The 57,671-nt window shown below is 73.8% G+C and carries 16 protein-coding genes (2 of these 16 running past the window's edge); 8 read left to right on the top strand and 8 right to left on the bottom strand.

What is annotated here, in order from left to right; genetic code table 11:
- The 8 genes from ACZ63I_RS31850 to ACZ63I_RS31815 all read left to right on the top strand — a co-directional run.
- A protein-coding gene (locus tag ACZ63I_RS31850; protein ID WP_469342766.1) for a hypothetical protein crosses the window boundary here: on the top strand, positions 1–1,055 show its 3' portion. Its footprint begins 910 nt before the window's first position; 1,055 of the gene's 1,965 nt are visible here — the last part of the coding sequence; its start codon lies off the left edge, out of view; its stop codon occupies positions 1,053–1,055.
- Complete coding sequence (gene coaA / locus ACZ63I_RS31845; protein WP_469342774.1) at positions 1,055–2,047, top strand: type I pantothenate kinase; 993 nt, start codon at positions 1,055–1,057, stop codon at positions 2,045–2,047. The genes ACZ63I_RS31850 and coaA overlap by 1 nt, the downstream gene beginning before the upstream one ends.
- Positions 2,048–2,227: 180 nt before the next feature.
- Complete coding sequence (locus tag ACZ63I_RS31840; RefSeq protein WP_469342765.1) at positions 2,228–3,703, top strand: ATP-binding protein; 1,476 nt, start codon at positions 2,228–2,230, stop codon at positions 3,701–3,703.
- The gene (locus ACZ63I_RS31835) at positions 3,700–4,227 is read left to right on the top strand and encodes a roadblock/LC7 domain-containing protein (protein ID WP_469342764.1); all 528 of its coding nucleotides are present in this window, start codon (positions 3,700–3,702) and stop codon (positions 4,225–4,227) included. The genes ACZ63I_RS31840 and ACZ63I_RS31835 overlap by 4 nt, the downstream gene beginning before the upstream one ends.
- Positions 4,224–4,589 carry a DUF742 domain-containing protein gene (locus tag ACZ63I_RS31830; protein ID WP_041985635.1) on the top strand — a complete coding sequence of 122 codons (366 nt, stop codon included), beginning with the start codon at positions 4,224–4,226 and terminating at the stop codon, positions 4,587–4,589. The genes ACZ63I_RS31835 and ACZ63I_RS31830 overlap by 4 nt, the downstream gene beginning before the upstream one ends.
- The gene (locus ACZ63I_RS31825) at positions 4,558–5,196 is read left to right on the top strand and encodes a GTP-binding protein (protein ID WP_469342763.1); all 639 of its coding nucleotides are present in this window, start codon (positions 4,558–4,560) and stop codon (positions 5,194–5,196) included. The genes ACZ63I_RS31830 and ACZ63I_RS31825 overlap by 32 nt, the downstream gene beginning before the upstream one ends.
- Complete coding sequence (locus tag ACZ63I_RS31820; protein ID WP_469342761.1) at positions 5,193–6,464, top strand: cytochrome P450 family protein; 1,272 nt, start codon at positions 5,193–5,195, stop codon at positions 6,462–6,464. The genes ACZ63I_RS31825 and ACZ63I_RS31820 overlap by 4 nt, the downstream gene beginning before the upstream one ends.
- The gene (locus tag ACZ63I_RS31815; RefSeq protein WP_469342759.1) at positions 6,437–7,669 is read left to right on the top strand and encodes a cytochrome P450 family protein; all 1,233 of its coding nucleotides are present in this window, start codon (positions 6,437–6,439) and stop codon (positions 7,667–7,669) included. Before ACZ63I_RS31820 ends, ACZ63I_RS31815 begins: the two co-directional genes overlap by 28 nt.
- 42 nt (positions 7,670–7,711) lie before the next feature.
- Here the strand turns inward: ACZ63I_RS31815 and glmM are convergent, their stop codons facing one another.
- From glmM to ACZ63I_RS31775, 8 genes are all read right to left on the bottom strand, one after another.
- On the bottom strand, positions 7,712–9,094 hold the full coding sequence (glmM, locus tag ACZ63I_RS31810; protein WP_469342758.1) for a phosphoglucosamine mutase: 1,383 nt from the start codon (positions 9,092–9,094) through the stop codon (positions 7,712–7,714).
- Between the two features lie 172 nt (positions 9,095–9,266).
- The gene (gene rpsI / locus ACZ63I_RS31805) at positions 9,267–9,794 is read right to left on the bottom strand and encodes a 30S ribosomal protein S9 (RefSeq protein WP_041985647.1); all 528 of its coding nucleotides are present in this window, start codon (positions 9,792–9,794) and stop codon (positions 9,267–9,269) included.
- Between the two features lie 41 nt (positions 9,795–9,835).
- Positions 9,836–10,279 (bottom strand): 50S ribosomal protein L13, encoded by a 444-nt coding sequence (gene rplM, locus ACZ63I_RS31800; protein ID WP_041985650.1) that lies wholly within the window; start codon positions 10,277–10,279, stop codon positions 9,836–9,838.
- Positions 10,280–10,719: 440 nt separating this feature from the next.
- On the bottom strand, positions 10,720–12,348 hold the full coding sequence (locus ACZ63I_RS31795) for an ABC-F family ATP-binding cassette domain-containing protein (protein ID WP_469342756.1): 1,629 nt from the start codon (positions 12,346–12,348) through the stop codon (positions 10,720–10,722).
- Between the two features lie 158 nt (positions 12,349–12,506).
- The gene (locus ACZ63I_RS31790; RefSeq protein WP_469342755.1) at positions 12,507–13,805 is read right to left on the bottom strand and encodes an RICIN domain-containing protein; all 1,299 of its coding nucleotides are present in this window, start codon (positions 13,803–13,805) and stop codon (positions 12,507–12,509) included.
- 32 nt (positions 13,806–13,837) lie between these two features.
- Complete coding sequence (locus tag ACZ63I_RS31785) at positions 13,838–16,723, bottom strand: DNA polymerase III subunit gamma/tau domain-containing protein (protein ID WP_469342753.1); 2,886 nt, start codon at positions 16,721–16,723, stop codon at positions 13,838–13,840.
- Positions 16,724–16,905: 182 nt separating this feature from the next.
- Complete coding sequence (locus ACZ63I_RS31780; protein ID WP_469342751.1) at positions 16,906–17,742, bottom strand: type VII secretion system-associated protein; 837 nt, start codon at positions 17,740–17,742, stop codon at positions 16,906–16,908.
- A gap of 69 nt (positions 17,743–17,811) precedes the next feature.
- Positions 17,812–57,671, bottom strand: the 3' portion of a protein-coding gene (locus ACZ63I_RS31775) for a lonely Cys domain-containing protein (RefSeq protein ID WP_469342750.1). Its footprint extends 7,234 nt past the window's final position; the window shows 39,860 of its 47,094 coding nt (coding positions 7,235–47,094); the start codon falls outside the window, past its right edge; the stop codon is at positions 17,812–17,814.

Below are 57,671 nucleotides of genomic sequence, written 5' to 3'. Positions count from 1 at the left end.
GGGCGCTCGGCGTGCACGCGACGGAGCTGCCGTGGGCGTACTTCGGCGACGCGCGCAGGGAGTTCCTGGACTTCCGTACGGGCGTACGGATGCACGTGGCGGCGCGGATCCCGTTCTTCTCCGCGCCGAAGCCCGCCCCGCGGACGCGGAGCGCCGACCACACGCCGCGCTCGCTCGCCCTCGTCAAGGCGCCGCCGCACAAGGTCGCCGAGGCCGCGCTGGTCTGCGGCGTACCGCTGCGGATCGCACCGGCGGCCGAGGGGGTGTCGTACGTCGAGGTGGCGGCGGAGGCCACCGGCGCAGCGGTGCCCGGCGGGCGCGCGGCGCTGCTCGGCGAGGAGCGGCTGACCGCGGCGGCCGACAACTTCACCACCGGCGAGCGCTGGCCGGCGCTGGTGCTGCGCAGGACGGCCGACCGGTACGGCGTGACGCTCGTCCAGCGCGGCAAGACGCTCGCCGACCACGAGTGGGACCCGGCGGCGCCGGTCCCGGACCATGCGACGGCCGCCGCCACGGCGCGGGCGCTGGCCGCCGTGTACGGCGTCGACGACATCCGTCCGCTGACGTCCCTGCTGCGCGGCTCGGACGCCCCCGACCGGCGGCAGAGCGCGCTCGTCGCCGCGCTCGGCCTGCCCCTGCCGCCGGCCGCCTTCGGCGAGCGCGACGAGGTGCTGACGGAGCTGCCGGGCGCGCAGGTGCTGGCCAGGCACGGCTTCTTCGCCGGTCTGCGGCGGGTGCTGGCGGCGGGCGGCGCGCACCGGCCGGGCGCCCTGCGGCCACCGCCGGTGCTGCCGCGCCCTGTGCTGCCCCGGCCGCGCGGCTGGTGGACGCTGCGCCTGCTGGGTGTGCTGCTGTTCCTGCCGACCACGGCGTACGCCTGGTGGGCCCCTGACGTGGGCCATCTGCGCGCCGTGCTGGCCTCCGTCGCGACGCTGTATCTCGGCGGCCAGCTCACCAGGGCCTGGCGCCAGCGCACCCGTACCCCGCGCGCCGCCGCGCACGTGACCGAGCCCACCGCACAGGGCGCGCCCGCACCCCCGACAATGGACGCGTGATCAATTCAGCGCCACACACCGCACAGCGCCGGGCCGAGCACGGGCCGACCCCCTATGTCGACCTCACCCGCGCCGAGTGGAGCGCGCTGCGGGACAAGACACCGCTGCCGCTGACGGCCGACGAGGTGGAGCGGCTGCGCGGGCTCGGCGACGTGATCGACCTCGACGAGGTGCGGGACGTCTATCTGCCGCTGTCACGGTTGCTGAATCTGTACGTCCAGGCGACGGCCGGGCTGCGCGGCGCCCTCAACACCTTCCTCGGCGAGGCGGGCGGCGGGCACGGCGCGCAGCGCGGCACGCCGTTCGTCATAGGGGTCGCGGGCAGTGTGGCGGTGGGCAAGTCGACGGTGGCCCGGCTGCTGCAGGCGCTGCTGGCGCGCTGGCCCGAACACCCGCGCGTGCAGCGGATCACCACGGACGGTTTCCTGCTGCCGATGAAGGAGTTGCGGGCGCGCGGGCTGATGGCGCGAAAGGGCTTCCCCGAGTCGTACGACCGGCGGGCGCTGACCCGGTTCGTGGCCGACATCAAGGCCGGCAAGGACGAGGTGACCGCGCCGGTCTACTCGCACCTGATCTACGACATCGTGCCGGGCGAGCTGCTGACCGTACAGCGCCCCGACATCCTGATCGTGGAGGGGCTGAACGTCCTCCAGCCGGCCCTGCCGGGCCAGGACGGCAGGACCAGGGTCGCGCTCGCGGACTACTTCGACTTCAGCGTGTACGTCGACGCCCGCGCGGACGACGTGGAGGCGTGGTACCTCAACCGCTTCCGCAAGCTGCGCGAAACGGCGTTCCAGGACCCTTCTTCGTACTTCCGGAAATACACCCAGGTGTCCGAGGAGGAGTCGCTGGACTACGCGCGCACGATGTGGCGAACCGTCAACCGGCCCAATCTGCTGGAGAATGTCGCGCCGACCCGCGGCCGGGCCACGCTCGTGCTGCGCAAGGGCCCTGACCACAAGGTACAGCGGTTGTCGCTGCGCAAACTCTGAGTGACCGCATCTGCCCCTCCCCGTACGTGAGTTCTTTTTCGCTGACTGAATGTGTTCCTTCCATTACCTTGGTGTGGCCAAGCGAGGTCGTGACAGCGATGTGATGGAGCATTCAACTATGTTCGGTCCGGGGATTGGCCAGAAGTTAGCCGTGCCGCCGACGGCCGGAGGCAGGACCTGATGCCGCGCCTGTCACGGCAGACGATCCGCGAGCAGGAGGAGCTCCAGGACCGGCTGGAGCGCGAGATCGCGGCGCTGAAGGGCGAGTTGGCCCAGCGGGACGACACCCTGCGGGCGATCGTCGGCGAACTGCACCATCTGAGCGCCGTACGGCTGCCGGAGTCGGTGATGTCCACCGCACACCCCCGCGTCCATGTCCCCGGACTGCTCGACAACCGCCTCGCGGGCGGGGATGTCGACCAGCTCCTCACCCAACTGATGCAGCAGGCGGCCCAGTTCGTCGTGGACGAGCGGCGCAGGGGCGACGAGTCGGCCAAGGCCGTGATGCGCGGCGTCATGGGCAAGCTCCAGGCCCAGCACTACCGCCAGCAGACCTTCGTGCAGAGCATGCAGGAGCGCTACGACCATCCCGACGTGGCGCAGGACCTGGTCAGGCTGGACGAGCTGAACGAACGCAACCTGCGTCTTGTGCAGGGCCTCGCCGTGGTGTGCGGCCGGTGGCCGGGTCTCGCGCGGGAGGACTCGCCCGTCCAGGACATCGTCAAGAGCGCCACCGGCCGGGTCGTCGGCTACCAGCGCGTCGCCCGGTCGAGTTACCAGGTCAGGGGCCGGCTCGCGGTGACGGCGCGGGCCGTCGAACCGCTCGCGATGGTCCTCGCCGAGCTGCTCGACAACGCGCTCAGCCACTCCCCCAGCAACGTCGACGTGGAGGTCGCCGTCAAACACGGCGCCAGCGGCTGCACGTTCTTCGTCACCGACTGGGGACTCGGCATGAGCGCCGAGGAGTTGCGGCGCGCCAACGGCCTCGCGTCCGGCGACCTCGGGCAGTTGCTCACCGACCTGGAGGGCGAGCCGCCCGGTATCGGCCTGCCGGTGGTCGGCGCCATCGCCCGGCAGTACGGCTTCCACACCGTGCTCGAACCGTCCCCGTACAGCCATGGGCTGCGCGCCGCCGTGCTCGTACCCGAGCCGCTGCTCGTGACGATCGAGGAGCGCTACGTCGAGGCCCGGTACGAGGAGTCCGCCGGCCTGCCCGCGCGGCACGAGACGTACGAGGCGGGCACCGCCTACCCGCCCCGCGCCGCCTCGGCCGGTCTGGACGGGCTCGGCGGCTTCGGCGTCCTGGAGTCCCCGGCGGCCGACGCGGGCCAGGCCGACGAGCACGCCCGCAGCGCGCTGCCGCAGCGGCGGGCGCTGCGCAGACGGGCGGCCGAGGGGCAGCCGCCGCCGGAACAGGACGGCTGGGCGCAGCCGCGAGGCGGCTGGGAGCGGGAGGATCCGGCGATACATACGCACGCCGGCGACCATCCCCCGCTGCCCCCGCTCCAGTTCACCGGGCAGCCCGGCACCGCCGAGCCTGACGGACCGAGCCCGGCGGAGAGCCGGAACCGGTGGGCGGCGCTCCAACTGGGCACGGCGGCGGGCCGCGCAGCCGACGAAGAACACGCAGTCGAGGAACGGGGAACCCACTCATGACGACCGCAGCGCGCCATCCCAGGCTCCGTACGACCGAGGAGACCATGTCGTGGGTCCTCGATCCGCTGACCGAGATCCCCCATGTGCGGCATGCCGTCGTCCTGACCACCGACGGGCTGATCGAGGGCCGCTCGGCCGATCTGCCGAGGGCGGACGCGGAGGGCGCTTCCGCCATGCTGGCGAGCATCATGTCCGCTTCGCGCGGGCTGCTCGGGGCGTACGAGGGCTCGGCGGGCGCCAGTCCCGTACGGCAGGTGGTCATCGAGGGCCAGGACGGGTACGCCTTCCTCACCAGCGCGGGCGAGAACACCGTCATCTCGGTCTACGCCGACATCGAGGTGGATCTGGGCGTGGTGGCCCACGAAGTGCAGGTGCAGGTCAAGAAGTTGCGCCGGGCGATGAGCAGCCCGCCGCGCGAGCCCGGTACGACCGGTACGGGCGCGGCAGGCCGCGAGCCCGGTACGGGCGTGGCCGGCGCCGGTACGGGCGTGACCGGCGCCGGCGCGGCGGACACCGTGTCATGACAGCGGGCCGGGTGCCGAGGCCCTTGGTGCGGCCTTATGTCGAGACCGACGGCAAGGCCCGGACCGATCGCTACTCCCTCGAACGCATAACGCTGCTGCACCGCGTGAGCGACGAGGTCCCGCCGGGCCTGAGCGACAAGCAGCGCGAGGCCATGGACCTGCTCGGCGGCGGCGCCCTGACCCTGGTCGAGACGGCCTCCTGCCTGCGGATGCCGGTGTCCCTCTCGAAGGTGGTGCTGGCGGATCTGATCGCCTCGGGGTGCGTGCTCGCCCGGCCCCCGGTGCCGCAGGCGGCGCGGCACGACCCCGACCTGCTGAGAAAGGTGCTCGATGCGCTCCAGCGAGCCAAGTCCGTCTCCTGACGCCGCGTCGGGCGGCCGTCCGGCGCCCGACTACCTGCCGTCGAACGCGCTGATGCTGAAGGTCGTCGTGACGGGCCCGCTGGCGGTCGGCAAGACCACGTTCGTGAGCACGGTCTCGGAGATCAGGAGCCGGCACACCGAGGAGCGGATGACCCAGGCGGGCGCGCTGGTCGACCAGTTGGACGGATACCGGGCCGACGGCGAGGCGGCCAAGACCCACACCACCGTCGGCACGGACTTCGGCCGGCTGACGCTGGACGAGCGCATGGTGCTGTATCTGTTCGGCAGCCCGGGGCAGCGGCGGTTCCGGGTGCTGTGGGACGACCTGGTGCGCGGCGCCCTCGGCGTGCTCGTCCTCGTCGACACGAGTCGGCTGGAGGCCGCTTTCGAGGTGATGGACATGGTGGAGGCGGCCGACGTGCCGTACGCGGTCGGTGTCAACCGCTTCCCCACCTCGCCCGTGCACAGCCTGAGCAGCGTACGGGCCGCTCTCGACCTGTCCCCCGGCACTCCGCTGATAAGCGTCGACGCGCGGGACCGCGACGAATGCCTGGACGCCCTGATCGCCATGACCCGGCACGTCTTAGCCCCGTTGGAGTCAGTGTGACGACGCACGCCACCCCCGCCCCCGCCGCGGGACCCGCCCCCGAACTGCCCGCCCTGTACGGCCCCGAGTACGCGGCCGACGCCTACGGCCTCTACCGGCGGCTGCGGGCCCGCGGCAAGGTCGTCCCCGCCGAAATCGCCCCGGGCGTAAGGGCGTTGCTGGTGACCGACCTCGACACCGCGCTGGAGGTGCTGCACGGCACCGACCTGTGGTCCAAGGACCCGCGCACGTGGGAAGCGGCCCATCTCGCGCCCGATTCGCCGGTGCGGGGCATGCTCGGCTACCGCAGGAACCCGATGTTCACGGACGGCGAGGAACACGCCCGGTACCGGGGCGCCGTCACCGACTGCCTGGCCCGCTTCGAGCCGCACATCCTGCGCTCCATGGTGCAGCGCAGCGCCGACCGGCTCATCCAGGGGTTCGCGGCGAAGGGTGAGTGCGACCTCGTCGCGGAGTTCGCGAGGGGCCTGCCCGTCCTGCTGTTCAACGAGATGTTCGGCTTCCCCGACAAGGAGAGCGACCGGCTGGTCGGCGCGCTGACCGACCTCACCAGCGTGCACGAGGAGACGGCGCAGGCCGCGTATCTCACCTTCGCCGGCTACATCGGTGATCTGGTCTCGCTCAAACTCCGCGAGCCGGGCAGGGACTTGACCTCCTGGCTGCTGTCCCACTCGGCGAACCTCACCACGGAGGAGGTCACCGAGGAGCTGATCCTCACCATCGGCGCGGCCCACGAGCCCACCAGCGGGCTGATCGGCAACAGCCTGCACCGCATGCTGACCGACGACCGGTACTACAGCACGCTCACCGACGGCGCCCTGACCGTGCACGACGCGATCCGGGTCGTGCTCTGGCACCAGTCGCCCGCCGCCAACTACGGCGCCCACTTCGCCCGCAAGGACACCGTCCTCGGCGGGGTGCGCGTCAAGGCCGACGAACTCGTCCTGATCTCGTTCGCCGCGATCAACGACGCGGGCGCACCCGAGTGGCCCGAGGAACCCGGTGACGGCGGGCGCGCGCATCTGGCGTTCTCGGCGGGCCCGCACGCCTGCCCGGCGAAGGACCCCAGCGTGCAGATCGCGGCGACCGCCATCGAGCAGCTCACCTCCTGGCTGCCCACCCTCGAACTGGCCGTCCCCGCGGACGAGTTGGTGTGGCGCCCGAACGGCTTCCTGCGCGGTCTCGCCGCCCTGCCCGTGCGCTTCACCCCCATCCACCCCGACCAGGTAGGAACCACACCATGGACACCGACCCCCAGCGCGTCCTGATCGACCCGACAGGCCGCGATCTGCCCGGCGAGACGGCGCGGTTAAGGGAGTTGGGCACGGCCGTGCCCATAGCGCTGCCCGGGAACGTACCGGCGTGGGCCGTCACCCGGCACGCGGCCCTGCGCGCCCTGCTGCTCGACCCGAAGGTCAGCAAGGACCCGGGCCACTGGACGCTGTGGACGGACGGGACCATCCACGCGGACCCGGCGGCGCACTGGCTCTACGGCTGGATAGGCGTCGACAACATGTTCACCGCCTACGGCCCCGACCACCGCAGGCTGCGCACGCTCGTCTCCCCCGCGTTCATCGCGCGCAGGACCGAGGCGATGCGGCCCCGCGTCCAGCGCATCACCGACACCCTCATCGCGGAACTGGCCGCCGTACCGGACGGCGAGAGCGTCGACCTCGTCGCGGACTACGCGCACCCGCTGCCGATGCGCTTCATCTGCGAACTGTTCGGTCTGCCCGAGGAGTTGCACGCCGACACGGCCCGGCTGGTGAACGTGATCGTCACGACGACCGCGCCGCCGGCCGAAGTGGCCGCCGCCATGGGCGAGTTCCAGGAGCTGCTCGGCAACTTCGTCGCGGACAAGCGGCTGCACCCCGGCGACGACCTGACCAGCGACCTGATCGCCGCGCGGGCCGACGACAACGACCGTCTCGCCGAGAAGGAACTGATCGACACGCTCGTGCTGATCCTGGGCGCCGGGCACGAGACGACCGTCCACTTCATCGGCAACACCGTGGCCGCGCTGTTCAGCCACCCGCGGTACCGCGACGAGCTGGCGGCAGGCGAGTTGACCTGGCGTCAGATCACCGACGAGGTGCTGCGCTGGGCGCCGCCGGTCGCCAATCTGCCGCTGCGCTACGCGACCGCCGACATCGAGGTCGACGGTACGGTCATCCCGGCGGGCGAGGCGATCCTCACCACGTACGCGGCCACGAGCTGGGACCCCGAGCAACACGGCCCCGACGCGCATGTGTTCGACCCGCACCGCACGCAGCGGGACAACCTCGGCTTCGGGACGGGCGTGCACCGCTGCATCGGCGCACCGCTGGCGCGGCTCGAAGCGAGCATCGCGCTGCCCGCGCTGTACGAGCGCTTCCCCGACCTGACGGCGGCGTACGGGACGCAAGACCCGGTCACCCACGAGTCGTTCATCATGTACGGCCACCCGCGGCTGCCGGTGCGCCTGACGAAGTAGCGGGGCTCCACGCGGACGGACCGTGGAACCCCGCCACCGGCGTCACCCCAGGGCGGACTTGACGACGTCGGCGAGGCGTCCGGCGACGGACCTGGCCTGCTCGATGTCGGCGGCCTCGACCATGACCCGTACCAGCGGCTCGGTCCCGGAGGGGCGCAGCAACACCCGGCCCGTCTCGCCCAGCTCCCGCTCGGCCTCGGCGACCGCGGTCGCCAGCTCGGCGGAGGTGTCGACGCGGGCCTTGTCCACGTCCGGCACGTTGACCAGCACCTGCGGCAGCCGCCGCATGACGCCGGCCAGGTCGGTCAGCGTACGTCCGGTGGCGGCGACGCGCGCCGCCAGCATCAGGCCGGTGAGCGTGCCGTCGCCGGTCGTCGCGTGGTCGAGGACGATGACATGGCCCGACTGCTCGCCGCCGAGGGCGTAGCCGTGCTGCTTCATCGACTCCAGTACGTACCGGTCGCCGACCGCCGTCTGGACCAGCTCGATGCCCTCGCGCTCCATGGCGATCTTGAAGCCGAGGTTCGACATGACCGTGCCGACCACGGCGTTCCCGCGCAGCGTGCCGGCCTCGCGCATGGCGAGCGCCAGCACGGCGAGGATCTGGTCGCCGTCGACCTCTTCGCCCGCCGCGTCCACGGCGAGGCAGCGGTCGGCGTCGCCGTCGTGCGCGATGCCGAGGTCGGCGCCGTGTTCGACGACGGCGGCCTTGAGCTGGTCCAGGTGCGTGGAGCCGCACCCGTCGTTGATGTTGAGCCCGTCCGGCTCGGCGCCGATGGTGATGACCTCGGCCCCGGCCCGCGCGAACGCCTCGGGCGAGACCCGGGCCGCCGCGCCGTGCGCCTCGTCCAGGACGACGGTGAGCCCGTCGAGCCGGTTCGGCAGCACGCCGATGAGGTGGGCGACGTACCGGTCGAAGCCCTCGTCGTACGTGCGGACCCGGCCGACGCCGGCGCCGACGGGCCGCTTCCAGGAGGGCCCGGTGTGGTGCACCACGCTCTCCACGGACACGGCGTCCCGGTACGCGGCCTCGATGCGGTCCTCCAGCTCGTCGGCGAGTTTGTGGCCGCCGCGCGCGAAGAACTTGATGCCGTTGTCGGGCATGGCGTTGTGGCTGGCCGAGAGCACGACGCCGAGGTCGGCGCCCAGCACGCCGGTGAGATACGCCACCGCGGGGGTGGGCAGCACACCGACGCGCAGAACGTCCACACCCGCGCTGGCGAGTCCGGCCACCACGGCGGCTTCGAGGAATTCCCCCGAAGCGCGTGGATCACGCCCGACGACGGCGGTGGGCCGGTGCCCCTCGAACGTCCCCACCTCGCCGAGCACATGTGCCGCGGCGACCGAAAGACCGAGCGCGAGCTCCGCCGTCAGATCGGCGTTGGCGACACCGCGCACGCCGTCCGTGCCGAAGAGTCGTCCCACAGCTCTCCCTCCGAAAAGGCTCATAAAACACAAGCTCATGGGCCCTGGTGCCCGAGCGTTTAATGTTGTTTATACGCCCGACCTGGCCCATTCCCATAAACGGAACGCCCCGGCAAGCACAAAGTGCTGCCGGGGCGAACCATTTGCCGTACGGGCCACAGGCCGGTCGGGTTTAGCGCTTGCTGTACTGCGGAGCCTTACGGGCCTTCTTCAGACCGGCCTTCTTCCGCTCGACCGCACGGTCGTCGCGGCTGAGGAATCCGGCCTTCTTCAGCGGGGCGCGGTTGTTGTCCACGTCCGCCTCGTTCAGCGAGCGGGCCACACCGAGGCGCAGCGCGCCGGCCTGGCCGGAGACGCCGCCACCCGAGATGCGGGCGATGACGTCGTAGCGGTTGTCGAGTTCGAGCACCTTGAAGGGCTCGTTGACAGCCTGCTGGTGCACCTTGTTGGGGAAGTACTCCTCAAGGGTGCGACCGTTGATCTTCCACTTGCCGCTGCCCGGAACGATCCGGACACGGGCGATGGCGTTCTTACGACGGCCCAGGCCGGCAGCCGGCTGGGGGTCGCCGAAGCGGGACGCCAGGGACTCGGAGGTGTACTCGCCCTCGACGGGGGTCTCCGACTCGAAAGTCGTCACCGCGTCGAATGTCTCCTCGGCCTCGGGGGCTTCGGCGGGCGTCTCAACAGTGGTCTCGGCCACGATTATCCTCAGATTTCTTTTGTCTTAGGGGGTGGCCGGAACTACTGCGCGACCTGGGTGATCTCGAACGGGACAGGCTGCTGAGCAGCGTGCGGGTGCTGGTCGCCCGCGTAGATCTTGAGCTTCGAGATCATCTGACGGCCCAGGGTGTTCTTGGGGATCATGCCCTTGATGGCCTTCTCGACGGCCTTCTCGGGGTTCTTGGCGAGAAGCTCGTCATAGCGGACGGACCGCAGACCACCCGGGTAACCGGAGTGGCGGTACGCCATCTTCTGAGTGCGCTTGTTGCCGGAGAGGTGCACCTTGTCGGCGTTGATGATGATGACGAAGTCACCGGTGTCGACGTGGGGTGCATAGATCGGCTTGTGCTTACCCCGGAGGAGGTTAGCGGCGGTGGTCGCCAGACGGCCCAGGACGATGTCCTGCGCGTCGATGATGTGCCACTGACGCGTCACATCGCCGGGCTTGGGGCTGTACGTACGCACGGTCGTAGCCTTCGCTTCTTCAGTGGGTGAGTCCTGACAAGGCCACCCGGACGATCACGACAGCCCTGGCGGTACGACGGGGACGCAACCCGTGCACCTGCCGCTGTCCATCGGCCCGGCGGACCTGCGTAAGGGCCCCTCGCGTGAGAACGACCAAGCCAATACGCATAACGAACCAGAAGAATACCCGGGCGCCCCCACACGGGTCAAAACGCGTCCACGCAGCCCGTCCGGGCGCACCTTCAAGCCCCTCCGGCCCACCCATCAAGCCCGTCCGAGCGCACCCCTCAGCGCGTCCGGGTACACCTTCCAGCCCGTCCCGGCCCACACCCGGCCCGTCGGGGCGCACCCTCCAGCCCGTCCGGCGATTGAGGACCGGGGTCCGGGGCGGAGCCCCGGTTTCGGGAAGGGGCGGGTAGGGGAACGCACGCCGCAGGCGGCTAGCGCGACCGCTCCACCCGCCGCTCGTCCCAGACCGGTTCCGGCGTCTCGCGGACCACGCCGTCCGAGCCGAACACCAGGTACCGGTCGAACGTCCGGGCGAACCAGCGGTCGTGTGTCACCGCCAGTACCGTCCCCTCGTACGCCTCAAGGCCCTCCTGCAGCGCCTCCGCCGACTCCAGGTCCAGGTTGTCCGTCGGCTCGTCCAGGAGCAGGGCCGTCGTGCCGCGCAGTTCCAGCAGCAGGATCTGGAAGCGGGCCTGCTGGCCGCCCGAGAGCTTTTCGAAGGGCTGGTCGCCCTGGCGTTCCAGCTCGTAGCGGCGCAGCACCGACATCGCACCGCCCCGGTCCTTCGCGTGCTCGGTCCACAGGATGTCCACCAGCGTCCGGCCCAGCAGTTCCGGGTGCGCGTGGGTCTGGGCGAAGTGGCCCGCCACCACCCGCGCGCCGAGCTTCCACGCGCCCGTGTGCGCGACGTCGCCGCCCGCCAGCAGGCGCAGGAAGTGGGACTTGCCCGAGCCGTTCGAGCCGAGGACCGCGACCCGCTCGCCGTAGTAGACCTCCAGCGAGAACGGCTTCATCAGGCCGGTCAGCTCAAGGTTCTCGCAGGTCACGGCTCGTACGCCGGTACGGCCGCCGCGCAGCCGCATGGTGATGTCCTGTTCGCGCGGCGGCTCAGGCGGGGCGCCCGCGTCCTCGAAGCGCTTGAAGCGGGTCTGCATCGCGTGGTAGCGCGACGCCATGTCCGGGCTGATCGCCGCCTGCTGCCGCAGCCGGAGCACCAGCGCCTTCAGCCGCGCGTGCTCCTCGTCCCAGCGCCGCTTCAGCTCCTCGAAGCGCGCGAAGCGCTCCTTGCGGGCGTCGTGGTACGTCGCGAAGCCGCCGCCGTGCACCCATACGTCCGAGCCGGCCGCGCTCGGTTCGACGCTGACGATCTTCTCGGCGGCCCTGGCCAGCAGCTCCCGGTCGTGGGAGACGAAGAGGACCGTCTTGCGGGTCTCCTTCAGCCGCTCCTCAAGCCACCGCTTGCCCGGCACGTCCAGATAGTTGTCCGGCTCGTCCAGCAGGAGCACCTCGTCAGGGCCCCGCAGCAGCGCCTCCAGCACGAGCCGCTTCTGCTCGCCGCCGCTCAGCGTGGACAGCAGCCGCCACTGCGCCTTGTCGTACGGCATGCCGAGCGCGGCGCTCGTGCACATGTCCCAGAGCGTCTCGGCCTCGTACCCCCGCACCTCGGCCCAGTCGCTCAGCGCCTGCGCGTACCGCATCTGCGCGGCCTCGTCGTCGACGGTCATGATGGCGTGCTCGGCCTTGTCCACGGCGAGCGCCGCGTCCCTGATGCGCGGCTGGGCGACGGACACGAGCAGGTCGCGGACGGTGCGTTCGTCCCGTACCGAACCGACGAACTGCGACATCACCCCGAGCCCGCCGCTGACGGTGACCGTCCCGCCGTGCGGCTGGAGATCCCCCGCGATCAGCCGCAGGAGGGTGGTCTTGCCCGCCCCGTTCGCTCCGACCAGCGCGACGACGGCGCCTTCCCCCACCCGGAACGACGCGTCCCCGAGCAGCACCCGCCCGTCGGGCAGGTAGTACTCCAGGTGTGCCGCTTCTAGATGTCCCATGCTCCGCATTGTGAAGGGAGTCGGCCCCAGGACCCAACCCAATTCCGGTCGGGGGCGGGACCGACCGGCCGGAGACAGGGCGCTCGGCGTCCTGTCTCCGGCCGATCGGTCATATCCGTCCCGGAGGCCCGGAGGTCAGCGGGGTCAGCGGGTCCGGGGCAGCCGGGTCAGGCCAGGCGCCACGCGTGGTCGTCGCCCGGCGAGCACTTCGACACGCCGAGCCGGGCGTTCTGGCCGCCGGTGCCGTGCTCGCCCCAGACGTCCAGGCACATGTTGCCCGCGCGGTAGCTGCGGATCCACCACTCGCCGCCGCCCCGGCCCTCCAGCCACCACAACTGGTTGTCCGTGAGGTTGCCGTCGCACCCGAACTCCTGGACCGCGGTCCTGCCCGGCACGGCGCCCTTCCCCGGCAGGTCCATGCAGAGGCCGTCCTTGGTGTTGCGGATCACGTACAGATCGCGGCCGCCGGGCGCCTTGCCCTGCTGCTTCTTCACGAAGTCCCACGTCTGGTTGTCCGCGCTTCTGGCCTTGACGCACTTGTACTGCACGATCCGCGCCTCGGGCTTCCCCTTCCCCATGCCCGCGAGATCGGCGCACATCCCCGTCATGACATTGAAGAGCAACCTGCTGTCGAAGGTCTGGGCGCCCGTGCCGGATACGGCGATCTTGGGCTTCACCGACGTGGTCTTGGTCTTCGCTTCGTCGGACTTCTTCTTGGCCCCCTCCGTAGCGGAATCGTCCTTGCCGACTTCGGACGTGGTGTCCGGGGCGGAGTTCTTCCCGTTCTCGCCCTTGCTCTTGGTCTTGCTCGTGTCGTCCTTTCCGGCCGTGGACGAAGGCGAGGGCGAGGGCGACTTGCCCTCGTACGAGCCGGGCGCCATGTCCCCGTCGCCCTTCGGGACGGTCATCCCCGCGGCGGCCTCGGTCGTCTTCGGCTTGTCGTCGTCCTTGCCGGTGGCGAGGACCAGGAGCGGTACGGCTATCAGGAGCGCGCCCGCGATGGCCGCGCCGGCGCGCAGCGACTTGGTGGGCCGGCCCGAGGGGGGTTCCTCGCCGCCGTCCGTACCGCTGGACGGCTCGGGCGGATTGCCGTCCGCCGCGGTCGCCGTGGCACCGGCGGCGCCCGCACCGCGACCGCCGTGCGCGGAAGCGGTGGGGGCCGGGTTCGCCGGGGTCTCCGACGTCGCGGACGTCGCGGACGTCGCGAAGGTCGTCGTCCCGGGCTCGGTCTCCGGGTCCGTCTCCGGGTCTGCCGCCGGGGCCCCCTCGGGCTCGGTCGGGGCGGCCGAGGCAGCCGGCCCGAAGGAGGCGGTCGGTCCGAAGGAGGTCGGGGGCGTGGGGGCCGGTCCGTCCGGGGCGTCGCCGTTCGCCGGCAGCACGTCCGGGTCGGGCGGGCCTGCGGAGCCGGACAGCGGTACGGCGCGGCGCACCTCTGGGCCCTGGCCCGTCGGTTCCTTGCTGGGCATGTGTTCTCCGTTTCGGATCTCGGTCGATCTGGTCATCGGGCGCCGGGCACCGCACCGGCCGTGTCCCCGCCGCGTCCCAGCGGCCCGCTGCACAACTCCGGCCAGCGGAACCGCCCCGGGGCGAGAGGGTGCCGGCGCAGGGCCTGGTCGAGGCGGTCGAGCGCCGCACGGTCGTGGTCGTCGAGTGCGGTGCTCTGCGGCACGGTTTCGGTGGTCGCGGTGGCGGGGGAGGCGGGTACCTCGCGCAGCAGCACCAGGGGTGCGCCGTCGCTCTCGCGTACGTCGAGCACCCGCAGCAGCGAGCCCGGCGCGAACATGATCTCGTCCCGGCCTGACGAGGCCCCCGGGCTGCTCGCCAGCTCGCGGACCCGGCGTCCGGTCGCGGACCAGATCGCGTACTGCGCTCCGCCCGGCCGTGGTGCGCCGGTCCCGAGCGGCAGCGCGCCCACGGAGACCGCGTCGCGCAGCAGGTTTCCCGGCACGAGTCCCGCGTCCGCCGCGTCGGTGCCCCGGAAGGCGAGTCCGCGGTACGACGGCAGCCGCCGCAGCGCGGAGGACACGCATGCCGCGTAGGGCAGCAGCCGCGCCTCGCCCGCTCGCAGGCTGCGGCCCAGTTCGCGGTGGCTCAGGGGGCCTTCGGTGGTGTGCAGGTACATGTGAAGGGCGATCAGGTCGTCGCGGGCCTCTTCCTGCTCCCGTCCGCGCAGCGCGGGCATCTTGGTGAGTGCCCGGGTGACCGCGGCCCCGTGCCGCTCCCAGGCGTCCCCCGCGAGCCCGCGGAACGCGACGCGCTCGGCGGGGCTGCTGGCGTATCCGGGCGGGAACGGGACCGGCGGCAGCGGGCCCGCGACGACGAGGGCCAGGGCCGCTGTCGGTGTGCTCGTGGCGGGTTCGGGCGTGGGGCGTTCGGGCGTGGTGGGTTCGGGCGTGGCCGGTTCGGGCTCCCTGGGTGCGAGAACGCTCTCGGTCCGGTCCGGGGGCGCGGCTGCCGTGGGGGCGATGAACGGGGTCGCCGGCGTGAAGGCCCGGGGCACCACGGAGCCTTCCGGCCGTGCGAGTTGCCCCGGCTGTACGGGTTCCAGCGCCCGTGCGGGCTCCACAAGCGGCGCCGCCACCCCGGGCTCAGCGGGCGTCATGGACGCCGGGAGAAGCGCGGGCAGTTCGATGGGGTCCAGGTAGGACGGGACGGACGGGGCCGCGCTGCTGACGCGCGGAGGTTCGGGGAGCGGGGTTCCTGTCAACTCCCGGATGATCAGGGCCGGTTCCGGGACCGGGGAGCCCTCGGTCGGCTGCCGCCGACGGGGGGCGGGAGGCTCAGGCGGGGGCGGTGCCGTCCGGGGCGCCGGGGGCGGCGTCGGCACGGTCGGCTGCGATTCCTTGTCCCTGCCCTGATCCTTGTCCTTGTCGGACGACAGCGGGACCGGAATATCGGGCACGGCGCCCTGCGGTGCGAAGCGGACGGCGCGCAGACCGTTCTCCGCGGCGATGCGGCGCAGCTCGCGTCCGCCGTCGGTGCTCGTTCCGTAAACGAACAGCCGGGCCCTGCCCCGGACATCGGGGCCCAGGCCGCCGAGGAGTTCGGCGAGTGCGGGGAACAGCGAGGCGTCGAGGGGCTGCCCCGGCCGGCCCACCTCGATCGCCGGGCCCTCCGGGTCCACCGGCCTGGCGGTGGCGGTGGGCCGCCCGTCCGAGCGGTCGGTGAGCCACAGTCCTGCCCGCGTCAGCTCGGCCCGCCAGCCGGCGGAGAGCGGGACGGCGCCGCGTTCCGGCGGTTCTCCGGCAGCCAGGCTCCAGGGCAGCGGCTCCGGGGCACGCACCGGTCCGCCCGCTTCAGCCGGTACGCACCTCACCGCGCCCAGGTACGCCTCCCAGCGGGGCGCGCCGTCGGCGCCGACGAGTACCGCGCGTACCTCGCCCGGCCGGTCCGCCGTGCCCTGGGACAGCAGCGGCATGCCCGTGTACACCACGACCCCGGCCCCCAGCGTGTCCGAGACCGACTGGCCGATCCGCAGGATGTCGCGGGAGCTGCCGGGAGCGAGCATGACCTGTTCCTGGACGGATTCCGGCAGGGCGCGGAGCACGTCCGCGATGTCGCCTGCCCCGACCTCCCCGCCCTCCCGGCCGCCCACCAGGACGGTGGGGCCCCGGGGGTCGGCGGGTACGGCGTAGCAGAGGTCCCCGTGGCGGGGCGGCGCCGACTCCGGTGACCTGGCGAGCAGCCCGGCGGGGATCTGCTCGATCACGCTGCCGCCCGCGACCCGGCCGGGGACCAGGTCGACGGCCGACTGCCAGTCCGGCACCGGCTGCCGTGCGCCGATGCACCGCGGCTCCTCGTCCGGCGCGAACCGCCACCAGCCACCGCGTGCCGTCGCGGTGTCCCCGGCCCCGGGCTCCGGGCGCCGCGGGGGTACGAACAGTCCGCCGCCGGGCACCACGAGGGCGGGACCGTCGGGGGCGATGACCTCCAGCCGCCAGGCGTCGGCGATACGGCGGGCCAGGGCGGGCGCGCCCGCCCGGTCGTCCCCCGCGGCGGCCAGGACGAGCCGTACCGTGCCGGTGCCTTCGCCGCGCACGTCGTCGAGCAGCCCGCCGAGCCGGGGCCACAGGTCGGCGGAGCGCGGCGCCTCGGCCCCGGCGACCACCGTGACGGTGTTCTCTTCGGCGCCGAAACTCCGGGTCAGGTCGCGGACGTCGGAGTCGCTGATCGTGTCGTCGGAGGAGGTACGCAGCAGCCTGATGCCGTCGTACTCCTCAACGAGCAGTCGCCCGGCGTCTCCCGTACCGTCGCCGCCGGCCTCGGCGGAGCGCCCGGCGGCTCCTCGGACGGGTGCCGCGGGCGGGCCGGGCCGGGCGGCCGGTGTCCGGTTGCCTCGGCGGCCGAACAACCAGCGTGCCCGGCCGCTGTCGAAGCGGCTCATGCCTCTTGCCCTGGTTCGGGAGTCGCGGGGCGACTCGGTTTCTGCCACGTACCGTTGTCACCTGATGGAATCGACATGTCCTGATTTCCGTGGTCCTGGCGGTGCGGAGGGTTCACTTGGGCCCGCCGAGTGCGATGCGCGTGCGGCCGGAAAGGTTCACGCCGTCGGCTTCCGGACCGCTGTCAACGCCCCTCCTCCGACCGGGAGTCCCGTGCCGCGTCCGACGCGGACGCGGACGCGGATTCCGACCCGGACGCGGACCCGGATGCGGACTCGGGCTCGGGCTCGGACGCGGACTCGGGGATCGAGGTGCTCGTCGTCTGCGGCCAGACGGACGCGGCGGCGGACGCGGGCTGCTCGCCTTCACCCTCGGGCGCCTGCGCGGCCGCGTTCATGATGTCCGCGAGGCCGTCGGTGGTCATCACCATGCTGACCGGACCCGAGCTGTTGATGCACATGCTGTGCCCCTCGGGAATCCGGTCAAGGAACTCCGGCACCCGCGTCGTCTCGAAGGCCAGCCGGCCGGCGAGGTGCAGGTACTTCGGGGAGCTGTAGACGAGGACCACGGGGGTCCCGTCGGGCGCCGCGGCGCGCACCGGGTCGCCGTCGGCCGTGACCAGTACGGCGATCTCCGCCGTGGCCAGCGCCTTGGTGACGTCGTCAGCGGGGCCGTAACCGGTGGTGGCCAGTTGGATGGCGGCGTCCACCTCGTCGGCGGGCTCCGGCCAGCCCATCGCGGAGGGAGAGGGCCGGTAGTCCTCGTTGTCCTGCCACTCGACGATCTCGCCGTCGGCGTCGGAGCGCCACTGCCCCACCACGGCCCACTCCGGCGGCGGGCCCTCGTCGGACCAGGTCGGGTCGATCAGGTACAGCCAGTGGTCGGGCGCGAGCCTGGCCGCGTCGACGAACTCCTCGGGCGGGGCGGGGTCCACGGTCGCGGTGGCGGTGGCGGTGGCGCCGCCCGCTCCCGGCTCCGCGGGGTCGGTGGCGACGGGGGCCCCGCCGTTGGTCTCACTCATATTTTCCTCACTCGCCGATCTTTCGGGGTCGTGCTGTTCGAACGTCCGTTCATGTCTGCTCACGTCTGCTCACGTCTGTTCACGGGGTGTCGGCGGGGTGTCGGCGGCGTCCTCCCCGAAGCGCGGGTTGTCGAGGTAGTCCCCGACGGGCACGCCGTTCTCCAGGCGCTGCGCGCCGCGGATGTAGCGGGGGGCGATGCCGCCGGGGAACAGCACCTCCCCGCGCTGGGGGAAGGGGGAAGCGAGCCCCAGCGTGGCGTTCACGTCCACTCCGCCGGGGACCAGGACGTCGAAGCCCCAGTCGCTGCCGCCGGGCGGCCGGACGGAGAGGTTCGCCGTCGCGCTGACCCATGCCGAGGTGGAGCGGTCGTCGCCGTACACGTGGTCGATCGGGTGGATCCATTCGTCTCCGTCCGGCCGCAGTCCCTCGTCGAAGACCTGCTCCGCCGGCCGGGAACTGAAGGCGTGCAAGGGGCCGGTGGTCGCGCGCCAGCGGATGGCCGCCAGCAGGTCGTCCGGCAGGGGCGGGAGAGGCGGGAGAGGCGACGCCGCGACGGTGGCCGGGTCGACCGGCGGCGTCGCGCCGACGGGCCCCGTGGCGGGCCAGGCGGCGGGCACCGGCAGGACGCCCGGGTCGTCCGGGTCGCCGTCGGCGTCGTGCGCCAGCAGAACCGTCCGCAGCCGGGAGGAGGCGACCAGGCCGCGGCCCGGCATGTACCAGTTCCAGGCGGGTCCTTCGCCGTACTGCCGCCCCTGGTCGTCCGTCACCCGGCCGGCCGACGGCCCGTCCGGGGTGTACGCGCCGCGCAGCCCGAGGCCGGGCAGCTCGGCCACGAACACGTGCTGCCGCGGCTCGTGCCCGCCCTGGCCCCATACCGTGCTCCGCTCGGTGGAGGTGACGACCGGGGAAGGGAACGACTCCTGGGTGGCGGCGAAGGTCTCGTCGAACCGGCCGTCGGCGGAGTACGGCACGTCAGGCGGGATCCGGGGCGCGGGCCCGCCGGCCGGGACGGCGGGCCGGGTGCGGTGCCAGTCACCGGCCGACCCGGTCGCCGGGTCGGGGAGGGCGGTGAGCCAACTCGGCTCGGCCGGGGCGCCTTCGGAGAGCGCGGCCGTACCGCCGTAGCTGATCGCCGTCCGGTTCTCCCGCTCGCTGTACGCCTGCTGCGCCGCCCGCCGGGATGCCGTGCCCGGCCCTGCGGGCAGCAGCGCGAGCCACCGGTCCCGGCCGGCCCGGCGCAGCTCGGGGTCGGCGGAGAGCAGGGCGAACAGCTCGGCGTCGGAGACCGGCACGCTGCCGCCCGGCAGCCGGAGCACGTGGCCGCCTGTGCCGGGGTCCGTGTCGGTGTGCGCGAAGTACGGCAGCGGCCCGCCGTGCGCGGCCCACGGGGCGAACTCCAGCCGGGCGGTGTTCCCTTCGGGGCCCGGCCGGACGGTGTACATCCGCAGCGGCTCAAGTCCGCCGGGCATGGGCGTACTGCCGTAGTTGCGGCCCTGGTTGCGGCCTTCGGGGTCCAGAAGCCGGGTCGCGTCCGAGAACGCGCCGAGCGTGCGCAGGTGCACGAGCCCGAGCACCGTCGGGTCGGCCGGATCCTGCCGTGCGGCGGCGGCCTGTTCCTGGACTTCCCTCAGCTCGATGTACGTCGCCGCGTCCCACGCGGCGTCGGGGGCGAGGTGCAGTGCCGCGCGGCCCAGCGCCTCCGACGCGCGCACTTCCTCCTGCGTGGGCGGGGCGAAGGGCAGGTGGACCGGGCCTTCCGGGGTGCGCAGGACCAGTACGACGGGTCGGCCCGACCGGCCGGCGGCGCGGGCCGCTGCGCCCATCGCCGAGGCGAGGTCGGCGGGGAGCGCGGCGCCTGCGGCCCGCCGGGCGGCGGGGAGCGCGCCACCGGCCGTGAGCGCCTGCCGGGCGCCGAGCAGCGCCCGGCGCGCCGCCGTCGGGACGTCGCCGGGGTCCAGCCACACCTGCGGCGACGCGTCCGCGTCGGCGAAGGCGGCGGCGAGCCGGTCGCCGAAGTCCTCGGGGCTCAGCGCGCGCCAGTCACCGCGCGCCGCGTCGGGCGCCCCGTGCGCGGCGAGGGCGGCGAGGGCGGCGGGGATGTCGTAGACCCCGGGGGACGGCCTGGCCGGGGCGAGACCGAGGCCGAGTACGTCCTCCAGGGTGGCCCGCACCACCGCGTTTCCGGTCACCCAGCGGGTGCCGTCGGGGCCGCTGACCTCCAGGACCGTGTGGACGGTCAGCGTGAAGCCGAGCACGCCGCTGTCGTCCGGCTCCTCGTCCGCGTCCTGCGAGAGGCCCGTACCGTACTTGATCACCTCGCGGCGGAAGCTGGTGACGCCGCTGCTCTGCCCGGTCGAGATGTTCTCGCCGGCGACCGGGAGCGCGCCGCTGAGGGTGTCGGCGTCACCCGTCGTCATGCCGCCGCTCAGCGGCACGTTCACGGAGGGTGTGTAGCTCTGCCCACCCGCGGTCGAAGCGCTCCGGATGTCGGTGCGCAGCTCCATCAGGGTGCTCGTGCGGCTGGACGTCTCGGTCTGCGGCCGGTAGAGCGTCAGTCGGACGGCCGAGGAGCTGCCGGACGCCTGCTGCCCGGTGTAGCGGCTCGCCTGCGCCGGGGTCAGCGCGACCCTGCCCGCGCGTACGAGGTCGCCGATGCGCAGCAGCATGGCCTCCTGGGACTCCGACGTCTTCGGCAGCGCCTTGTCGCGCAGGGCGGGATCCACGGCGCGCAGCGCGTCGGCGAGTTCCGTGGTGGCGTCGAAGTCGCCGACGACCAGCGTCTGCCGGGGCGTCCAGCGGGCGCTGTCGCGCAGCGGATTCGGCACCGTGTCCTGGGCCTGGTCCATGGCCGGCTCCTGGAGCGGGAGGTCCGCGATGTCGCGGGGGTCGCTCGCGTGGACGGCCGGGACCAGCAGATCCGGCGCGGTGTGCCACACCGCCGAGCCGTCGTCCTGCTGCTGCGGTGTCTCGCCCGCGGAGAAGCGCAGTTCGACGGTCACGGGCGTGCTGGAGACGGGGGTGCCGGGCGCGGGCTGCCGGTCGGACACCGCGGGCTCGCTGTCCGGATCTTCGACGGTCCGGCCGCCGGGGGCGGTCAGGCCGCCGGGAGCGGTCAGGCCGCCGGGAGCGGTGAGCCGGCGCAGGGGGATCATCTCGCCGGTCGTGCCGCCGGTCAGGCCGCTGATCAGCCGGGTCAGGCCGGTGGCCGCGCTCAGCGACAGCGCACCCGTCCTCAGCAGCCCGGCCAGGTGCCCGAGCGAGACGACGCGGTTGATCAGGAAGCCGGGGAGCGCGTCGTCGAGCCGCGTCGAGGAGACCGCCACCCGGTACTCGTACTCCACCGTGAACTGCGCCGACGGCGCGTAGGTGCGGATCCACTGCTGGCGGTTGCGGTTGAGGGTGAGGGAAGCGGACCTGGAGCTGCTTACGGAGAGCGACGCCGCGAGTCCGGCGCCGCCGGTGTTGTCCGTGCCGGGTGCGACCGTGTAGCCGGCCGCCCCGGAGAGGCCGAGCGTGAAGGTGCCCGACCGGGTGAGCGTGCGCGTCACCGAACTGGGCGACGAGGAGTAGATGTTCTCCGTGCCCGACTTCGGGCGCAGCGCCCCGCGTACGTCGCCCAGTTCGCGAGCGGGCGCCGGGCGGGCGTTGAGGGCCACTTCCACCAGGTGGAGGCTGCCCGTCCGGCCCTTGCGGACGAAGTGGATCCGCTGCCATTTCTCGGCGCCGGCCGACGCCAGCGTCCGCAGGCCGATGACCGAACCGACTCCACCGACCAGGGAGTCGAGCCCGGGGACCTGGGTGCCGCTGCCCGGGGTGAGCGAGCCCGGGGCCGCGCGCAGGATCTCGGTGCGGATCGCGTCGACGAATCCGTCGAGGGGGCCGTCCGGGACGGCGTCCGCGACGGTCGCAGGGCCCAGGGCCCTGCCCCGCGACCGTACGTAGGACAGCGGGAGGAGCCGGTCCAGCGTCGGCGCCGACGGGGTGAGGCCGGCCAGCGCCGCCAGCCGCGGGTCCTGTCGGACGTCGGTCTCGGCGACGAGGAAGACCAGACCGCCCGGCACCCGCACGGAGATGGCCCGGGTGCCGCGCGGACCGAGTCCTACGGCGTTGGCGGGCGCGTTGCGGTAGCCCTGGGACAGGGCGAAGACATAGGTGATGTCGGCGCGGAACGCGTGGATCGGTTCCCTGGACTCGACGTTCATCCGTGCGTTGAACACCGCGTCGGTGTCCGTCTCGCTCGACGCCACCGACACGCCCCGGCCCCCGCCGGCGGACACCGCGCCCGAGGTGTCCCCGTCCGTGCGGGTCCCTGAGCCGCTGAAGGTGATCTGCGCGGTGCGCTTGGAGCCGGTCCCCCGCCAGGACGAGTCGGTGGCGGTGACGTCGCTCTCGATCCAGTACTCGGTGCCCTGGAAGTCCTCCGGGCGGAAGCCGGTGCCCTCGTGGACCGCGTTGTCCAGGTAGCCGCGCACCTCCCCCTGGGTGTCGGTGCCCAGCAGGGTGCCGGCCGCACCGGCGTCGAAGACGTAGACGCCGCGCAGCATCTGCGAGGCGCGGGCGTGCACCACGGTGCTGGACAGGGCGCTCCGGGCGACCTGCTGGGCCGGGCTCTCGGGGTGCGTCAGGGACTCGCCGAGCGTGATGTCCTTCAGCCACTGCGCGGGCTCGGTGACGAGCGACGGCAGCATCTTGCCCGCCTGGGCGCCGCTCTCGGCGAACCAGTTCAGGACGGTGGCGAGCGCACCGGGCTCCGGTTGTCCTTCGGGGTGGCCGCCCGTGAGCAGGTGCTGGAACGCCCTGATCAACTCGGCGCTGCCGACCGCCAGGTTGATGTGTGCGTAGGGCGGCAGCAGCAGTGCTTCGTGCGGGCGGTCGCCGTCCTCGTCCGGCGCCAGTCGCGCGAGCCGGTAGTCGTCGTCGGTGGCGGGCCTGCTCGTGGGCGCGGGAAGCGGGTCGGGGCGTGCGCCGAGGGTGCGGGCGAGCGGGACGGTGAGGGAGACGGTCCCGTCCTGCGGGTCGAACGCCGCCACCGGCTCGGTGCCCTGTCCCGAGAAGACCTCCATGGTGAAGGTGGCAGGTATGTCGTAGACGCCCAGGTCGACCTGGCTGTACACGAGCATGTCCAGCCCGTACCCGGCGGCGGAACCGGCCGTGTCCGCGCGCTGCGCGGCGACCGACGCGCTGGAGGGGATGCCGCCGGCCAGCGTCGTGTTCCCCGGGACCGGGCCGTGGGCCTCGCCCGACAGCTCGGCGGACACCGTGTGCGACGTGGTGAACGACTCGCTGCCCGCCACCGACAGCCCGTTGGAGTTCAGCGAGGACCAGTTCGGCAGGTTCTTGCGGTGCCGGGGGTACGTGCCGGCCTGCGGCGCGACCGAGAGCAGCACACCGGCCCGCCAGACGTCGTGCTCGAAGGGCAGGTCGAAGTGGAGCGGGCGGCCACCGTCCATCATCTGCCGCAGCCCGATGCGCAGCCCCACCTGGGTGCGGGCGAGAGAGAGCTTGCGGGCGTTGGCCAGCCAGGCGTTGACGATCTTCCTGCGGCTCTTGTGGTCCAGCCAGGAGAGCGACTGGCGGTCGGCCGGGGGCAGGAAGCCGTGGCCGCGCAGCCAGGTTTCAAGCTGCTCGAACAGCGGCTCCGTACCCGCGACCTTGAGCGGGGTGGCGGACACGCCGAGCGAGCGCAGCTCCACCAGCTCCGGCGGCAGATGCCGCTCCTGGCCCGGCCGGACGGGGACTCCCTCGGTCTCGGCCTTGCTGGGCACCCGCAGGATGTGGTCGGCCGAGGCGGTGAAGGAGAACGGTTCGCTGCGGCCCCCCTCGGCGAGGACCAGGACGGCCTCGAACTCCAGGTCCGCGTCGACCAGGAGCTGCGGGTTCTCGGTGGTGAGGCTGAACCAGTCGTACGCCGTGCCGCCCGAGTTGAGGACGCGGTCGCGCTGGTACTGGTAGGAGCCGGCGAAGACCGGGCCGCCGCCGATGCCCGAGCCGTCGGGCTCCACGAAGGCGGGGGCGACGGAGAAGCCCGGCTTCAGCGCGTTGGACACCTTGTACGAGCCCTTGGGGCCGACGGTGTGCAGCAGGCTGTTCTCCAGCACCACGTTCCTCGACCTGGCCAGCACATCGGGACTCAGCCAGGTCAGCCGCGCGCGGACCTCCAGGAACCCCAGCGGATCCCCGGCCCGGTCCAGCAGCACCGGTGACGGGTAGGCGCCGGCCAGCATCAACGGCAGCCCGGCGCGCTGGTTGTTCTCGGAGAGGAATTCGCCCAGCTCCGCCGCGGACTCCTTCGACATCCGGCGCAGATGGGGGCGCAGCTCGTCGGCCGCCACGATCGCGTCGTGGAGCGCGGCCGGGTCGCGCACGGTGTCCACGCGCAGGAGCGGCAGCTCCTCGGTCAGCGTCAGCGGATCGGGCGGCAGATCGTCCGGCGACGCGAACAGGGGGCCGAACGGACTGGGCTCCGGGGTCTCGGCCAGATAGCCGGGGAACCACGCGTCGAGCCGGCCGGGGGCGAGCGCGGCGTCGCCCCAGCCGCCGTCCGCGGTGGCCGGGTCGACGCCCTGAGCCGGGTCGGACGCGGGCGCGGGGGCCGGCGCCGGGATCGTCCCGTCGACCGGCTCGGCCTTGACCTGCCACTCCATCGCGTAGTCGTGGACGTGCGAGGGATCCATGCCCATGACCAGCCCGGACATCGCCATGAAGTCCTCCTCGACCGTGATCGAGTAGGCCTCCTGATTGTGCGTGAGCGTCAGCTTGGGGGTGAAGCCCAGCGACGACAGCGCGGGGTTCCCCGCACCGTCCGTCGCCCATCTGCGGCCATAGGCGAGCGGAATGCTCCGCACGGTGCCCTGCCCCGCGGTGTCGGCGGACGTGATGGTGGTCTTGTTCCGCTCCTCGATATGGACCGTGCGCCCGTCGGGCCCCTCTGGCGTCATCGTCGGTGCGGGCCGGGCGCCCGAGAGTTTCAGCCGTGCCGAGATCCGGTACTCGCGGCCCCGGTACGCCACGGTGCGGACCATGCCCGTGGCGCTCAGCGCGTACGGCAGAGCCTCCAGCAGCGCGGTCCCCTCGTACGCGTCGCTGACCTGCGTGCCCAGCGCCGTCAGCGCACCGGTGCCGGCGTCCTGCGCCTCCACGTCCCGGGCCGGCGGACCCTGGACCGCCTGGTCGTGAACCGCCCTGTCGTGTACGGCCCGGCCCAGGGTGGCATGCAGCCACTCCAGCGTCTCGGCCGGGAACGGCATGACGTGCACCGACCCCTGGAGCCCGCGACGGTCGCGGCCGAAGCCGGCGACGAACGGGGAGAGCCCGCCGCGCCCGGCGTCGACCGCGGTCCCGCGGCCCGCGTCGGAATCGGGGTCGGAATCGGAGTCAGAGCTGGAATCCGGTTCGGGGTCAGGGTCCTGGGCCTCCCTGGCCGTGCCGGCGCCGTCGGAGGCGTCCGTGTCGGGGGCGTCCGCGTCGGAGGCGTCCGCGTCGAAGGCGTCCGCGTCGAAGGCGTCCGCAGCGGAGACCGGCCCCAGGGCGGCGCGCGCGACCGGGCGTTCGGTGCTGTCGTCGGTCCCGGACGGATCTGCGGGCTCCCCGACGGGAACGCCGGTCTTGCTCCCGTCCACGACGGGGGCGGCGGATCGGTGGAACGCGAGGCTGCCCGGCTGCGGCAGCTCGCCGGGGGTCTGGGGGTCGACCGGCTGCGACAGCCGCCAGACATCGCCCTGCGGGGCGGCCCCGGTGTCGGCGTGCAGCGTGACCACCGGGTCGCCCGCGTCGCCCTTCTCCGACACGCTCACCCGGAAATCGGTCCACCACACGGAGCGCCCGAGCCGCTGGGCACCCTGCTGGGCCAGGTCGGGCGCCAGCAGGCCCAGGTTCGACGTCGCGAGGATCACCGAGGTGCTCAGCCGGCTCGCGCGCAGCCAGGGGTCGTTGGCCAGCAGTTCCAGCAGCTCGCCGACGCGGGCCCGTTCCACGTCGCCGTCCACGGTCACGAAGACGAAGTCCGGGTCGGCCGGGTCGAGTTCGACGCGGACCAGGTAGGGGGTGGGCAGGGCGTCGCCGTTCGTGCGCTTGAGCCAGGGGGCCGCCTTCAGCCCGTCGGGGGTGTGGACCTGCGCGAGATCCACCGTCGACGGTTTCGGCCCGCTCGTGAAGTCACGCCCGCCGACCCGAGATGTGCTCCGGACCGTGCGCAGAGCCGTCTCCGCCTTCAGGGCGCCCAGGAGCTCCAGATGCCGGGCGCCCATCACGTCCGGGCCCGTCACCTCGCGCCCCTCGGCGAAGACCCTGGTGCAGAGGGCGCGCATGCGGTCGTGCTCGGCGGTGTCGTCCGTGGTCCCGACAGGCAGGTGCAGCAGCCTCGCCGTGAGCCGGCCCACGTCGACGCCGGGAGCGGCCAGTGCCTCGGCCGTCTTGACCCGCGCCCAGAACATCCGCGACCGCTCGGCGTCTCCCACCTGGTCAGGGCCTGACAGCGTGAGGACGTGAGCGGCAGTGGCGGCCAAGTCCTCCTGCCCCGCCCACATCACCGCCTCGTCCACGGCGGGGAGCGACACGAAGTCCGCCAGCCGCGTACCGGGCGCCGCCGCCCGTGCCGCGGCCAGTACCGCCCTGAGGTCGGTCGGGACCTGGCCCGTCCCGCCGTCCGGGTGCGCCGCCGGCACGCGCAGCAGCAGATCCATCGTGAACGGGCCCAGATCGCCGAACCGGCCGTCGGCCAGCCACATGTCCTCCAGCGCGGTGATACCGCGCATCAGGTCCTCGTGGTCCGGTTCGAACTCCGCCTGGTACCCGAACACCAGCCGCAGCGCCCGCACCGCGCGCAGGGTTCCGTACCGCACCGCCTCCGGTGCGGCGTCGGTGCCCGTGTGCCGGCCGACGACCACCGCCAGGCGGTCCAGCTCCGCCTCCGAGGGCTCCGGACGGTGGATCGACCACCATGCCAACCGGCCCTGAGCGTCGCCGTACAGCACCCGCACGTACGTCCCCGCCCCCAACAGCCACGTGGACTGCTTCAGGTAGGACACCCGGGTGACGAGCCCGGTCGTGTTGGCGGCCACCTGCCCCAGGCTGATGGTGGCGAGGGGGTCGGCGACGAAGGGGCCGGCGAAGGAATCACCTACGGGGAAGGGCGGCACGGCACCGTCCGGCGGGGCCCCGCTGTAGCAGAGCACCGCGTCCAGCCAGCCCCCGAAACCCGCCAGCCGCTTGAGCCACTCGAAGAACGGGCGGGCCGGCACGATTTCGCTCCCGCCGCCCTCCAACGGCACCTTGACCGCACCCGGTTCGGCGTGGGCGTCCAGACGGAGCGGATCCTCGAAGGGCGGCTCGCCCGGCCCCGGCTCCGGCTCCGGCATGTCGTGCTCGGCGGAGAGGGTCCCGGTCGCGGGGTTGTAGTGGGCGTACGTCGTCATCCGGTCGAGGTGGCGGCCGTGGTCCTCCAGAGTGACCTCGGTGTCTTTGTGCAGCCCGAAGCCGATCAGCCTCTTGGCGGACGCGCTGACGATCGCCCGGGTGACGACCCGCAGGTGCCAGTCCTCCGTGTCTTCGGAGTCGGCGCCGGGTGCCGTCCCGGGCGGGCTCGGGATCCAGTCGCCCTGCTGCCTCAGGTGGCGATGGGTCACCTGGACCCGGCTCGTGCCGCCCCGGGCGCCGACGAGCGCCGCCACGCCGCTGTGTGCCCACACCGTCATACCGGTCCTGCCGGCCAGCAGGCGTGGCAGCTTCAGCAGACGGTCACCGGCGAACGGGAACGCCAGCACGATCTCCGTCCCCGGGGGAAGACCCGCGCTCCGCACGTCCGCCGCCACCAGTTCGACGAGCTCCTCGGTCCGCACCTCGTACGACGAGCCGTCGGGCAGCCGCACCGTCACCCTGTCGTGACGCCCCTCGTGCGCCGCCACCACGTAGGGCGGGGTGTGCGTCGGCCAGCGGGCCGGAAGCGAAACAGGGGAGCTGAGACCGCCGCCCCGCAGTGCCCGGCGGACGCGGAAGGTGCCCAGCTCCAGTTTCCTGACCTTCTCCGCTGTCCAGTTCAGCCCGGGGACCCGGCTGCCGCCCACCGTGAAGTGCCGCTCCCTGTCGGTCGCGAGCACGCCCAGTTCCGAGAGGTGGAAGGCGCTCAGCGCCGCCACGCTGCTCGCCCGGTCCGCCGTCCTCGCGCGCCCGACCAGGCTGAACAGCTCGGCGCGCACCGCCTCGGGCACACGCGCCGTCGCCTCCAGGTGCAGCACGCGTCGGGCCAGCGCGGCCAGGTCGAACCTCCCCTCGCGCAGCCTCCCGTCCTGCCGCCGCAGCGCGTCCAGCCCCTCCATGAACTCCAGGCTCGGCGGGAGGGAGACCTCCACACGCGCCTGGACCCGCGTCGGAGACCCGGTGGATCCGAGCCGCACGACCGGTGCCGAGTTCCCCGGACGGGCCTTCACGGCGATCCTGAAGTGCTCGGCCCGCAGCCGCGGCTCGCCCTGCGGGAGATTCTGCCGGAGCCCGTTCAGCTCCTCGCCCAGCCCCCGGGTGAACTCGTCGTACACCTCCTGCGCCCGGCGTTCCCCGAGGGAGGACCTGCCGGGGGCGATGTCGTCGTAGCCGCGGATGGTGACCGGCGGCAGGGAGACCCGCAACTCCCGCGCCCGGAGGCCGAGCGCTGCCACCCGGCTGACCAGGTTCCTGACGGCGGCCCGCTCCGCCATGGGCAGGTGCGCCCGGCGGGGCGGGAAGGACAGGAACGTCACCGGCGCGGGGAGTGTCGCCGCGCCCCCCGTCGACGGCGTGGCAGTCGCTTCACCCACCGGGCGGGTGAGCACCTGGGGCCTGGCCGAGGGGGTGCCCGCGGGGCTGGGCGGCCGGGACAGGCCGACCGGCGAGTCCCCGACGAGCGTGGCCGCCCGGGACGGGGCGCGGGCGGCGCGCGGACCGGGCGCGCCGTCCTCCTCCTCGGCCTCGGAGTCCGAAGCGAAGACGTCCGCCGCGAAGACGTCCGCCGACGAGACGTCCGGCCCCAGGGCGGCGCGGACCCCGGCACGTGCGGGGTCGAGCGGGGCGCGAGACGGGTCGGGCGGGGCTGCCTCGGAGCCCGTGTCGGGGCGCCGCGGCGGCAGGGGGCGCGCGGAGCGTGACACGGGGGGCGGGACCGACAGCGACTGACCCACCGGGGTGCCGGTCCGCGGCCTGGTCAGCGACCAGGAGTTGCTGGTGGCCGCGCGCTTCCCCGCCGGGTCGTCGTGCAGCGTGAGCACCGGCAGTCCGCTGTCGCCCGTCCCCGACAGGTCCACGGGCACGTCCGCCCACCGCACCGACCGGGCGAGCCGGTCGGCGAGCCGCCGCGCCACCCGCTCGACGAGCGGGGTCACCGCCCCCGACAGGCACAGGAGGACATGGACATGCGGACCGTACCTCAGCAACGCGCGGTCGGCGGCGACCAGTTCGGCGAACACGTCGAGCGGGACCCGCTGCTCCACCCCGCCCGCGTACGCCAGGACGATCTCCGGGTCCTGCGGGTCCAGGGCAGCCCGCACCAGGTAGGGGCTCGGGTACGGCCTTCCGCTGGGGAACGTGCCGATCCAGTCCGGGGTCTCCAGTCCCGCCGGGGTGCGGATCTGGGTCAGATCGACCTGGGACAAGCGCGGTTCGGGCCCGAGGTCCCTTCCCGTTCCGTCGGACAGGGCTGCGCCGTCGCTCCCGGAGTTCTGCGCGGGGTCCCGCAGGCTCCGGAGTGTTTCCTGGGTGTTGACCGTGTCGAACAGGGTGCTGTCGTCCAGCGCGCCCTCCCGCTCCAGCCGGTGTGCGGCGACCCTGTCCGGGTTGGCGGCGTCCCGGCCCGCCGCGTACGCGGTGGTGTAGGCGGACCGCAGCTCCTCGCGCAGCGCGTCGTTCGGCTCGACGGCCGGGTCGATGTCGAGCACGCGCGCGAGGAGCGCGTCGGCGTCGAGCGCGCCGAGCGTCTCCTCGGCCTTGACCCGCGCCCAGAACATCCGGGAACGCTCAGGGACACCGGCCTCGTCCACGTCCATGCGCAGAGCGTCGGCCGCCTCCTCCCGCAGGTCCGTGTCCGCGCTCCCGGCCCACGCGACGGCCCGGTCCACCGCGTCGGGGAGCTGGACGAAGTCCCGCAGCGGTGTGCCCGGCGCGGCCCCCCTCGCCTTGGCCAGCACCGCGCGGTAGGCGGCCTGACCGGCGTCCGGGCCGCCCTCCGGGTGTGCTGCCACCACGCGTCGGAACAGGTCCATGGTGAACGGGCCCAGGTCCGCGAACCGGCCGTCGGCCAGCCACATGTCGTCGAGTGCGGCGACCCCCCGCACCAGGTCCTCGTAATCGGCGGTCCGCTCCACGTCCCAGCCGAAGACCAGCCGCAGTGCCCGCACCGCGCGCAGGGTGCGCTGCCGCGCCGCGTCGTCGGGGTCCGCGTACCGGCCGGTCAGGGCGGCCAGCCGGTCCAGCTCGGCTTCGTTCGGCTCGGGCAGGAACATGACCCACCGTCCCCTGCGGCCCGAGGGGTCCGTGAACAGGACCCGGACCCACCGTCCGTTCACCTCCCGGACGTCGTCAGAGGTGGTGGCGCTGCGTACCGGCCGGCCGGACACGTTCGCGACGCGCTGACCGAAGGGGACCGTCGCGAGCGGGTCGGCGACGAACGTCCCGTGGGCCACGTCGGAACCGATCGCGGCCGGCACGGACATGTCCTCGTACTCACCCGTCGCGCAGCCCATCAGGTCGATCCAGCGCCGGGGCCGCTCCGTCACGCTCTTGCGCCGGAACCAGTGCCACAACGCCCGATCGCCGGACAACGACTTCGTGGTGCCGTCGGTCTGCGCCAGTGCCAGTCCGCTCGGACTGCCGTGCGTGTCCTCGGAGGACGCGTCCCGTATCGGGCCGGGAGCCGGCAGCGGGGACTCCGCCGTGTACCGCAGGGTGACGGGGTTGTAGTGCACGTACGTGGTGATCGTGTCGAGTCTGCGGCCCGCCTCCTCGAAGTCCCTGTCGACCAGGTCCTCTTCGGTGTGCGAGCTACGCCCGATCTGACGCCCCGTCAGAGAACTGACAATGGCCTGGGTCCGCACACCGCTGAACTTGGCCAGCGGGTCCGCCTCCCGCGGGTCGGTGCCGAGACCCGGCGGGCTGGGTACCCAGGCGCCCTGCCTCTTCCCGGCCCTGTGCACCGTCGCGACCATGGCGGTGCCGGCCTGTTCCGTCAGCACCCCCTCGGCGGTGTGGGACCACACCGTCATCCCGGTCAGGTCGGCCAGCAGCCGCGGCCCGCGCAGCAGCCCGTCACCGGCGAACGGCACGGCCAGCACGATCGGGGTGGTATCGGGCAGCCCCAGCTCGGCCACGTCGGTCGCCACCAGCTCGGCGAACTCCTCGAACTCCAGCAGCAGTTCCGACTCGTCGTCGCGCCGCACCACGATCTTTCCTTCGCGCATCTCCGCCGCCACGACGTAGGGCTGCGAGGAGAGCGGCCACGGGGGGCTGCCGACCAGGCTCGTAAGCGGCTTGCCGTCCTTCATCAGGCGCGTGCGCATGCGGCCGGTGTCCAGTGTGACGACCGGCGTCCCGCCCCAGTTCAGGCCGGGCAGCCTGGTCCTGCCGTCGCCGCCGGTGAAGTGGCGTTTCCGGGCGGGCTCCAGGACGCCGGACCGCTCGGCGTGGAAGGCGCCCAAGGCCGCCGTGCCCGTCGCCCGCCGCGCGCGCCGGGCCTCCTCGACCAGCTCGAACAGCGCCGCGCGCTCCGCCGCGCCGACGGCGGCGCCCTCGCCCAGATGCAGTGTCCGCCGCGCCAGGCCGTCCAGATCCAGTGGCCGCCCGTTCAGTCGCCGGTCCTGCCGCCGCAGTGCGTCGAGATGCTCCACACCGGCCGCGGTCCGGTCGTAGGCGAACTCGATCGTCGCCTGCCGTCCGATGTCGGCGGCGGAGGCCGTTCCCGTCAGTGCCGCGCGCACCGGTGCGTCCCTGGGGACCCGGCCCAGGCCGCGAGCGCGCGTCCTGAAGTCGGCGGCCCGCAGCCGCTCCTGCGGAGGCAGGTCGCGCTGCCTGGCTTCCATTTCCTCGTCGAGACGCTCCATGAACGCCTCGCGCACCGCCTCCGCACGCTCGGCGCCCAGTCGCTCCGCCGCCTCCTGACGGCTCTCCTGTCCCGCCCGCGGCGCGTCGGCCCCGTATCCGGTGAACAGGATGCCCGGCAGGGACACTCCGAGACGGCGGTTGCGCATCCCGGCCAGGGCCACCCGGACCATCAGCCGCTCGACGCCCTCCAGGTCGTCGTCGTACTCCGAGGGCGTCTTCGCCCCCACGGCGAACGGCACCAGCGTCGCCCGCGGCAGCGCCCGCTGCGCGGCTGGGTGCACCGACGGGGCGTGCGGCCGCGCGGGAACCTCAAGTCCCGGCATGGGCTGGCCGGACGTCGCGCGGGACACGGCGCGCTGCCTGACGGCGGCGGGTGCGGAGGTCGCCACCGCGATCGGCCGGGACCCGGCGGCGCTCCCGCTCCTGGCGCTCGTCGGCGCGTCCGCCTCCCGCGCGCCGGCCGACGCGACCCGCACCGGCCCGGCAGCCGTCGCCGCCGTGCGCGGCGCCGGGGTCCGGGCGCCGGTCCCGGTGCCGGTGCCAGTACCGTCGGCCCACCGCTTCCGCAGCCCCAGACCGGACCGGAGCGTGTCGGCAAGCTCGGCGGCCGGCGCCAGGTCGGCGCCGCCCTGGGTGAGCAGGTGCCGCGCGACCTGCTCGACGGCGCCCCGGAAGTCGGGCCCGGCGTAGCGGGAGTCGGCGAGCACGTCGTGCGGTTCCACCGGCAGCACCAAGGAGACGGCGGTGGCCCAGGCGCGCTCGACGTCCGCCGCCGTGGCGCTTTCGTTCGCGCCGAACTCCTGCCTCGCCGAACTCCACAGTCTGCGGGCCACGTTGGCCGCCGCCGCGTCCAGCACCTGGGGCCAGGCGCCGGGCCGCAGCATCCGCAACCGTGCCTGCTCCGGCCGCCCGAAGCCGCCGAGCAGCAGTCGCTTGTCGCCGAGCAGCACCAGCTCGGTCTTCTGGCTGCCGGTGAGTTCGACGTTCGCCGTTTCCACGTCGGCCGGGTCGACGCTCTCGTTCGCGTCCAGGGCGGGCAGCCCCGCGAGCAGGCCGGCCGGCAGGTCGTCCGGGGTCACCGCTCGGGCCAGCCACTCCCGGTGCGCCGCGTCCCGGGGGACGAGCGGGCCGGCGGCCGTACTGCCGCTGTCCTCGCCCGCGAGCGCACGGGACGCGGTCAGCTCGGCGGGCGCGACACCCAGCCGCAGCAGCCGCGCCTCGGCGTCCTCCACCGCCGTACGGTCCCGCGCGACGTCGCTCCAGGCGTGCGCGGTCGCGCTGTCGTTGGTGCCGCTCCGCAGCGCGGCCTCCGCCCCTGCGACGGTGTTCCGAAAGACGGCCAGCGCCCGCGCGCGCCCGCTCCACGCGGAGTCGAGCACGGGATCGCGGGCGGGTTCGGAGGCGGGTACGGGCGCAGGCGCGACCCCGTCGGTCGCGGGCGCCGCCCCGTCCGTCGCGGAGTTCGCCAGCCGTGACACCTGATCGGAGAGAGCCCTCTCCGCCGCCTCCGAGGGAGCCGCCGAAGGCGGGTCGCCCTCGTCCGGCGTGACCTGGTGCCAGGTGTCACGTGCCGCCTCCGACGCGCCGGACGCCGGGTACACCGCGAGGCTGAAGGTCTTGCTCTTCTCGTCGAACCACAGGCCGACCTGGTCCGTCGACCCCCACCATGTCTTGGCCGTGTTGCGGGCGAACTCACCGAGCGGGGTGCCGTGCAGGGACCGCGAGCCCGGGGGCATGGCGGCGGCGAGCGTCGTGACCACGGGAACCCCGTGCTCCCTCTTGCGCAACTCCGGGTCGCGGTAGGCCAGATCGGCGAGTTGCTCGAACGGCGTGCCGTTGCCGCGTCCGCCGTACACGAAGGGAGCCGGGCCGCCTTCCTCGTGCCAGGGGGCGTCCTCGGTGGCGAACTTCTCGAAGCCGCGGCCGTCGGGCTTCCGCCGCAGCAGGGTGACCTCGCTCGGGTCGAAGCCGCCGGGCCGGAAGTCCCGGAAGTTGAAGAGCCTGCCCCATTCCTGGCCGGCCCTGTCCTTCCTCAGCGTGTCGCGGGACAGCGCGCCCGCCAGCTCCAGACGGTGCGAGGCCAGCTCATGGAAGCTCCCCGGGTCCCGGCCTGCGGCCAGCGCTCTGCGCACCCCCGCGACGGCCTCACCGAAGCGCTGGGGATCGGGGGCCGGCAGGCCCAGCAGACGCTGCGCGAGCATCGCCCTGTTCTGCGCCCGCAGCGCCGGGTCGGCCGCGAACATCCCCCAGGTGGTGAGGAGTTGTTCGGTCTCGACCTGCGCCCACAGCGTCCGCGACCACCGCGCCTCGACCGGCGGCGCCTCGGAGCCGGTGTCCGAGGCGGAGCCGGTGTCCGCGGCGAAATCCGCGTCCGCGTCGGAGGACGGGCCGGTGACGGGGTCAGGCCCGAGAACGTCCCTGATCACCTTCGCGGGGTCGGGCATCTTCTCGAACGCGTCCAGCGCCCTGGTGACCGCCGGCAGCGGCAGCCAACCGGTCAGCGGCCCGCGCTCCCCCGCGTCCGCCCGACCCGCCGCGTCCCGCAGCAGATTCAGGTAGGCGTCCGGGGCGACCGGGACTCCCTGCGCGGTCCCGCCGTGCCGCTGTGCCAGGGACTCGAACAGCTCCATGGTGAACCGCCGTACGCCGGGCCGGTTCAGGGCCGGATCGGCCTCCCGCCGGTTCTCCAGCGCTCCGATACCGCCCAGCAGCTCCTGGTAGTCGGCCCGCGTGTCCGCCGAGGGGCCGAAGACCAGCCGCAAGGCCCGCACCAGGCGCAGTGCCCGCTCCCGCACGGCCTCGGACGCGGGGCCGGCCTCGTCGTGCAGCCGCGTCCGAAGTGCCACCCGGTCCAGCGCCGCACCCTTCGGCTCCGGACGGAAGAGCTTCCACCGCGCTGTGCCACCGCGCAGGTCCGTCATGAGCACGTACGAAGGCAGACCCGACCGGCTCCGCTCCCAGAAGCTGGTGTTCACGAAGACGCCGGCGTACACCGGCCGGTTCGCCTCGTTCGCCACGTGCTGGGCGCCGGGCACGTCGGAGAGCGGGTCGGTACCGGCCGGCCGGCCGTCGCGGGTGGGCGGGACCCCCGCCACCCCCTGCGGGGAGAACATCCCTCGGTAGCAGTCCCGCTGCACAAGGGGACGCTCTTCCGGCACTCCGAGCAACGACACCTGATACGCGATCCTGCGCGCGTGCTCCCTGCCCTCGGCCTGCTCCACCCCGTCCGGGTGCGAACGCCGCCAGTTCGTCCCCTCGGCGCGGTCCATCGAGATGTAGCCGAAAACGTGGTGGTCGTCGCCGACGATCGGGTACCGCTCCAACGCCGCCGGCGCCCCGGCGGGAGTCTCCCGGCCCCGGTACAGGGCGGCGAGGAACCGGGGGTACTCCGGTACGGAGCCCTGCCGCCACCGGGTGGCCGCGGTCAGGTCAGCGACAGGCTCCTGGACCGGCCCGAGCGTCGGCGCCGCGGCGGTCGCCGCTGCCTGGCGGGCCGCGGTGGCCGGCTGCCCGATCGGCCAGTCCGAGGGCGACGCGTCACCCATGTCGGGGGTGAACACCCTGAAGGTGTTCCCCTCGGCCGCTGTCCGGCCCTCCAGCGGGAGCACCGCGAGCGTGTAGGTCCGGCGGTCCTTGTCGTACCACAGCGTGGTCGGACTCGTGGAGGCACACCACGTCTTGCCCGTGCTGCGGGCGAACGCTCCGACGACGCCGCCGCCGCCGACAGGTGCGGAGCCGGGCGGCATGGGCGCGACGGGTTGCGTCGTGACCACCACGCGGTCCGACGGCAACGAGCGCAGAGCCGGGTCGCGGTAGGCCAGATCGGCGAGTTGCTGGGGCCTCGGACCCGCCGGGCCCGGGTGCCGCAGGTCGTAGACGAAGGGCACGGGGACCCCGGGCCGGCTCCAGGGGGCCGGTTCGGTGGTGAAGGGCTCGAACCCGCTGCCGTCGGGCTTCCGCCTCAGCAACATGATCACGCGGGCGTCGAAGGCGCCGGGGACCGGCGACGTCGCGAGGAGATGCCTTCCCCACGGCGCCTGCCCGGACACGCGCGCCAGCGTTCCCGGGGACAGCGCTCCGGCCAGCTCCAAGCGGTGCGAGGCCAGCTCGTGGATGTCCGTGTGGCTCCGGCCGGCGGCCACGGCCCGGTGCGCGGCGGTGAGCGCCTCGTCGAACCGCGCCCGGTCCGGCCGGCCCAGGCCCAGCATGCGTGCGGCGAAGACGCCCTTCCGCACGTCGGTCAGCTCACTGGTGACGCGCCCCATCTTGACCTGTGCCCACAGCGCCCGGGACAGTTCCGCCTCTCCGAGCCGAGCGGTGCCGTCCAGGCCGAGGATGTCCCTGACCCGGGCGTCGCCGCCCGGAGCGGCCATGGCCGCCAGCGTGCGCGTCACGGACGGGAGCGGCAGCCAACCGGTCAGCGGCGGTTCGATCGGCGCGGCCGGCCACGCCCCCGACACCTCGTCGAGCATGAGGCGGGTCAGCGAGGCCAGGTCCGACGGCGTCGGGAGGCCGCTTGCCTGCCGCCCGCGCCGGTATTCCGCCAGGATGGTTTCGAACAGCGCGACGGTGAACCTGCGCGCCCCCGGAAGGTTCAGTACGGGGTCCGCCGCCCGCATGCGCTCCACGAGCCCCATGGCCCGCAGCACCTGCGGGAACCGGGGGGTCTCGACCACAAGGCCGCCGAAGAAGTGCGTCAGCACCCGGGTCAACTCCAGTGTCCTGACCCGGGCTTCGGCACGTTCCTCCTCGGTCGGCCGGGAGCCGGGGGCGAGACCGGCATCGCTCACCCACGCGTCGAGCGCGGCGCCCGTCGGCTCGGGCCGCCGGACGATCCAGTCCGTCCGTCCGCCCCGCTCGTCCGTTCCCAGACCGAACACCATCGCGTTGGGGTCTCCCGGGACACGCATCGCCGACCACTGGGCCACGTAGAGCGCGTAGGAGGAGCCGTACATCGTCCGCCCGGCCAGATTCGCCACGGCTCCGACGAAGGACGGCTCCGAGAGCCAGTCCTGCACCGCCGGATGCGCACCGGAAGCCGGCCGGTTCCGCAGAGTGTGGTCCAGACCCGGAGGCGCCGCGCCGAAGCAGCTCGCGAGGACACCGGGGACGGTCCTCGGGGCGCCCGTCTGATCCAACTGCCATGCGGCCCAGGCCGCGCCCCGCGCCACGTCGAAGGCCCGCACTCCGGCCGTGGTGAACCAGAAGGTGGTCCCCGGCAGACCGTGCAGACCGGCGACGACCACGGAGGTCGCCCCGGCCTGGCGCCACGGCACGGGGTGCGGGCCTTCCGCGACGGCCACCCGACCGGGACGCTTGACGAAGTACGACGTGGCCTGCGCTGCCCGGCTGAGCAGCAAGCTGATCCCATGGCCTCTGACACCGGTCCCCTCGATGTCGTCCGAGAAGAAGCCCGTCAGGCGGAAGTCCGGGCCGACGAGCGGGAAGGCCATCACCCGGTGGTCCCACACGGTGGTGTCACCGGCCCGCAGACCGGCCACCGCGCGCAGCGTTTCCGGGTCCCGCACCAGCCAGCTCGCCGGGGGCATCTGCGGGAAGCTCTCCAGCACGGGCACGGTCCGGTACGAGGCCCGGTCCGGCGTCGTCCACATCAACGAACCGTTGGTCGCCCAGACCTCCCGCCCGTACCGGGTCACGAGCGCGTCCTGGAGGTAGGTGTTCCAGGAGCTGACCCGCGGGACCGCCAGCAGGAAGGGGACGCCCGGCCCCATCGTGCCCTGCACCGGGTCGAACGCCACCAGTTCGACGAACACCTCGAAGGGCACGTCCGCCTCGAAGTCCTTGCGGCCGCGGATCGTGACGCTTTTCCTGTCACCGGCGGCCGCGTAGAGGTACGGCTCGTCCCCGGGCTGCTTTCCCTGGGTCCACGGGGCGGCGCCCTGCCCGGTGAGGATCATCCCGCCCTGCGGATCGCGGCCCGTCGCCGTCGCCGTCCTGCTCAGGTCGAGGGCCGTGAGCGTGGCCCCTCCCCAGTTCCAGCCCCGGGGGCGGCCCTGGCCGTCGTGATGGCGGAACGCGGCGTCGAAGGCGCCGTTGAGCACCAAGTGGTAGGCGGCCAGCACCCTCAGGGACCGCGCGTCCCGCATCTCAGGAGCCATCGCCACGCGCACCAGGTCGGCGAGATCCGCCGGGGTCGTCGGCCGGCCGGGCGCCGGCATCAGCACCGACCGGGCCAGCACGGCCAGGTCGAGCGGGCCGCCCCGCAGCGCCGGATGCGGCGCGCGCAGCCGGTCCAACCGGGCCAGCGCGTCCCGCGCGTCGGGCCAGAAGGGCTCGTTCCGGGAGGACCGGCCGTAGAGGTCCGTGAGTATCCCGTCGTAGTGCTGCGCCACGGCGTGCGGCACCGGCGCCGGCAGGGGCGCGGACAGGGACACCGCAGGGGCCTCGGGCGGCGGGCTCGCGTCCGCCGTCTCGGCGTCGGGCGCGAGGGAGCCGGCCCGGGGCTTGTCCTCCACCGGCCGGGTGAGCACAAGCCCCGGGCCGGCTCCCATGGCCCCGACCGGCCCCGTGGACCCGGTCGCGGGATTGGTCGCGAACAGCGGCCGGCCCGGCGAATTCGCCCGGGAAGTCCAGAGTGCGGCGAACCCCGGTACCGGAGTCGCCGGCGCGGCGGGCGCCGGGGCCGGAGAGCCGTGAACGGTGCTCCCCGGGCTCGCGGCCGGTGTGGACACGTCCTCCGGCAGGACTTCTCTCCAGGTGTGCGGAACCGCCGGAGATCCCCCGGGGTCCGGGTAGACCGCGAGAGTGGTGACACCGGTGAGCTGATCGGTGTACAGCCCGGTGTGGTTGAGCGAGCCCCACATCGGTCTGCCGGCGCCGCGCGACAGGTCACCGAGCGGACCGGTCGCCGGGTGGGCACCGGGCGGGATGGCGCCGACGGCCGCCACGATCACCGGGGTGTTCATTCTCAGCGCCCGCAGCGCGGGGTCGCGGTAGGCCAGATCGCCGAGTTCTCCGGGCGGGGCCAGTGCGCCGTCCACCTCGTACACGAAGGGCGGCGCTCCGTGCGGGTCGTACCACGGGGCGATCTCGGTGCCGATCGGCACGAACGAGCCGCGGGGTCCCGGGCCCATCAACGTGACGGTGGACGGGTCGAAGACCGTGGGCAGTCGCGGCCCGGCGCCGAGAGACCGGCCCCAGGTCAGACCGTTGAGGGGGTCCCGGTGCAGCGAGTACGGGGACAGCACGCCGTCCCGCTCCCGTGCGTGGGAGGCCAGCGCGTCGATGTCCTCGGCGTCACGGCCGGCGGCGAGTGCCCTGCGCACCGCGTCGACCGCCTCGCCGCGACGTGCCGGGTCGGGAGCGGGCAGGTGCAGCATCCGCTGCGTGAGGACGCCCGGGTCCGGCGCGTCCTGGAAGAACCGTCGGGTCCTGACCTCGGCCCAGACGGTCCGCGACCACTCCGCCTCGCCGACCGGCGCGGCCCCGTCCCGTCCCAGGACGTCCCTGATCAGGGACTCCGGGTCCGACGCTGTCGACACCCAGTCCAGCGCCCGGACGAACTCGGGCAGCGGCAGCAGGCCGGTCAGCGCGCCCCGCTGCCCCGCGTTCCACCGGGCCGCCGCCGCGCTGAGCAGTCCGCGGTAGTCGTCGTCCGTTACCGCCCGCCCGCCCTGTCCGGTTCCGGCGTGCGCACGTGCCAGGGTCTCGAACAGCTCCATGGTGAACTCCCGGCCGCCGGGCCGGTTCAGCGCGGCGTCAGCCGCACGACCCGATTCCAGCGCGCCGATACCGCCCAGCAGCGTCCCGAAGTCCGTCCGGTCCGCCACATCCGCACCGAACACCAGGCGCAGCGCCCGCACCAGACGCAGCGCCCGTCCCCGCACCTCCTCCGACGCGGGAGCCGCGGCGTCGTGCAGATGCGCCGCACGCGCCGCCTCGTCCAGTCCGGTGCCCTTCGGCTCCGGCATGAAGGCCGACCACCGGGTCCCGGCGCCGCGCTCGTCGGTGACCAGAGCGATCGCCACCTCGTCGGCGCGCAGCCCCGTTCGCAGATTTCGTCCGACGCCGACGGCGTTCGAGTAGCTGGAGGCGTACACCCTCCGGTCCGCCTCGTTCGCGACGTACTGGCCGACCGGCGGATCCACCAGCGGATCCGCTCCGGTCGGCTGCGGGAGCGGAGCTGCCCCGGACAACCGGCCGCCGGCCACCGGGGGGTTGTGCACCGAGCGATCCGTTCCCCCGGGCATCCCGGCGAAGCAGGCCAGCATCACCACGGGATGAGACAGCGGCAGGCCGGCCTGCGCCACCTGGGACGCGATCAGCCGTGCGGACTCCCGCGCGCCGTCCCTTCTGACCCGGGTCCGGTCCCGGTACCGGTCCCGGGTCAACCAGTCGACGAACCCCGCGCCTCCGTGGTTGTTGATGTAGATCGGGGTGGGCAGTCCGTCCTCGACCCAGGGCACGAGGCGCGGTCCGAGCAGGCGCAGGCGGCTCGGCCGGTATTCCAGGTACGACCTGATGCCGGCGAGGCGGGCGTAGAGATCGCTGCGTTCGCTCCCCCGGTCCGGCGCGCCTTCCAGGTCCATGGAGATGTACGCGTTGAAGCGGTGGTCGGCGCCGGCGAGCGGGAAGGTGATCTCCTCGCGGCTCCAGTCGACCGTGCCGCCGTGCGGCAGCGTGGCTGCCGCACGCACCGTGGCCGGGTCCCGCAGCAGCCACTGCGCCCGGAACCCCTCCCTCTCCTGGAAGGTCAGCACGAGCACGGGCCGCGTGGAGCCGGGTGTCGCGTCGGCCCAGCGCACCAGGCCGTTGGAGGCCCATACATCGCGGTCGTGGAGCGCGACCAGCGCGTCCTGGAGAGTGAGGCCCCAGGCACTGACCTCAGGCATCGCCAACAGGACGGGGACGGCCGCGTCCAGCGCCGGCAGCGTCGTGTCGAACGCCATCAGCTCGTGGAACACCTCGGGGGGCACCGCTGCCTCGAAGCCCCTCGACCCGCGCAGCCGGATTTCCGCCTCGTTCGACTCGGCGGCCAGCAGATACGGCTCAGGTCCGTTGCCCCAGGGGGCGAGGCCGTCCTCCCGGTAGGAGAGTCCGCGCTGCGGGTCGACCACTTCCACCGCCGACCTGGTCAGATCGGCGTTGAGCGGGACCCGTGCCGCGTTCCAGTCCCAGCCCCGCGGATCACCCTGGGCGTCGAGACGGCGGAACCGGTCCGCGAACACGCCCCTGCGGATCAGGTGGACGGCGGACAGCACCGCCAGATTCCGCGCCCCCTGGGCCCGCGCGTCCATCGCCACCCGCAGCAGATCGCGACGGATGTCCTGCCGCACCGGCTCGGCCGGTCCCATCAGCAGCACCCGGCGGGCCAGCACGTCCAGTTCGAGCGGACCGTGCGAGAGGGTCCGCTCCCGCCGGCGCAGCGCGTCCAGCATGCCCAGGGCGTCCCGGGCCGCCGTCCGCGGGGCCTCGTCCCCGGACGCGGGCCCGTACAGGAAGGTGAGGAGCCTGTCGTAGGGCCCGGCGTCAGGCAGCCGGGCGAACCCGGTGGAGGACTGTCCGCGGCCGGCGGGGGAGGAGCCCCGACGCCCGCCGGAGGATTGCCCGCGGCTGGGCGCGGGTGCCGTGCCGCGTCCCGGCCGGGGCATGTTCGTCTGCCGCACTACGGCGTTCTGCGGCAGTACGGCGTTCTGCCGCGCGGACACCGTGCTCGGAAGCGGCCGGGGCGGGGCCGCCGGATCGGCCACGGGCCGGGTGAGGACAGGGCGCGCCGCACCGGGCCGGGTGGCGGCGGCTGTGCCGGGCGCGGTCGAGTCCGAGTCGTCGGACACCTCCTCCACCCGCCGTACGAACACGTGCCCCGGCGTGCCCGACGCGTTCGTCGGCACTGCCGCCGGCGGCCCGGACCCCGCGCCCACGGTGCCGAACCAGGGGATCGCCAGCGGGTCAGGGGCCAGGGGGGCGGCGGAGGCGCCGGCCGCGGCCTGGGACAGGTGGTCCGCCTGGTCGGGCGTGACCGCGCCCCACGTGTCGCGCGACGCCTGGGAGGCGCCGGCCTTCGGATACACCGCCACCGTGGTCGCACCCGTGGCCCCGTCGCGGTGCAGCCCGACCGAATGCGTGGAGAAGTGCGCGATCTTGCCGGTGTTGCGGGCGAACTCCACCGGCAGACTGCCCGCCACGGGGGGCCCGGCCGGCCTGGAGCGGCCGACCGCCAGGACCACCGGGGACCACGGGTTCCGCGACCTCACCTCCGGGTCGTGGGAGACGAGGTCGCCGAACTGCCCGGCAGGCGCGTAGTCCTCGGCCACGGCGTAGACGAACGGCGCCGCGCCGTCCCGCGCGGCCCAGGGCGCCGGTTCCGTGTCGTAGGGCACGAACGAGCGGCCGTCGGCCGACCGCGCCATCAGCGTGACGACGCTCGGGTCGAAGTCCCCCGCCCGGTACTGCCCGCCGTCAAGGACCCGGGCCCACGGGTTGCCCCGGGAGTCCAGCAGCCGCCGGTCCGGTGCGAACGCCCCGTCCTCCTCCAGGCCGTACGAGGCCAGTTCGTCGAGGCTCCGGGGATCGCGCCCTGCCGCCAGCGCCCGGACGACGGCGGCACGGGCCTCCCCGAACCGCGCGGCGTCGGGCGCGTCCAGGCGCAGGATCGTTGCCGCGAACGCCCCCTTGTCGGCCTCGCTCCTCATCCCTTCGACGACCTGCTGGGCCTTGACCCCCGCCCACAGCGTCCGGGACCACTCCGCCTCCTCGACCGGCGCGCCGTCCGCCAGGTCCAGCACCCCTCTGATCACGGACTCCGGGTCCTGGACCGACCCCAACTGCGCCAGGGCGCGCGTCACCGTCGGCAGCTCGTGCCATTGCGTCAACCGGCGCCCCGGCTGCCCGGCCCACGCGTGCGCCGCGTCCTCCAGCAGCCGGCCGAAGCGCTCCGCCACGAGCGGCGGCACCCCGCCCGCCGCACTGCTCTGCCCCTGCCCGTGGCGGGCCGGGTGCGCGTCCGCCACGGCCTCGAACAGCTCGACGGTGAACCGGCGCGTACCGCGGACACCGGGACCGTCCAGCGTCGGATCGGCGGCCCGCATCAGCTCCAGCGCGCCCATGCCCCGCAGCAGCAGCCGGGCCCGCTCGTGCCGCGGATCCGGCGCGAGGCCCGCGCTCCGCAGCGGCAGCGCGTGCTCGTCGAGGGCCAGGAACCGGCCGTTCAGGTCCTTGAAGGGGGTGGAGATCCGCCGCAGCGCCATGACCACCCGCAGCGTCCGCTTCCGTGTTTCGTCGGAGGCACGGTCCGGGCCCGTGTGGAGACCGGCGATACGCGCCACGTCGTCCAACACCGCCCCGGTCGGCCGGGGCCGCAGGACGGCGAATCCCGTGGCGGCGGCGATCCCCTTGCCGCGCGGATCCGTGCCCACGCCGAAGACCGGCACGTCCGCCGGAAGCCGCAGACTCGGCGCGTCCCAGATGTCGTAGCCCTCGTGGAGCTGGGCGAACACCGTCCTGCCCGAGCGGTCCGCCACGAGCTGGAGTTCCGGCAGGTCCTCCAGCGGATCGGCGCCGCGCGGCTCGTAGTCGTAGACCGACTGGAACCGCGTGCGGGGGCGCCGCCGCTCCCTGGGCATCGCACCGAAGCAGTTGGTCGCCACGACGGGGTGTGCGGCGGAGCGCCCCGCCAGGGCGATCAGGCCCGCCATCCGGTCGGCCGAACTCTCGCCCGAGGTGATCTCCCGTCCTCCCGGGGTGGGCCAGAGGGTGCTGCCGGTCAGTCCGTGGATGTGCAGGTGGACGGGGACCGGCAGATCGGCCGCCACCCACGGCAGTGGCCGCAGCTCCGCATGGCGCGTCATCCGGCCGGGACGCATGAGCACCTGCCACGAGGGCGCCCACATCCGCGCGGCGTTCTTCGTACGGTTCCAGCGTTCGTACCCCGGCATGGCGTTGAAGTCCATCGCGACGATGCCGATGAGGCCGTGGTCCGCGTCGCCGAAGGAACGGAAGGTCACCTGCCGGCTCCAGTGGGCCGCGTCCCCGAGCCCCGCGTCGTTCGCTCCGCGCACCGTCGCGGGGTCGGACCGCAGCCAGGTGCCCCGGACGCCTTGCTGCTCCAGGGCGACCAGGGTGAGCACGGGCGGGCCCGACTGGCCGGGCAGCGGCGTCCAGGTCGCCTGGGTGTCGTGGGCCCAGGTGCCCCGGCCGTACTTGGCGGCGAGCCCGTTCGGCAGTACGAGGCCCAGCTCGCGGATCCGGTTCATGGCCAGCAGGAGATCGGCCCCCGGCGGCACCTGCTTCAGGTCCGGGTCGAACGCGGGCAACTCGACGAAGACCTCGAACGGCACGAACCGCCTGAAGGTGCCCCGGCCGGCCACCCCGACCCGTGTCGGGTCGCTGGGCGCGGAGTAGAGATACGGCTCGGGCCTGCCGTTCGCCGACCACGCTCCGGGGCCCCGCACCACGGATCGCCCGCCGTCCTTGTCGATCACGGACACCGCGGAGCGCCCCAGCTCGAAGTCAGCGGGCAACTGCCCTGTCCAGTCCCAGCCCCGGGGGCGGTTCCCCGCGCCCGGCGCGATACGGAACCGCGCGTCGAACGCGCCCTCGCGCACCAGGTGGTGGGCGGCGAGCACCGCCAGACTGTCCGCCCGCACCCCGTACGCCTGCCGTGCCCCGGTGTCCAGGACCACTTCGAGCAGCTTCTTGCGCAGCTCGGCAGTCGCCTCGCCCTGCCCCAGCATCAGCACATGGCGGGTCAGCGCGCCGAGGTCGAGCAGCCCGCCGGCCCATCGGGGCTCCCGCGCCCGCAGCAGGTCCAGGGCGGCCAGCGCTTCCGTGCCCTTCGTCCAGGCGTACTCGCTCCCGGCACGCGGTCCGAACAGCTCCGCCAGGATCTGCGCGTAGTGCTCCTCGACCGCCTGCGGGTCCTGCGCGTCGTCCAGTTCCATCGGCGACCCGGGAGGCGTCGAACCGGTCAGGGACGTCGCGGAGCCGGGCCGCCCGCTGTTCGGGAAGCCCTGCGGCGGACCGGCCGGGTGCCACGCCTGCCCGCTGCCGGTGCTCCGCACCGCGTCCGCGACCGGTCGCGTGACCATCCTTCGCGGCGGCGCGGCCTGCGAGGCCGGCGTCGGCGGCGACCGGTATTCCGGACCGGCGGGGGCGGCGAAGGCGGCTCCCGCACCGTCGGGAGCCGGCGGACGCGTGTTCTGCGGGTCGCCCATGTCGGGAGTGACCTGGCCCCAGGTGTGCAGGGAGGTCGGCGGGCCGCCCGGCTCCAGGACCACGGCGACGGTGTACGTGCCGGTGCCCGGATCACGGTGCAGCCGGACCTCCGCCGTGGAGGCCCACCAGTCGGTGCCGGTGTTGCGGGCCAGCTCCCCCGGCAGGCTGCCGACGACCGCGGGGCCGGCGCCCGGCGGCATGGCGTACGGGAAGGCCGCGACGCCGGGGGCATGCTCGGTGAGGGTCCGCAGTTCCCGGTCGCGGTAGGCGAGATCGCCCAGCTCACCCGGCGTTCCCGGGGCGGCGGCGCCCGTGTAGACGAAGGGCTTGGCCGGTGAGGGGCCCAGGTCCGCGTGCCAGGGGGCGGGATCGGCGCCGGCGACGGCGAGGGAACCGTCGGGTGCCCGCTCCAGCAGGGTGACGACGCGGGGGTCGAAGGTCCCCGGCTCCCGTGCGCCGCCGGAGAAGTCCCGGCCCCAGCCGTCTCCCTCGCCGTCCCGCAGCACCGTGGCGGGCGACAGGGCTCCGGCGCGCTCCAGCGCGTGCGAGCCGAGTTGCGCCGCGCTCTCGACGTCCCGGCCGGCCGCCGCCGCCCCGCGGACCGCGGCGGCGTCGAACCGCGCCGGGTCCGGGACCAGCTTCCGGCTCATCGCGAGGTCGGCCTTGACGATCGCCCACACCGTGCGGGACGCCTGCTTCTCCCCGACGGGGGCGTCGTCGTCGAGTGCCAGGACCTCCCTGATCCGCGCCACCGGGTTCGGGTGGGAGCGCAGTTCGGACAGAGCCGTGACGACGGGTTCCGTCGGCAGCCAGTCGGACAGCGTCCGGGAGTCCCCCGCTTCCCGCACGCCCGCCGCCTCCAGCAGCAGCCGGCGGTGCGGCCCCTCGTCCGGGATCGGGGCGCTCGGGGAGCCTGTCGCCAGGTAGCTGAAGAGATCCATGGTGAACCGCTTGGCACCCACCCGGTTGACCGCGGCGTCGGCCTCCCGCATCAGCTCCAGGGCGCCGATGCCGCGCCACAGCCGGTCGAACTGCGGGTCGCGGTCCACCAGAGGGCCGAACGTGTGCACCACGGCCCGCCACAGCCGCAGTGTCCGCTCCCGGGTGCCCTCCGCACCGGCGGGGAGGTGGGCACGGCGGGCGAGGTCGTCGAGTTCGGGCCCCTTGGGCTCCGGACGGTTGACGACCCAGCCGGTGTGCGGCTCGCGCTGGTCCGTGGTCAGGGTGATGACCGGCTCGTCGGCGACCGGGCCGCCGGTCAGTTGGCCGGCCGCGTAGACGCCGATGGCCTGGGGAGCCGCGAAGGCCCAGGAGTTCAGGTGGTTCGCCACGAGCTGGCTCTGGGACAGGTCGTCCAGCACATCGACGCCGACGGGCACCCCGTACGAAAGGGGCGGGTTCGGCATTCCGTGGTAGGTCGCGCTGCCGCTCGTCCCGAGGTTGCAGCCGACCAGCAGGAGCGGGTACCCCGCGGGCAGCCCGGACCTCTCGACCAGGAACGCGACTCTGCGGACGAACTCGGCGGGGCCGGGGTGGGCCACCCCTGCCGCGGTGGGCCAGGAGCTGGTCGCCACTCCGGCATGGAGCAGCAGCGGTAGCGGCGCGCGCATGCCGAGTTGCCACCAGGGCAGCGGTCGCGGGTCCCAGGCCGCCGCCCTGCCGGGGCGGTTGACGTGCCACACCCGCGCGTCGGCGAGTTGGGACGCCCGGTAGCTGCGGGCGTAGCCCCGGTCGGCGTCCGCTTCGAGGTCCAGGGCCAGGAAGGCGCTCAGGTGGTGGTTCGGGCCGATGACCGGGCGGACGACCATGTCCCGGCCCCAGTCGATCGCCCCGGCGCGTCGCGGCGCTACGGCGGTCGCGGTTGCCGGGGAGCGCAGCAGCCAGCCCGGGATCGGGCCGGTGCGTTCCACGGAGGTGAGCGCGATGACGGGCTGTTGCCGCGCGTCGCCGGGCGGAACGAGCGTCTTCACCGTGCCGTTGGTGGCCCAGACCGTCCAGCCCTGGCGGGTGGCGAGGCCGTCCTGGAGCTGGAGGCCCCACGCGACGGCTTCGGACAGGTACAGCAGCACCTGCGTACCCGGCGGCAGGTGCGCCAGGTCCGGGTTGAACTCCAGCAACGCGTCGAGGACCGCGAACGGCGCGCGCCGCCCCAGGATCTCCACCGACCAAGGACCGCTGTCCCCGCCGATCACGTAGGGCCTGGGTCCCCCGGGCCCCGCCGCCGTGCGCCACGGGCTGACGCCGACGGTCACGGCCGGGTCGCCGCCCTGCCGTCCGCGTATCTCCACCGCCGTACGGTCCAGGTCGAGGGTGGCGGGCAGGCTGTTCGACCAGTCCCAGCCGAGCGCGTTCCCCGCCGCGTCGGTGTAGCGGAACTCGGGGGCGAACGCGCCCTCCTGGTGCAGATGGAAGGCGGACAGCTCCGCCAGCGAGCCGGCCCGGGGACGCTGTACGGCCAGCGCCACCAGCGCTGCCAGCTCCTCCGCCATGACCTCGTCGTCGAGGCCCAGCATCAGTACGCGCCGGGCCAGGGCCGCCGCGTCGAGCAGCGGACCGCCGGCCGGCTCCGGGTCCCGCGCCCGCAGCCGGTCGAGCAGCGTCAGCGCCTCGTGCGCCCCTGCGGGGAAGTACTCGGCCGCACCGAACGCCTCGACCAGGACGCTCTCGTGGTGCCTGGCCCGCTCGTGGGCGGTGGGTTCGGCCACCGGCGCCGGCGCGCTGCTCGCCGGCGCAGCCGCCGGACGCGACGCGGGGGCGGACACCGGGGCCGAAGCCCGGTCCACCGGCCGGGTGAACACCCGGCGCGGCGCGGCGGCCGGCGCTGCCACCGCGCCGTTCCACGTGGCGGCGCGGAGGGGCACGTACCGGGGGGTCAGGTCGAAGCCGGACAGTTCCAGGACCTCGTCGGCCGAGGCCGCCGCCTCGACCAGCATCAGCGGCAGGCCCAACGCGAGCGGCGGCACCGGCCGCCCCGTCGCGTGGGCGTAGCCGGTCACCATCCGCCGCAGCGTGTCCGAGGTCAGCAGCGCGTTGTCGCCCGAGCGGTTTTCCCGGAACCGGTCCAGCAGCCAGAAGCCCCGCAGCAGCGCGTCGAACGCCGGCTGGTTGTCCTCGACGGACGGGCCGTAGATCAGCCTGATCGCCCGTACCCAGCGCAGCACCCGCCCGCCCGTGGCCTGTCCACCGGTCACCCGGGCGCTGAGGACGTCGAGTTCGGGCACCGACGGCTCCGGACGGAATCCCGCCCAGTCGTCGTCCGCCTCAAGCTGGAGTCGCGCGCCCAGGCCACGTGCCAGGTCGGCGGGCACGATCACGGGGGCCCGCCCGCTGACGGTGGACCACACCCACATGTCCAGGCTGTTCGCCAGGTACTGCCCTGCCCCCGGCGCCACCAGCGGGTCCGCCGGGGGCGGCCCCGACACGTCGAGGCCCATCGGGACGAGGGCGCCGCCCGACGGCAGGTCAGGGGCGAGGGCGTAGAGGGCGTCCACCAGACCGGGGTAGCTGAACGTCTTGACGTCCCCGGACAGCAGCGCGAGCCGCGCCCCCGTGCCGTCACCGTCGATCCCCAGGGCGAACATGCCGGTGAACGGCAGGGCCTGCGGGGCCGACTCCACCGACCCGGACGCCGGGCCGCCCGCGTCCTGGGCACCGCGCGTGACCCTGGTGAACGTGTACACGTCGCGCAGCAGTCTGTAGGTCTCCTGCTGTCCGTCCCACGCCTGCCCGGTACGGGAGGAGAAGCCGACCGGCACCCGGGACGGCGGCTGCGGAGGCATGCCGGGCTGCGGGGGCATGCCCGGCTGCTGAGGCGCGCTCAGGTGCTTGGTCGCGGCGACCTCGCGCATCCGCACCGGCTCGCCGTCCGCCGCTTCGACCGTCCCGTCCCACGCCACCGGGTCGGGGGCCGCCCCGGGATCGGCCAGCATCAGCAGGGCTCGCTCGGCGTTCCTGACGAGCGGCTCGACCCGCTGCCGCTCCGGCGCGGGCAGCTCGCCCAGCCGGGCCGCCGCCGCCTCCACGGCGCCGCGCAGCGCCCGGTGTGCGGGGGCGTCCGCCGGGAGGGGCGTGCCCAGTGCGTAGGCACCGATCCCGCCGGCGATGTCGAAGCAGTCGAGAGCCGGCAGCAGCGTGCTGGTGGAGCCGTCCGCCTGGGGGAAGCCCGCCGCCGCCAGGGTCAGGAAGGGCGCGGTCGCCCGCACCGCGGGGTGCCGCGCGATACGCGAGAGAGCGTCGCGCTGGGCGGCCCGCGACAGCGGGACCGCGAACCTCTTCGCCCGCTCGTCGTCCTTCTGGAGGAATTCCAGCAGCTCCTCGGCCGCCTGCCGGATCTGCTCGGGCGTCATGGCGGGGTCGTCGAAGCCGTAGTGGCGCAGCTCCAGCAGGACGAGCGCGACCGCGAGCCGCCCGAGATCGGTGTCCAGCGGGCCGTATTCCTCCATGCCGATGGCATCGACCCGGTTCAGCGTCGCCCCTTGGGACATCCGTCCCGTCAGGCCGAGGTTCAGCTTCTCCCGCACCAGCTTGAACGGGCTGAAATCGTCGTCGGGGATCCGGCCGAACTCCCGGAGGTTCTCCTGGAACCAGTCCCGGGCGCCCTTGAGGTGCGGAACAGCCACCTCGCCGATCAGGCCGGTGTGCCCGCGGAAGAACGCACGGCTGCCGGGCCTGAGTCCGCGCAGGATGTACGGGAAGGAGTGCCGGGACGCCACGGGCAGCAGGTTCTTGCTCAGCACCCCGTGTGCGGTCCTGCCGTCCATGCCCGGCTTCGGCCAGCTAAACGCGAAGGTAACCGCCGCCGCCTCGTTGAACAGCAGCCAGGCGTATCCCCATACCTCCTCGACCTCGGGAACGGCCGCGAAGTAGGGCGTCAACGCCGCCGCGTCGTCCTGGCTCATGCCCAGGAGGCCGCTCACGTAGTAGAGAGCGACGTTCTGGCCGAACCGGCTGCCCCGCGAGAACAGCGGCTCCATCTCCGGTCGGACCAGCCGCCGCAGCGCCAGGGTCTGGGCGCTGCGCAGGCCCAGCGTGCTCACCCCGGCGGTGGGCTGCACGTAGCTGCGGTCCGCGCCGTGCGCCACCGCGGGGAACACCACGGCCCGGTCGCCGACGCCGGGCGACACCGTCCAGCCGTCGGCTTCCGGCAGCAGGTCGGCCAGCCGCGCGGGGCCCGCCGTGTCGGTGCGCGCCAGCGCGGCGCGCCCCGTCTCCAGGCGGCGCAGCCCCTCCCTCGGGGAAAGCCGCCGCTCGTCGGCCACGGACTGGAGCGGGTCGAGGACGAACTCGCCGATGATCTTGGCCTGCGCCCTCGCGGGACGCTCCCCGGGCCGGACCGGCGGAGGGTCGTACTGGTACCGCCCTTCGGCCGAGTGCCAGAACATCGGGGTCTTCTCGACCACGAGTTTGAGGCCGTACCCGGTGGCCAGCGTCATCTTCTCCAGCTCCGGCAGGCCCGGTACGGAGAGTTCGATGACATGCCGGTCCTCAAGCTCAAGGGAGAATCCGGCGTATCCGCGGTTCGTGGGCGCGTCGACCAGCGCCTGCACGGTGGAGCGGGACGGCGTGACCGGCGCCAGCGCGGCGGGCAGCACCCGGCCCGACGCACCGACGATCACCGCACGGCCGTCCAGTGCCGGTATCTCCAGCGGCGAGCGCCCCTGCGGTCCGCGCAGCAGATCCGCCCCGTCGTGTCCGTCCGGCGTCAGCGCCAGCCGCAGCCCTCGCCGCAGCAGCAGGTCCGCCCAGACCACGGTGCCGTCCGCGAGGTGGTACGCCGCCCACGCGTGCCCCAGCCGGCCGCCCTGCCGCCGCCCGAGCACCAGGGCCAGCGATCCCGGTCCTGCCGCCCGTACCCCGTTCTCGACCTGCCGCCACGACTCCACCGACGCCCAGCCCGGCCCCGCCGCCAGCGCGTGCTCCGTCGTGCTGCGGCCCACCGCCGAGTCGTCCAGCGCCACCGCTGCCCGCACCCCGCCGGGGAACACCGCGGCGCCCAGGTCCCGCACCAGTGCGGCGCACTCCCCCAGCGTCGGTTCGGCGGGCAGGGCCCGCTCGGCCACCGCGTTCACCCGGGCCTCAAGACCGGCCCAGGTCAGCCCGCGCCCGGCCGCCCTGTCCGGGCCGGGACGCGGTACGAGCGGCGGCCGGCCGGAACGCTGTGCGTGCGGGGGCGAGGAGGTGATGCCGGCGCCGGCCGCCGGTGACGAGGTGCCGGAAACACCCTCGGCCGCCTCCCGGACGTCGTCGTAGGGGACGTAGCCCCAGACGTCCTCGGGCGGCCTTGTCTCGTCCTGCTCCGGATAGACGGCGACGGTCAGGGTGTCGCCGTCGCGGTGCAGCCCCACCGGGTGCGTGCTGGCGTACCAGCCCTTGGCCGTGTTGAGCGAGACCTGCGCCGGAAGGCTGTCCACCACGAGGTCGTCGCCCGGCGGCATGGCCCGGGGGACCACCAGGATTCCGTCGGTCCCGTTGCCCAGCTCCCGCAGTTCCGGGTCGCGGAAGGCGAGATCGGCGAACACCCCGGCCGGTGCGTAGCCTTCGCCCGCGGCGTACACGAACGGGGCCGGGCGGTCCGGTTCGTCCTCGTCGTACCAGGGGGCGGCGATCCGGTCGTACGGGCGGAACGAGCCGTCGGGCAGCCGCTCCATCAGCGTGAGCACGCTGTGGTCGAAATCGCCCGGTGCCGCCTGGGCCGGCTCGCCGGTGAAGTCCCTGGCCCACAGCGTGCCTTCGGAGTCGTGGAGCAGCGTGTCGGGTGACAGCGCTCCGTCCCGCTCCAGTCCGTGGGAGGCCAGCGCGGCGAGGTCCCCGGAGTCACGGCCAGCGGCGATCGCCCTGACGGCCGCGCCGTGGGCCTCGGCGAACCGCGAGGGGTCCGGCTGCTCAAGGCGCAGGACCGCCGCGGCGAACTCGCCTTGGGCCGTTGCTTCTGCGTCGCGGCTCATGAGCCGTTCGGCCGCGATCTCCGCCCACAGCACCCGGGACTGTTCCGCCACGCCGACCGGTGCGTCGTCCGCCAGGCCCAGGGTGTCGCGGACCAGGGCCGCCGGGTCGGGGAAGCGGCGCAGCGTCTCCAGGGCCCTGGGCACCTCGGGCAGCGCGATCCATTCGCCCAGCCCGCGCCCCGGCCGCTCGGTCCACGCACGGCCCGCGTCCTCCAGCAGCACGGCGAAGCTCCGCTGCCTGTCCGCCGCCGGCAGCCCGGCGGTGCTCGGCTGCCCGCTGAGGGCCTGGTGCTTCTCCGCCAGCAGTTCCAGCAGGTCCAGGGTGAACACCGGGACGCTCGGCCGGCCTTGCCTGACGTCCGCCTGCCGCATCAGCTCCAGCGCGCCGATGCCCCGCAGCAGCACCTGGGACAGCGCTCCCCGCTGGTCGTCGGGGTCGGTCAGCAGCAGAGCGTGCTCGTCCACGAATCGGAATGCCCCACTCCGGTCCATGAAGGGCAGGAAGACCCGGCGCAGCGCCATCACCAGGCGCAGGGTCTGTTCCCCGGCCTCGTCGGACGCCGGACCCGGACCCGTGTGCAGACCCGCCGCACGCGCGACAGCGTCGAGCGACGCGCCCCGCGGCCGCGGCCGGGCGACCGGCCACGCGGTCTGCGGGGTCACCCCCTGGAACCGCTGGTCGGGATGGACCTCGAACACGCCCTCGTCGGCACCGATTCCCGGCAGCGGCGCGGTCGTGAAGCCGACGGTTGCCAGGTAGTACTGCGAGAACACCGTCCTGCCGAGCGCGTCGGCCCGGTGCTGGATCTCCGGCAGGTCGCCCAGCGGGTCCGCGCCCCGCGGGTCCTTGTCGTGGACCGAGGCAGCGTCCTGCGGGCCGCGCCCGCGCTCCCCGGGCATCGCGCCGTAGCACTGGTCCATGACGAAGGGGTGGGCGTCGGGCAGCCCGGTCAGCGCCACCAGCGCGGCGGCCCTGCGGCCCGACTCCGGACCTGACGTGGTCTCGGTGCCGTGCGGGGTGGACCAGGCGGTGGAGCCCGCCAGGCCGTGGTTGACCCCGAAGGCGGGGGTGGGAAGCCCCAGTTCGGCCCACGGCACCGGGCGCGCCGCGAGGCGCGCCATGTCGGGGTAGCGGATGACGTACTTCTCGACGGGCGCGCCAGCCGTGAACCGGGCGTAGAACGAGGTGGCGGACCAGCCTCCGTCACCCTCCTCGGCGAAGTCCAGCGAGAGGTAGCCGATGAGCCGGTGGCCGGGGCCGACGACCGGCCAGTAGGAGAGCCTGCGGCTCCAGTGGGCGGCGTCGCCGAGCCCTCGTCCGGTGACCGTGCGAACCGTTTCCGGGTCCCGGCGCAGCCAGCCGCCCAGGGGCTCCTGCCGCTCCCGCGCGGTGATCGCGAGCACCGACCTGGCGGGGTGACCGGCCGGCCGTGTCCACTCCGTCCTGCCGCCGGTCGAGAGCACGTCGAGGCCGTACCTGGCCACGAGTCCGTCGGCGAGATGGACTCCCCGGGAGCTGACCGAGTCCATCGCCAGCAGGAGGTCCGTGCCCTCCGGGACACGGGCCAGGTCCGGGTCGAGTGCGGGCAGTTCCTGGAACACCTCGAACGGCACGCGCCGCGGGCGCCCGCCGTGGCCCGGCAGCGTGACGGAGGACGGATCACTCGACGCGGAGTAGAGATACACGTCCCCCCACGGGGTGGTGATCTGCTTCTCGTCGCGTGTCCCGTCGACCCGCTCGACGACCTCCGCGGCGACGCTGAGGTCGGCGTCGGCCGGCACACCCGCCTGATGCCAGTTCCAGCCCCGGGGCCTGCCCCGCGCGTCGGGGGGAAGTCGGAACGCCTCGGCAAACACCCCGGACGCCAGGTGGTGCGCCGACAGCTCCGCGAGATTCCGCGCCTGCGGGTGCTGGGACGCCACCCGCAGCAGCTCGGTGACCGCGTCGTCCGTAAGGCGCTCGCCGGCGTCGAGGTGCAGCACATGGCGGACCAGCGCCGCGAGGTCGAACCGGCCCCGTGCCAGGTCCGGGTGCTGCTTGCGCAGCCGGTCCAGCCGCTCGACCAGGGCGTCAAGTCCCCCGTCCTGGGCGGCCACATGCGGGGGCAACACCCCGTAGAGCGCCGCCACGGCGCTCCGTTGACGCTCGGGGAGAAGCTGCTCCTGCTCGTCCTCGGAGCTGTCCAGGGACATGTCCGAGCTGCCGGACGCCGACACGACCCGGGACATCGGCACCGGTCCCGGCCGCGACGAGTGGTGCCGGGCGGAGCTGATCACATCGTCCCGTCGGCCCCGCCGGCCACCCGGCCGACTGCCGGAAGCCGCCGCAGCGGTCCCCGCTCCCGCCGCCCGGGAACCACCGGCCCGGTCGCCCGTCTCCGACACCGGTCGGGTGCGTACCGGTACCTGCGGAGGTGTCGGCGCCGGGAGCGAGGCGAGGCCGATACGGTTCTCCGCCTCCCACAGTTCCGTCTCCAACGCGTCCAGGCTCGCGTCGAGTTCGGAGATCGCCGCGAGTACGTCACCGGAGGCGGACCATGCGGTGCGCAGCTCCCGCAGCTTCTCCGCCACGTCGCCCAGGCGCGTAACAGGACCCCGCAGTGCCGCCGGGGCATCGCCCGCCAGCAGGGCATCGACCCGCGCCTTCGTGTCCTCAAGGCTGTTTCCGATGATGCGCGTGTTCACGGCCGTGGGATTCCCCGCCGCCCGCTTGGCCGCAGCCGAGACCGAGGTGACCTCCTCCCACGTCTCGTCGAGTACGCCGGCCTTCACCACGGCCTGCGGCAGTGTGTCAACGGCCCCGGCGTCCTGCCCCAGCGCCGGGTTGTAGCGCATCGCCCTCGCGAATTCCTGGGCCACCACGGGGATGACCATGCCGTTCAGGGGCACGTCCTTGGGCCGGTAGGACGCGCCGCGCGCCTCGGCGAGCATGACCCCGTTCCCGGTGTCGACGCCCATGGCGCCCATGCCGAAGTCCACATCCAGATCCCCGGTGTGCGGCGCGAAGCCGGGCGGGGGCGAGAGAAGGTCCTTCTTGAACTCGCCCTCGCCCCTGCCGTACACGATCGAGCGCAGCCAATCGACCTTGGTGGGGCCCTCGTTCAGGGTGTTGTCCTGGCCCTCGTACGGCTTGTGGAACACCAGATCCGGCAGGTCATGGCCGAGCACCCGCAGGAGGTCGGGAAGCTCCTGACCCGGCCGGCCGAGCAGCAGCCCGTCGACGTCCCGGCGTTCCTCCGCGGTGAGCAACTCGTCGTGTACGGAGCAGAAGTCGCTGCGGACCAGCAGCCGGAAGGCCGCGGCCACATGCAGTTGGATGGTCCGCCACCTGGACCCCCTGTCCGCCCCCGCCCGGTCCAGGTACAGGACGATCAGCCGGACGAACTCGCGGGCGGCTGCCGGCAGGGGCCGGTCGTACGTGTCGGCGAAGAACTCCGCGACCCGGGACGTTCCCTGCCGGATGCGCTCCGCCTCCTCGGCGGCGAATAGGTCGGTGATGACCGTTTCGAGGTCCAACAGGCCGAATCCGTAGGTAACTTGCAGGACCGCACTGAAGCTGGGGTCGTTGACCGTGACGGTCGTGTCCCGCACCAGCTCCACATGGTCCGGGGCCCCGGCGAGCGTGCCCGAGAGCCGGAACCGGCGGTCCGGGTCCGCCAGGGCCAGGGCCCTCATCCTGGCGACGTGTCCGACGAGATCCTGGAGAGCGTTCACGACGGATGCCAGGTCCGGCATCGGTTCCAGCACGAACTCAAGGTTGGAGTGGGTGTACGGCGGGGTGTCCGGTGTGTCGGTCTCCAGCCGCCATCCCCTGCCCCTGAGGAGTACGACGCCCCGGGCGTAGAAGGGGACGGTGGCTCCGGACGTTTCCAGCTCGACGCCGAATCCGGCGTCCAGGCGGCGTGACAGGCGCGCCGGGGCCTGCTGCGGGAGCTGTCCGGCCGTCCGACCGCCGGATGTCCCCTCCGCGGCGGACGCGACCGGCGGACGCGAGGAGCGCGGCCGGTGCGGGACCTGCGACACCGGCCGCGCGAACACCGGCCGAGGAGCGGGGGCAGCGGCGCCGGGCAGCTCGGTGGCCCGCAGGGGCTGGTACCGGGGGGTCAGGCCGAGGCCGGTCAGCTCCAGGACGTCGCCGGTCGCGTCCGCCAACGCGTCCATCATGCGCGGCAGTTCCTCGGCCAGCGACCCGGCCGGCCGTTCCTGCCAGCGGGTGAAGGACTCCCGCATCGAGTACAGCTCGCCCATGGTGAGCGGTGTCGTGTCACCGCGCCGGGCCCGGTGCTGGTCCAGCGTCCAGAACCCGCTCAGCAGCGCGTCGAACGTCTCCTGGTCGTTCTCCACCCGGACGCCGTAGATCAGCCGGGCCGCCCGCACCCACCGCAGCACCTGGTCGGGCGTGGCCCGCTCTCCCGTCACCCGGCGTGCGACGGCGCGCAGTTGCGGCAGAGCCGGGGCCGGGCGGAAGCCCACCCACCAGTCGCCGTCCGCCAACTCGAAGCGGGCCGACGGGTTCTGGCCCGGCAGCGGCACGATCCGCGGCTCACGGCCGCTCGCGGTCGTCCAGACCCAGCGGCCCCAGGCCGTGGCCAGGAACTCGCCGGCCGTCGGCTGCTCCAACGGGTCCGCCCGCACCGGACCCGCCAGATCGGCTCCCATCACCACCACGGTCGTGTCCGACGACCGCGCGGTCAGCTCCGGTGCGACGGCGAACAGCGCGTCGACCAGCTCCGGATAGCCGAACTCCGCGACCGCTCCGGACTTCAGCGCCAGTCCCGCCCGTGTCCCGTCCCCGTCGAACCCGAGCAGGAACGCCTTGCGGAACGGCACCGGATGCCGGGTGGCCGCGCGCGGCACACCCCGCTCGCCGCCCTCCTCCTCCGACCTCTTCGGAAACACCCCGGGCAGCAGGGCGTAGGAGTCCGTCCGGGCGGCGGATTCGTCGGCCGGCCGTACGGACAGTCCCACCAGTTCCTGGTCGGCGTCCTCGTACTGGACGACGGCCAGGTCGCCGACCGGCACGCGCTCCCCGTCGGCCGCCTCGACCGACTCGTCCCCGGGCACCGGCTCCGGCGCCGACTCCGGGTCCGCCAGCTTCGCGAGCGCGGCCAACGCGTCGTCGACCACCGGCACGATCCGATGGCGCTCCGCACGGGAGAGCGCCGGCAACCGGGAGTTCGCCGCCCGCACCGCATCTCGCAACTGTCCGTGCGGCCCGGCGGGCAACGGGGTGCCCAGTGCCCAGCGGCCGACAGCCTTGGCGATGTCCGCAGCGGCCGGACCGACGAGCAGCGGATACCGCACCCCGCCGGCCAGCGGCAGTCCTTCCGCCGCCAGTTCCAGGAAGGGCGCGAGGTCGCGCACCACGGGGCTGTTCCGGATCCGCAGCAAGGACGCGCGCAGCTCGCCCTCGGACAGCGGGAAGCGGTTGGCCTTCGCCTGCTCGTAGTCCTGCCGGAGAAACTCCACCAGCTCGGTCGCCAGCTCGCGGAGCTGGCCCGGCAGCATCATCCGGTCGAAGCCGTAGTGCCGCAGCTCCAGCAGAACGAGGGCGACCGACAGCCGTCCTGAGGCGGTGTCGAGCGCACCGAAATCCGCCATGCCGACGCTGTCGTGCCGGTCCAGCCGCTTGCCACGGGAAGTGCGGCCGGTCAGGCCGACGTTCATCTTCTCCCGCGGGCTCGCGGGACCGCGGGAGATGTCGAAGACGTTGACGGGGACGTTCCCGAAGCCGGGTAGTTGCTGACCCAGCC

This window comes from Streptomyces sp. NPDC087906 (assembly GCF_055584925.1).
The sequence above is the reverse complement of the archived record's forward strand: the minus strand, read 5'-3'. Positions and strand labels throughout refer to the sequence as shown.

Coding starts and splice junctions, on each gene's coding strand:
- ACZ63I_RS31785 (WP_469342753.1), bottom strand. CDS start 16,723: ATGAGCCGCTTCGACAGCGGCCGGGCACGCTGGTTGTTCGGCCGCCGA.
- ACZ63I_RS31830 (WP_041985635.1), top strand. CDS start 4,224: ATGACAGCGGGCCGGGTGCCGAGGCCCTTGGTGCGGCCTTATGTCGAG.
- ACZ63I_RS31780 (WP_469342751.1), bottom strand. CDS start 17,742: ATGAGTGAGACCAACGGCGGGGCCCCCGTCGCCACCGACCCCGCGGAG.
- ACZ63I_RS31795 (WP_469342756.1), bottom strand. CDS start 12,348: ATGCGGAGCATGGGACATCTAGAAGCGGCACACCTGGAGTACTACCTG.
- ACZ63I_RS31790 (WP_469342755.1), bottom strand. CDS start 13,805: ATGCCCAGCAAGGAACCGACGGGCCAGGGCCCAGAGGTGCGCCGCGCC.
- ACZ63I_RS31840 (WP_469342765.1), top strand. CDS start 2,228: ATGCCGCGCCTGTCACGGCAGACGATCCGCGAGCAGGAGGAGCTCCAG.
- ACZ63I_RS31825 (WP_469342763.1), top strand. CDS start 4,558: ATGCGCTCCAGCGAGCCAAGTCCGTCTCCTGACGCCGCGTCGGGCGGC.
- ACZ63I_RS31835 (WP_469342764.1), top strand. CDS start 3,700: ATGACGACCGCAGCGCGCCATCCCAGGCTCCGTACGACCGAGGAGACC.
- ACZ63I_RS31815 (WP_469342759.1), top strand. CDS start 6,437: ATGGACACCGACCCCCAGCGCGTCCTGATCGACCCGACAGGCCGCGAT.